This window comes from Brevundimonas sp., assembly GCF_035627055.1.
In the GTDB taxonomy this organism is placed as follows: Bacteria; Pseudomonadota; Alphaproteobacteria; order Caulobacterales; family Caulobacteraceae; genus Brevundimonas.
Genome location: NZ_DASPMM010000024.1, coordinates 53,221 through 109,231, shown reverse-complemented (window position 1 = coordinate 109,231; position 56,011 = coordinate 53,221). Strand labels below are relative to the sequence as shown.

The following is a 56,011-nucleotide window of genomic DNA, read 5'->3' as shown; positions in this document are numbered from 1 at the left end:
GTCGCCAATACGTGCATGCAACTCTACGGCGGGGCCGGCTATCTGACGGACAACCCCGCCGGCCGCATGTTCGTCGATGCGCGCCTGGCTTCGATCGGCGGCGGCGCCGACGAAGTCATGAAACAGATCATCGCCAAGAGCCTCGGCTTCTAGCAACGCGTTCAACTTCACGGAGCATCATGTCGGACCAGCCCGTTTTCTACCGCTTTACCGGAACCGACGGCTACATCGCGTCGGAGTCGCTCGTCGATGCCGTCAATTGCGCGATCGCGCTGGAGCGGCCGCTCCTGCTGCGCGGGGAGCCGGGCACGGGCAAAACCCTGCTGGCCCGTCACATCAGCGCCGCGCTCGGCCTGAAGATGGAAAGCTGGCACGTCAAGTCCACGTCGAAGGCGGCCGAGGGCCTGTACGTGTACGACACCGTGCAGCGCCTCAACGACAGCCGCTTCGGCGGCGGAAACGTCTCGGACATCCGGTCGTACATCAAGATGGGGCCCGTGGGACGCTGCTTCGTCGCCGACGAGCGGCGTGTGCTTCTCATCGACGAGATCGACAAGGCCGACATCGAGTTTCCCAACGATCTGCTGCAGGAACTCGACCGGATGGAGTTCTTCGTCCAGGAAACCGGCGAGACCATCAGGGCCGCGGTCCGGCCCGTCGTCGTCATCACCTCGAACAACGAGAAGGAGCTGCCCGACGCCTTCCTGCGTCGCTGCTTCTTCCATTACATTCGCTTCCCCGACGACGAGACGATGCGGGCGATCGTCGAGGTCCACTTCCCGGGGATCAAGCCGCGGCTCGTCTCGGAGGCGCTGAAGACCTTCTACGAAATCCGCGACACGCCGGGTCTGAAGAAGAAGCCGTCCACCTCCGAGTTGCTGGACTGGCTGAAGTTGCTGCTGGTCGAGGACATCGACCCCGAGACGCTGCGCGAGAAGGCCCCGAACAAGCTGATCCCGCCGCTGCACGGAGCCCTGCTGAAGAACGAGCAGGACGTCCATCTGTTCGAGCGGCTGGCCTTCCTGAACCGGCGCGAAGGCGCCCGGCCCGGGGCCTGAACACATAGGCGGACAGGTTTCGTCACGGCGATTACCGCGATTTCACTGGATTCCCGAAGGCTGGAGCGCAGGATGAAGGCGACAAGGACCGATACCATGCCCATGCGTCCCCTTCTGATTCCCGCCCTCTGCCTCGCGGCCCTGACCGCCGCGTGCGACGGCGACTCCGTGCGCATCTCGTCGACACGCACGGAAGATCCGGACGCCAAGGGCGCATTGAAGGTCGTGGATACGCTTCAGTGCCCGCAGACCATGGGTTCTCTGACCCGCAAGGGATCGGCCAGCGAGGGCGGCGCCGTCTGCACCTACACCGGCCCGCGCGGGGCCGAGGTCAGCCTGCACCTCGTCAAGCTGAACGGCGCCCCGGCCGCGGACGCCCTGAAGGCGTTCGAGGACCGGCTGTCGGCGGCCATGCCGCAGGCGGTGGCGCAGCTGAAGGCGGCCTCCGCTCAGGGCGAAGCCGCCGTCGCCTCGGCCGAGGCCGGGACCGCGAATGCGGCCAAGGGCGACCGCGCCTCGGTGCGGGCGCCCGGGGTCGACATCCAGGCCGAAGGCGACGACGCCAGCGTGCGCCTGCCGGGCCTGCACATCGAGTCCAACGGCGACCAGGCGAGCGTGCGGATCGCCGGCATCCATCTCGAGGCCTCGGGCGACGAGAGCACCGTCGACATCGGTTCGGCCGAGGGCGACAATGTCAGCGTCCAGGCTAACCAGGACGCCGCCGAGATCCGCACCAGCGCCGGCGGCGGCGGCGGCGCGACCCGCGCCAACTGGATCCTTACCGACAACCGCCCCTCCGAGGCGGGCTGGCGCCTGGTCGGCTATGAGGCGCGCGGTCCCGCGGGCGGCCCCATCGTGGTGGCCACCGTGCGGGCGCGCGACCGCGACCGCGGCCGGGTGTTCGAGGACGCCAAGGACCTGGTCGCCCTCAACGTCGGCGAATAACGGCCGCTCAGGCTTGATCGCGGCGCCGGGATGCGTCACCTGACCTGCCCAGCAGGCAGGATTCACCTTTGGCCGTCACGCCCCGCACTCCCTCGTCGAAGACCGCGCCGCGCGCCTGGCAGCGGATGCTGTCCGGCCGCCGCCTCGACCTGCTCGATCCGTCGCCGTTCGACATCGAGATCGAGGACATCGCCCACGGCCTGGCGCGCGTGGCCCGCTGGAACGGGCAGACGATCGGCGAGCACGCCTTCTCGGTGGCCCAGCATTCCTGCGTGGTCGAGGAGATCGCGGCCCACATCCGGCCCGGCCTTGAGCCGAAATGGCGGCTCGCCGCCCTGCTGCACGACGCCTCCGAATACGTCATCGGCGACATGATCTCGCCGTTCAAGGCGGCCCTGGGCGTCAGCTACAAGGATTTCGAGGCCCGGCTGGAGCACGCCATCCACATCCGCTTCGGCCTGCCGGCGAAGACGCCCGTGGCGGTCAAGAAGCTGATCAAGGAGGCCGACAAGGCCTGCGCCTTCTTCGAGGCGACGCAGCTGGCCGGCTTCACCCGCACCGAGGCGCTGGGCTTTTTCGGCAAGCCGCCGGCGGGCTATGACCTGACCATCGATCCCCTGCCCGCCCCCGTCGCCCAGCAGCGCTATCTCGAACGCTACCGCGTGCTGGCCGAGGCTGTCGGACTGGTGCCCGCCCCCGACGCCTGGCACACGGAATAGGCATGGGGCTTCCGGCGGAACAGGGCGTTCGCATCGGCCTTTCGGCGGTGGTCATCGCGCTCCGCGACCGCAAGGCCTCCGTTCTGACCACCCCGGGCGAGGACGGCGCCCTGGCCCTGCCGTTCGGACCGTTCGACCCGGCCCGCGACCGGACCTTCGAACTGGCCCTGCGCGCCTTCGTCACCGCCCAGACCGGCTTCCGCCTCGGCTTCGTCGAGCAGCTCTACACCTTCGGCGATCTTGGCCGGGACAGCCCGCGCGCCACGCCGGGACCGGAGCAGCGACGCGAGGTCTCGGTCGGCTATCTGGCCCTGACCGCCGACGCCTCGGACGCTCCCCTCGCCGAGGCGCGCTGGACCCCTGTGCTGGACGTCTTCCCATGGGAGGATCGCCGCGCCGGCGCCGCCGCCTGCCTCGCTCCCCTGCTTGACGGGCTGGCCGCCTGGGCGACAGGCGATCCGAAACGGCAGGCCCGGGTGGAGGCCCTGTTCGCTCCGGCGCCCCCTTGGCGCTGGAATGAGGGCCGGGTGCTGGAGCGCTATGAACTGCTCTACGAGGCGGGACTCGTCGCCGAGGCCGCGCGGGACCGGGACCAGCCCGTTGCTCCGGCGACGCCCGGCCGGGCCATGGCCTCCGATCACCGCCGCATCCTCGCCACCGGACTGGGCCGCCTGCGCAGCAAGCTGAAATACCGGCCGGTGCTGTTCGACCTGATGCCGCCGACCTTCACCCTGTCCGAATTGCAGGCCGCCGCCGAGGCGGTCGCCGGCCTGTCGCTGCACAAGCAGAATTTCCGCCGCGGCGTTGAGCGCACCGGCCTGGTGGAGCCGACCGGCCGCCTCTCCGCCGCCACCGGCGGCCGCCCGGCCGAACTGTTCCGCACCGTCGACGGCGACCTGTCGGCCGCCGATACGCTGGGCCTGCCCCTGCCCGCCCAGCGCTGAGCAAGGGCCGCCGCCCGCGGCCTCCGAAATGAACCGGGTGCGGGCGCGCGCGGGGGGTTGCGGCGGGGAGCGGTCGCCATTAGAGAAGCCGCTCGCTCGACCAAAGCGTTCGGCCCCGCGGAGAGGTGGCAGAGTGGTCGAATGTACCGCACTCGAAATGCGGCGTGCCTTTACGGGTACCGTGGGTTCGAATCCCACCCTCTCCGCCACGCGCCCCGGAACAGTTCTCTGATCTGACCCCCGCCCGCAGGGGCCCGGAACGTCGGGCCTATTCGCCGGCAGACTGGCGAGCGGCCCGCTGTTCCAGCGCCCTCGGAGCCGCCATTGGGCCGCTGTTGGCCCCCTCGGAACCAAGGCGAACAGCAACCAGACGAGCGGCTTCCGTTTTCCGGTCCTCCGAACCGCAAGATCGGGCGAGCGCGCGCCAGTTCCGTTCGTCACGTTAGGATGGCCACAACGGATGAGGACGATGACGGCGGCGCTCGACCACTACAATGCCCGGATGCTGAGGGTGCTGGATCATATCGACCGGCATCTCGAAGGCGATCTGGACCTGGAGACGGTCAGCGGCGTCGCCGCGTTTTCCAAATTCCATTTCCACCGGCAGTTCAAGGCGACCTTCGGTCTGTCCCTGCATCGCTACGTCCAGCTGGCTCGCCTCAGGCGCGCGTCGGAACAGCTGGCCGACCGACAGGGCGAGAGCGTCACCCACATCGCCTTGGACGCCGGCTATGAGACGCCCGACGCCTTCGCCCGCGCCTTTCGCCAGAGGTTCCGGCAATCGCCGTCCAGTTTCCGTAAATCTCCCGAATGGGAGCCGTGGCTCCGGGCCTTCGGGCCGCTCACTTCCGCCAGGAGCAAGCTCATGCCGACGACCTTCACCCCCGACCAGGTCACCGTACGCGACACCGCCCCGACCCGCGTCGCGATGTTCGAACACCGGGGCGATCCGGCGACCCTCGATGTCACTATCCAGCGCTTCATCGATTGGCGCAAAGCCGCCGGACTGACCCCCAAGACCAGTTCGACGTTCAACATCTGGTACACGGAGCGGCGGCCCGCCAACCCGGCCGACTACCGCATGGACCTGTGCGTCGGCGTCGGCCCCGATCAGCCGATCGATCCGGCGGACGGGATGGTCCGGGAAGGCGAGATCCCGGGCGGCCGCGTCGCTGTCCTGCGCGTCACGGGCGACACCCACAACCTCGAGCCGGCCGCCCTCTATCTCTACCGGGACTGGCTCCCGACGAGCGGCGAGGAGATGCGCGACTTCCCCATCTACTGCCAGCGTTTCTTCCTCGACGACCCGGCCGGCGGCACGGCGGCGGAGCTGTTCCTGCCGCTGAAGTAGGGCCTGCACGGCAGGCGCTTATCCGAGGCCGACCTGACGAAGTCGGCGGGGCGGCATCGCCGAGATGCGCCCACAGCGGACTGCCGCCGTGGGCCTCAACATGGACCTTCCTGCGTCTGTGACCCGAGGGGGGCCGCCCCAAGTTCACAGCCGGTGTCAGCCGCCTGAGCGCCGACCATTACTAATCATTTAGTACTAAGGCTGCGTCAGGTAGGCTAGACACTCTTCCCATGGCCTCATCTCCTGCCCCGACCGAAGGCGAACTTGCGATCCTGCGCGTGCTCTGGGCGCGAAAGGAGCCGATGACGGTGCGCGAGGTGCACGCGGTGCTGTCGCGGACCAAGGACACCGCCTACACGACCGTGCTGAAGATGCTCACCATCATGGCGGGCAAGGAACTGGTCCGCCGCGACGAGAGCGAGCGCAGCCATACATATTGCGCCCTGTATTCGGAGCCGGTGGTGCAGGCGTCGCTGCTGAAGGACCTGGTGCGGCGCGCCTTTTCCGGATCGGCGCTGACGCTGGTGCAGCGGGCGCTCGATGACGAGATGGCGAGCGCCGAAGACCTCGACGCCATCTCCAGGCTGATCGCCGAGGCCAAGGCGAAACGGAAGGCCGATTGATGGACGCCTTGGCGGTCGCCCAGTTCGGTCTTGCGCCGGCGCTGGCCTCGGCGCTGCTGCATTCGCTGTGGCAGGGCGCCGTGCTCGCCGTGGCCGCGGGCCTGACGCTGAGGGCGATGCGGCGGACCAGCGCGGCCGGACGGCATGCGGTGGCCATGGCCTTCCTGGCCGCGATGCTGCTGGCGCCGGCGCTGCAATTCGTCGGCTTCTGGGTACGGCCGGCCGCCGAGCTGTACGACAGCCTGATGCCGGTGATGACGCAGCCCCGGCTGGCGGGCGGCGTCTTCGTGCAGGAGTCGTCTCCGGTCGCGGCGCTGGTGGTGCTGTGCTGGCTGGCCGGAGTAGGCCTGATGTTGATGCGTCATCTCGGCGCGCTCCGGGCCCTGGCGCGGATGGAGCGCGCGCCGTGGGCGCCGCTGCCGGCGCCGTGGCCGGCGCGGGTCGAAAGCCTACGCCTGGCCATGGGCGTCGGACGGGGCGTCGCCGTGCGGCTGACCGATGTGGTCCCGGGGCCGTGCACGGCCCGGCTGCTGCGGCCGGTGATCTGGCTGCCCCTGTCTCTGCTGACGCGCACGCCCGCCGACCAGATCGAGGCGTTGCTGGCGCACGAGCTGGCCCACATCGCGCGCCGGGACTGGCTGTGGAACGGGCTGCAGTGCGTCATCGAGGCCTTGCTGTTCTTCCATCCGGCCGTCTGGTGGCTGGGGCGACGCATCCGCCAGGAACGCGAGCACGCCTGCGACGACAGGGCGGTGGCGGCAGGCGGCGATGCCGTCGCCCTCGCCGAGGCGCTGATGGGGCTTGAATGCGGGCGAGCCGCCTCCCCGGGGCTGGTGCTGGCGGCGGGCGGCGGATCGCTGCTGCAGCGCATCAGCCGGCTGCTGGCCGGTCCGCCCTCGCGGGGGCGCTGGGGCGCCTGGGCGGCGCTCGCGGCCTTCGCGGTTTCGGGCGCGCTGGTTCTGACCCAGGTGGGGATGGCCGGCGGCGGGCTGCCGGACCTTCAGGTCCGGTCCTCGACCCAGGGGCCGCTCGGCCCCGGCGACTTTCGCGAGATCGCGGCCGGCGGCGTGGACAAGCAGCGCTTCTACCGCGAGAGCATCGACCTCGAGGGCCGCCGGACCGAGGCCTATTGGGAAAACGGCCGGATCCATCCGATCGACGCCGAGGTTCGCGACTGGATTGCGCAGGTCTCGCGGCTGAGCCTTACGCCGCCGGCCGCCCATCTCGTCCCGGTCGTGGAGCCCGCGGAATATGATGCGCTTCTGGCCCTTGCCGCCTCGCAGCCGGTCGTGGTCGCGCGCCTCGGCTCGCCGGCGGTCGCCACGTCGCAGCCGGCCGGCGGAAAGCTTCGTCTCGGCGAGGGCGGGGGCGAGGCCGACCTGCGCATTCCGATGGCGGGCCCCAGGGGCGCCGCGATCGTCCATGTCGAAGCGGAGTTGATCCGCGGCGACTGGATCCTGGAAAGGCTCGAAGTCCAGTGACCCGGCCCGTCCTTTTGCCTCGAACTACTAGCGACTTAGTACTTACCCCGATCAAGGAGAGCCCAGGTGAAACCAACCGCCCTTAGCCTGGTCCTGGCCCTGTGCCTGGGCCCGGTCGCCGCCATGCTGGCGCCGGCGCCGATCGCAGCCGCGCAGAGCCCGGAAGAGGTCGCGCGTTACGCTGACGACCTGCTGACCCGCAACTATCCCGCCGACGGCCCGGGCGCCGCGATCCTGGTCGCCCGGGGCGACCAGGTCCTGTTCCGCGGAGCGCGGGGCGAGGCGGACCTGGACGCCGACGAGCCGTTGCGGCCCGACTCGGTGTTCCGGATCGCCTCGGTGACCAAACAGTTCACGGCTGCCGGCCTGCTCACCCTCGTGGAGGCCGGGAGGGTCGATCTGGACGCGCCGCTGTCGGACGTCCTGCCGGATTTCGGGGGTGGAGACGGCGTCACCGTCCGCCAGCTGCTCAACCATACCGCCGGGTTGAAGGACTATACGGGTACGCCCGGCTACGGCGAGCTGCTGCAGCAGGACCTGACGACGGCGCAACTGATCGACCTGTTCGAGACGTCGGCCCCGGATTTCCAGCCGGGCGCCAGCTGGGCCTACAGCAATTCGGGCTATGTGCTGATCGGAGCGGTGATCGAGGCGGTCACCGGGCTGGCCTGGCACGACTATCTCGATCGGGCGCTCTTCCAGCCGCTCGACATGACCCACACGGGCTACGCGCTCGACCCCGGGCTCTCGGCCGTGACGGTGACCGGCTATTCCCACGACGGTCGGACGGTCGTGCCGATGCATCCGATGAGCATGACCCATCCGCATGCGGCGGGCGCGCTGGTCTCGACAGTCGATGACCTGTTCCGGTGGAACCGGGCCCTGCACGAAGGACGGGTGCTGAAAAATGAAACCTACGCCCAGATGATCGCGCCGGCCGCCCAGTCGCTGGACCTGGGGACGGGCTACGGCTTCGGCCTCTACAACGAGACGGTGCGCCATGCGCCGGTGCTGCGCCATGGCGGAGCCATCTTCGGCTTCTCGTCGTCGCTGGCCTACGTCCCGGGACCGGACATCACCGTCGTGGTGCTCGAGAACGACGACGCCACGCTGAACGAGGACAATTCGAACACGGTGATGCGGCGGCTGACCGCCATGGCGCTCGGCGAGCCCTACCCCGCCCCCGTGGCCGTTCCGGTCGAGCCGGCGATGCTGCGCGCGGCCGAAGGGACCTATCGGTTCGACGACGCCGTGCGCACCCTGCGCGTCATCGACGGAACGCTGACGGTGCAGCGCGGCGCCTCCCCGCCCGCAGCCCTGATACCGATCTCCGCTGACGACTTCCTGTACGCGGACGGCTTCAATCGGCTGACGCTGGAGCGGGACGCCGCCGACGCGGTCAAGGCCATCCGGTTCTTCGCCCGGGGAGACGGCGACGGCGTCGTCGGCGTCCGCGCCGAGCCGGGCCAGGGCGTAGCGATCTCGTTGTCGCCCGAGGCCCTGGAACGCCTCGCCGGGACCTATGCGAACGGCGCCCTGACAATGGTCGTCTTTATTGAGGACGGCGCGCTGAAGGCGCGCATGGGCGATCAGGAGCCGGTGGGTCTGCGCGCCTCATCGGCCACCGGGTTCGATGTGGAGCAGGCCGACGCATCGCTCGAATTTCCGGCGGGTGAAGCGCCGGCGGAGCAGGTGATCATTCGGCAAGGCGGCCGCTCACTGGCGTTCCGTCGGGCGTCAGAGCATTAGCTGCAAATCCAGCAGGAGGACGAGAACGGCCCAAAAGTGGCTGCCGTGATGAGCCAAGGGTCAAGTCATGCACGTCATTCCGATCGCGTGCCCTTGGGCCTCTGCTTCATCTGGGACTGATACGTCTCGGCGATCGCGTCGGTGGTCGTCAGCCAGGCGCCGTCATGGCCGGCGATATAGGCCAGCGCCTTGTCCAGATACCTGGCTCTGAACGGCTGCCCGATGACGAACGGGTGCAGGGCGATCGCCATAACGCGGCCCGAAGCGGCGGCATCGGCGTAGAGCTGGTCAAACTGATCGACCACGGCCTGGTAGAATTGCTCGCCGGTAAAGCTGCGAGCCACGAACATGCTGATATCGTTCAGTTCGACGGAATACGGCACCGAGATCATCCCGGGCACGTTCAGGTGGAAGGGTTGGTCGTCCGCGGTCCAGTCGAGCACGTACGACAGGCCCAGTTCCCTCAGAAGCTCCGGCGTATCCAGCGTCTCCGTCAGACCGGGCCCCATCCAGCCGCGCGGGCGCCGGCCTGTCCTGGCCCGGATCGTATCGACGATGTTCGCCAGCGCCTGCCGCTCCTCCACGCGGCTGTCGAAGCCGGCATGGAGCTGGGAGTTGGTGCGGCCGTGGGCGAGCCATGCCCAGCCGCGCTGCAGGCCGGCCTCGATGATCTGCGGGTAGTTGACCGCGGCCTCTGAGTTCAGAAGAACGGAGGGACGCACGCCATGCCGGTCGAAGATTTCGATCAGACGCCACACCCCGACCCGATTGCCGTAGTCGCGCCAACCATAATTCAGCGGGTCCGGCGTCAGGTGGGCCGTGCCGTCCCAGATGCTGGTCGAGGGCTTGTCGAGGTGGAAATGCTCGATATTCAAGCCGACGTAGACCGCCACACGCGCGCCGTCAGGCCAGGTCACCGGGCCCCGCTCGGTGATCGGGGAATAGTCGTAGAGAGGGTTGTCCGGGCGCTCGCCCCCGGCGACGGAGGCGGCGCTCACGGGATCACCCGGCGAGCGCGCAGATCCTCAAAGATGCCGAAGAACATGGCTTTGGTGTCCACGAAGTCGTGGAAGCCGAAGCGGCGCGCCTTGGAGCCGTCGGCAATGACGTCGTAGTCCCACCCGAACACGAAGTCTCCGAAGCGCCACGAGGAGACCTCGCGATAGGATGTGGGGATGAGGCCGTGGCGTTCCACCATGGCGTTCCACACCGGCTCCTTGTCTGACATCACCTCATCCAGGCTCATCGGCAGGGGCGCGGCCGCCTCCAGTCCGAACCATCCGGCTATGGCCGGCCACAGTTCACTCCAGCGGAAGAGGTCGCCGTTGTTGATGTTGAACGCCTGGTTTGCGCAGGCAGGCTCGGTAGCCGCCCAGACTGTCGCGCGCGCCAGCAGGTCCGCATCCGTCATCTCGAGCAGGCTGTGATAGGCGCCGGGCCGCCCGGGAAACCGAAGCGGCAGGCCCAGCTCCCTGGAGATTGCAGCGTAGACGGCGATCACCATCGCGAGATTCATCGGATTGCCCAAGGCGTAGCCGCACACCACCGAGGGCCGCAGAGCCGACCAGGTCCAGGACTTGCCGATTTGCCGAGCCTCAAGCCACGCCTGCTGGTCGACATTGAATTCCGGCGGCATGTGCCCGGGATCGTCTTCGCGGGCGGGCGTCTTGAAGGGCCCGAGATGGGCTCCATAGACCTTGTAGCCCTGCATCAGACTGACGTGCCGAAGCCCGGCGGCGACCGCCTCGACGGCGGTGACGGCATTCACCAGCATGGCCAGGTTCGGCTGCACCAGCTCGGCCCACGAGGGGCGATCCTGGTAGGCGGCGTAGAAGATGTGGGTCGCGCCATCGAGCTCTCCGAGCTTTGCGCGGACGTCCGACTCATCCAGGAGGTCGACGGCGATGTGACGGAGGCGGCCGGCCGAAGCGCCGCCACGACGCGAGAGACCGATCACCTCCCAGGTCCCCAGTTGGATCAGGTGATCCACCAGGTTTCGGCCGATCACGCCGTGAGCGCCGACGACGACGGCGACATTGGGGACGGGATGTTCCATTGGAAATGCTCCTTCCCGGCCAAACTAGCCGTGCATTTCGCCTTCTGAAGCCCGCCTTTCTGCACTATGCCTGTGCAGTCATGCACAGGCGTCTTGATTGGACCGATCTGCAATACGTGCTTGCTGTCGCCGAGAAGGGGACGCTGGCTGCGGCCGCACGCGCGTTAGGCGTCAGCCACACCACGGTTCTTCGACGGATCGCCGCAGTGGAGGCGAGCTTCGGGGTCCGACTCTTTGATCATCTGCCCTCCGGCTACGCCCTGACCGCGGCGGGCGAGGAGGTTCTCGCTCCGGCGCGGGAGCTGTCCGGGGCGGTGGCGGCCCTTGAACGTCGGCTGGAAGGTCGCGACGTCCGGCTCGAGGGCCTCATCCGCGTCGCGACGGTGGACACCCTGATGGCGTCCCTGCTGCCGCCGATCCTGGGGGGCTTCCAATCGGAACATCCGGGCGTGGAGATTGAGGTGTCGGGGGCGACTGCCCTGGCCAACCTGAGCCGGCGCGACGCCGATGTCGCCATCCGCGTCGCCTCGAACCCGCCGGAGACTCTCGTGGGCCGGCGGCTGGCGTCGGTGGGGATGGGGGTTTGCGGCGACTTGCCGGACGAAGCGTCGACGTGGAGCCTTGATGAGTGGTCGTCCCAGCGCTGGATCGCGCCGTCGGCCGCCCTGGCGGAAACGAATATCGCGCGCTGGATGCGCACCGCCCTCCCCGCTGCGAACATCGTCTTCCAGGCCGACAGCGCGCTCGCCATGGGCTGGGCCGTTCAGGCCGGCGTCGGGGTGGCCGCTCTCCCGTGGTATCTGGCGCCGGCGTTGCCGGGACTTCGCTGGCGTTCACTGCCGGTTCCGCTGGAGGCCCCGGCCGGCCTCTGGGTTCTCAGCCATCGGGATCTGCGCCGCACGCCCCGGGTCCGCGCATTCACCGACTTCGTCTGTCGTGAACTGGCCCTGCACCAAGGCCTGATCGAGACAGGGCCGCCCTGAACTCCCCCGCGGCGCGGGACTCATGCCGCCGACGACGCGCCGCACAGCTTTCTGACCCACGTCAGGAAGAGTCCGTACGGTCGGCCCGCCAGCACGCTGAAGGTGATCACGAACAGAAGCGCCTTGGCCGACTGTGGCCAATGGATCCCGTTGACGGCGAGGAGCGCCGAATAGAGCCCGGCCTGGAACGAGGTATTGGCGAAGGTGTCGAGAAGCGCGGACCGGGCCCCGCCCGGCGCTCTTCCGCCGGCGCGACGAAACAGCCAGTCGCGATAGAGGCCGTAGAACCGCCCGGCCAGGAGGATCACCGGAAGCGCGCTCAAACGGACGCGCGCAGACTCGCCGATGGTCAGGTCCGCAACGACGACTTCGATGAAAAGGCCGGCGGCGGTCGAGAACGCGACCATTGCGAAGGTGTCGGCGAGAAAGCGCCGCATGTCGCATCCTCTCCTTCCGCCCGCTGGAGCGAAGCTAGCCAGCCCCTTCGGGCACGCCCTGCCAATCGGCGACTACGCGGGTCAGCACATCCAGAGGCATATCGCCCTTCAGCAGAGCCAGATCATGGAAGGCGCGCAGATCGAACCGCGTTCCCAGCCGGGCTTGCGCCTCGGCACGCGCGGCGGTCCAGGCTCGCCAGCCCAGCATGTAGCTGGCGGCCTGACCCGGCTGGACACAGTAGCGCTCGACTTCCCGTACCGCCTCGCTCCCGGCGTTGCCGAGCGTCGCGGTCATGTAGCCGATGCTCTGACCGCGGCTCCAGCGCCGGGCGTGGACGCCGGAGTCGAGCACGAGGCGAGCTGCGCGGAACATCATCGAGGCGATGTAGCCGAGACGGGCCAGGGCGTTTCCGTCATAGACGCCCATCTCCTTCGCGAGTTGTTCGGCATACAGCGCCCATCCCTCGGAGAAGCCGGAGAACAGCGGCATGCGGCGCAGGACAGGCAAGCCTTCCGCCTCGTTGACCAGGGCGTTCTGGAGGTGATGCCCTGGCAAGCCTTCGTGATACACCAGCGTCGGCAGGTCGAACCGCGGCCATTCCGAGATGTTCCGGAGATTGATGGAGAACAGACCCGGCCGGGCGCCATCCAGGCTGGGCGGCTGGTAGGTCGCGCCCGACGATCCCGCCTCGATCGCGAGCGGCATGCGCTGGATCGCAACGCCGACGCTGGGAACCGTGCCGAAATAGCCGGGGAGCCTCGCGCCCATGGCGTCGATCATCCGCCGAAGATCGGCCAGCAGCGCGCCGCGGCCGGCCTCGCTGTCCGCATAGAGTTGGGCCGGGTCTTTGCGCAGCGCGGCGATCCGCTGCGCGACTGTCCCTTGGGAAAGCCCCTGCGCCCGCAGGATGCTTTCGGCCTCGGCGGTCAGTTCGGCCACCCGCTCCAGGCCTATGCGGTGAATCTCGTCGCCGGAAAGATCAGTCGTCGTCGCCGCCCGTACCGCGTAGCGATAATACGCCTCCCCCTGTGGCAGGCGCCAGACTCCGGCGTCTGGGGACGCCGTCGGCAGGGCCGCCTCGAGCAGGTCGGCCTGACGCCGCAGAGCGGGATAGACTTCGCGCTCGACGATCCGGCCGGCCCGTGGTCCCCAGTCGCCTTGCAGGTCCGCAGAACCCGCGCGGCGGACCAGGGTGGACGTCAGGTCGTTTTCTTCAGGAGACGCTCGCATCAGTTCGCGGAACTGGATCAGCGCCGTCCGGAGAATGAAGTCGGGCGGAACGACGCCCTTGGCGAAATCCGCGCGGGCGCGATCCGTCTCCTGGTCCAGGAGAAGGGCGAAGGCCGAGAGCCGGGCCAGATAAGCCTCGGCGTCCGACGCCGTCTCGACGGGATGCTGGTCAGCGAGGAACGAGGGGACGCTCCGGTACGCACCGCTCAGTTGCGAGACGACGTACGGGATCGCCACTCCCACATTGGGGTCGCCGTAGGGGAAGCTGTAGCTCTGCAGCGTGGTGTCGGCGAGATAGGCGGCCGATTGATGATTGATCCAGTCCGCCTGACTGAGTTCCGCCGGATCAAAACGCGCCAGGCCCGCCTTCAACTCCAGGAACACCTCCCTCATCGCCTGCAGCCCGGTCGGCGACCGGTCGTCCAGCCGCGCCCGCGCCGCCGCGTTCTGGCCCGTGTCGAGACCTGTGATCGTCATCAGCTGCGGAGACGTCAGCAGGGCCTGCTGCATCGCCTTGTCCAGCAATGCCGTCACGTCGTTCCGTGCTGCGAAGGCCGCCCCTCCGTACCCCCACCCGACGGCTACGGTGGAGGCCGAAAGAAATGCGCGTCGGTTCAGCATGGGACTCTCACTATGGGTCTGCGTGAATGGCTTGCGCCAGGATCAGTTGGGGATCCACGCGGGGTCGGGACGGGGCGAGTTGCGTGACCAGGCCCTCGATGTCCGCTTCCGCGCTCTTCAGCGATTCCCGCACACGCGCGTCTGCGAACTCGTCCCACTCTGCCGCGATGGATCGGAAATCGGTGACTCCGACATAGGCAAGGGGAACCCGGATGGAAGCGTCCACCAGGTTCGCGGCCTCAAGAGGGCCGCCGGCCCCGTAGCCGCCATCCCCCCGCGCGCTGAGCACGATGAGCTTCTTGCCCGGCGCGAGCAGCGGCCAGTAGGGCGCGCCCGGCCGCCCGCGATCGAAGCCGAATGTCCGTCCGACCCTGACGACATTGTCGATCCACGCCTTCAGCGGAGAGGGAACGCCGAAATTATACATCGGGGCGCCGACGACGATCAGGTCGGCGCGCTCCAGTTCGTCCACCAACTGATCGCTCTCCCGCAGGATCGCGGCCATCTCCGCCGTCCGGTGATCTGCCGGCGTGAAAGCCGCCTCGATCCAGCGATCGTCGACAGGGCGGGGCGGCGTCGCGGCCACGTCCCGCACGAGGACCTCGGTCTGCGGCGCGCGGGCGAGCCAATGCCGGACGAAATGGTCCGTCATCCGGCGGGTGTGCGAGCCATGACGGTCATGGCCGGACCGGCCGAAGCGGGCGCTGGAATCGATCTGAAGGAGAGTGGTCACGTCGATGCCTGAGAAAGGTTCATTCATGGCCCGACGATACGGGGCCGGCCCTACTGCTGACGAACTTGAATTCGTCAGCCGATGGGTGAATGAGTCGCGTGCATGAGGAAGCTTCCGCCCCTTGCCGCCCTGCGAGCGTTCGAGGCCGCCGCGCGTCACTCCAGCTTCAAGCGGGCCGCTGGCGAGCTGGCCGTCACCCCGACAGCGATCAGCCACCAGGTCCGCCTGCTTGAGGCGACGCTCGGGCTTCAGCTTTTTGTCCGGGGAACCCGACGCGTCGACCTCACCCCGGCCGGGCGCCGGCTCTACCCAACCCTTCGCGACGGATTCGACGCGTTCGAGCAGACGATCGCGGAACTCGGCAAGCCTCGGCGCGAGGTGCTCACCCTTTCCGCAACTCCGCTGTTCACGGCCCGGTGGCTGGTCCCTCGCGTGGACAGCTTCCGCGCCGCCAATCCCGGCGTCGACCTGCGCCTGCACGCGACGCTCGAGCCGGTGGACCTGCTGGGGGGCGAGGCGGACGCGGCGATCCGCTACGGGCGCGGACCCTTCCCCGGACTGTTCTCCGAACCCCTTGTGGCCCAGGAGTTCGTACCAATGTGCAGCCCGTCGCTCGGCCTGCGGCATCCCGATCAGCTGCGGGATGCGCCGCTGCTGCACAGCGAATGGCGCCAGCAGGGCCCGGACACGCCGACGTGGATGCGCTGGGGCACGGTGGCCGCAGTCAAGGGCGTTGACTGGACCAGGGGCGTCACCTTCACGGACGAGGCCCATGTCATACAGGCCGCCATCGCGGGACAGGGTGTGGCGCTGCTCAGCCCCTTGCTGGTGTCGGACGAACTCAAGTCAGGCTCGCTTGTCCAGCCGTTCGGGCCGGCCCTTCCGGGCGTGCACTTCCATTTCGTCCGACCGGATGATCCGCGACACGCAGCACGGTCGGCGGCTCTGGAGGCCTGGCTGCGGGCGGCCCTTTCGTAGCCACAGAGGCCCGCGGGAATCCCTCCGGCGATCTGACGCCGCGCCGTGGCGCATGATTTCTGTTCAGCCATGAGGTGAGCAGTTGGCGTTTGTCCCAGGCCTCAGTTGTGGGGATGCTGACGATGAAAGTCGCGCCCGCCCGGAGCGATCCACCGACACCGTGCGCCCCGGCACGCCGGCTACAATCCGCACCAGCATCGGAGCCAAATCATGCACCCCCGCGTCAACCTCAACGCCGGCGCTGCACCGGCAGTAAAATCGCTGCAGGACGCCCAGGCCCGGATCGAAGCCAGCGGGCTGGAATACAGCCTCATCGAGCTGGTGAAGATGCGGGCCTCGCAGATCAACGGGTGCGCCTACTGCCTGCATATGCACAGCCAGGATGCCCGAGGAGCCGGCGAGAGCGAGGAGCGGCTGCACCTGCTGGCGGCTTGGAGAGAGTCCAGCCTGTACAGCGAGCGAGAGCGCGCCGCCCTCGCATGGACTGAGGCCGTGACCCGCCTTCCGGACACGGGTGCGCCCGATGCCGATTTCGAGGCGCTGAAAGCCGTCTTCACGGAGGTCGAGATCGCAAACCTGACGCTGGCGATCGCGATGATCAATCTCTGGAACCGCGTAGCCGTCCCGCTGCGCACCCAGCATCCGAAATCCTGGGCCCCCGCGCCCCCCGCCCGGTGCAGTTCGACGCCTTCGGACGAGCCGTAATTCTCGTTCACGGACCTTCGCATGGCGGGCAGCGCCGGAGCCGCGTCGTCCGACGTCTCAAGGCGGCCGGAGCGAGGGTTTTCACCCCGACGCAGACCGGCCTCGAGGGGCGGGCGGACCTGCCCGCGGGCCCGCCGGGCCTCGGGTCCGCAGGCACATCCTCGAGGCGGAGCACAGGTGATGTGGGCCCACGCTTATGTCGACAGGATCGCCCTGGAAGTGCTGCAGGTGGTGGAGCGTCCCGAACCGGAGCCGGAATGGGGGCAGATCGTCATTCGCCTCGAGGCGGTGGCCCTGAACTATCGGGATCTGGCCATTGCGCGCGGCAACTACCACATCGGAGTCGCCCCGCCGCTTGTGCCGTTGTCCGAAGCACAAGCCTGGGCGGAGACGGGTTGTGTCAGACTGCCCGCACCCATGGGTTCGTTTGAACCAGGTGGAGGCTCACTTGCGCGCCCTGATAATGGCCGATGCGTAGGCGGAGCCTGCGAAGAACGCCGACCGTCCTATCGCCGGGGCCGCGTGACGGGCTATGGTGAACGGTCGGTCTTGGGGGGGACAATGTTCCTATTGACGCTGCACGCAAGAGCGGGCCCGTGAGGCGCACTGCGCTGGTGGCCGGCGGGGCGGGCTTTATTGGCGGCTGCGTGACCCGGGCGCTCCTGGACGATGGTTGGCAGATCGTCGTCGTCGACAATCTCTCCAACGGCAATGCGGAGATGGTCCCGCCGTTGGCTAGATTCGTCGACTGCAACAAAGGTCAGCACGACACCATGGCGCAGATCTTTCGGGAGCACGCCATCGAGATTGTTTTCGACTTCGCAGCCCACATCAATATCAGCGAGGGAGAGCGAACCCCGGCGAAATACCTTGAAAACAACTTGGCGAATACCATCAGTTTAGCCAACGCCGCGGCGTGCGCGGGCGTAAAGAAGTACGTATTTTCGTCGACCGCTGCCGTATATGGCACGCCGGCTACTGCGCTGGTTTCGGAAACTCACCCCGTTCGCCCTGTCTCGGTTTATGGGAAGACCAAAGCCATGGCCGAGGTTGCCTTGATTGAGATACTGGGAGCAGCCGGCTGTGCACTGGGCATCCTGCGCTACTTCAATGTCGCTGGCAGTTTCGGCGGCGGGGCCTTTGGACAGTACCGGCGGGGTCAGACAGGCATCATGAGCCGGGCGCTTGACGCCTCCAGGGGGCATGATCCCGTCTTCACGATCCATGGCGCCGACTGGAATACGGCCGACGGCACAGGCGTGCGCGACTACATCCACGTCGGGGATCTCGTGTCGGCTCATACGGCTTTGGCGGAAAGGCTGGCCGCGAACCAGCCCCCACGGATCTACAACTGCGGGTACGGAACCGGGTTTTCAGTCAGAGAGGTCCTGGCGACCTTCGAACAGGTGTCCGGCCGGGTAATAGAAGTCGCCCTGGGCGAACGCCGGGCCGGCGATACAGCCGCGGTTGTCGCGGATTCTTCAAGAATTCGTAGCGAACTCGGCTGGACGCCGCAGCGTCAGGACCTGGAGCTCATCGTCCGGGATGCGATGGCATGGCGGACGCGATTGGAGGCAGACCAAACCCGCCTCTTCGCTTGATCCACCACAACTTTCCGACAGCGCACCCTCACCCATGCAAATCAGGTCGCTCTGACAGGAGCAGGCGCCGCCCGTTGATGACCTTTTCCATAGCCGCCACATAGCTGTCGATCAAAGGTCCGGACGGCGCTGTAAAAGCCGGCATCAGCAACGTAGTCGCGGAAAACTTCTCCGCTACGGGAAAATCTCCCGGTCGGTACAGCGGCCGCGGCCCCATAGGGGCCATTTCCCTGTCCTGCGCAAGAATTCGAGGGTCACGCCGCTGGAGAACTGCGTAGGACTGCAGCGGGCGAACAATCGCTCCGGAACGGATTTCGGCGCAACCTTCGGCTCGAAGAGCTGCAAGAAAGACATCCAATGGCAGGTCATCCAAGGCGGCGCTGTCATAGAAGAGAACAAACTGAAAATATCCCCCGCGGTCTATGCCAGGCGCAGTCTTCGGCAGACGAATACCTTGGAGACCCGCAACACGCTTGGCCAAGTGCGAATGGTTCGCCCGCCGCGCAGCCATGACATGCGGCAGTTTTTCCAGCTGAACTCGCGCAAGGGCGGCGGCCATCGGATGCAAACGGCTTTTATGACCAAGGCCGCTCTCCGCATAATCAGCCAGCTCCGGACTGGTAAACTCGCGGCGCTCGCGAAAATGGCCCCTCAGGCAGACCTGTTCGGCGATCCGATCACTGTTCGTGAGGAGCACGCCGCCTTCGCCACCCCAAACCGCCTTGTGCGCCTGTAGACTGAAGACTGCCACATCACCGTCGCCTCCCACGTGCCGCCCATGGCGCGTGGCCCCGTGGGCGTGGGAGCAATCTTCGATCACACGCAAATTGCGCCGCCGCGCCAGAGCGCAAAGCTTTTCCATGTCGGCGCTGTGCCCATACTGATGCGTGACCGCGATGGCCTCTGTCCTGCTGGTCAGGCGAGCTTCGGCATCAGCGGGGTCGACATTGCCGGTCTCCGCTTCGACATCGCATAGCTGGGGCGCCAGCCCCGCCGGTAGCATGGAAAAGGCCGTCGCAAGATGGGTGTAGGCCGGCACCATCACCCCTGCCCCGGGCGAGAGCCCAAGCGCCTCGTATCCCGCGGTCAGCGCGCCGGTTCCGGAGTGTGTGGAAATCGCGTGCCTGGTCCCGACAAGGCTGGCGAACGCCTGCTCCAGCGCCTCCACCTCCCCCGAACGGCGATGATACGATAGTTCCCCACGCCGCAGGACGCCCAGAACGGCCTCCTCGTCTGCGGCATCGGGGGCGGGCCAGCGATGCTGAGGCTCCCGAAAGTTCACCGCCTTCGGACCACCGTGGATGGCAAGCCGGTCCTGGGTCATGACGCTCCGTTGATCTGCATTTTGGAGACCTGGGTCTGAGTCCCAACGGCTGCGGCTACTCGAACCGGCGTTCAGGGTAGTTCTGATTCTGACTTGGTGAATGCACCCCGACGGGTATCTTGTACGGGCCTTGGGGGAATTACGGGAAGCTGGATTTTGAGTCTGGTAGTGGTCGGCGCTGGCTTTTCCGGACTCGCAGCCGCCAGGGTCTTTCTGGACGCAGGGGTGGAGTTCAGGCTGTTCGAAGCCGAAAGCGGCCCTGGCGGCCTGTTACGCACAGACATCGCAGGTGCATTCTCATTCGACCGCGCAGGACACTTCCTTCACTTCCAGACTGAGACCTTTGAGCAAATACTGAAGCACCTTCACGTTCCCATGACGGTCGTTTCCCGACGGTCGGCGATATTGATTGGTCGACGGATCGTTCCCTATCCGTTGCAGTTCAACCTCCATGCAGCGCCAGCGGAGTTACGCGATGCGGCATTGGCCGATCTCGCCGCGGGCCGGATTGGCCGGGTCGGCGCCGACGACTACGCGACACTCCTTCTGAAGGCTTGGGGACCCGCGCTGTACGAGGCCTTTTTCAGGCCGTACAACGAAAAGCTGTGGGCTCGCCCCCTGTGCGACCTGCCTTCGGACTGCGGCGCGAGATTCTTGCCACAGCCGAATAAGGACCTGCTTCTGAAAGGGGCGGCCGGCCCCATCGGGCAGTACGGTTACAATGCCGAGTTTGCCTACCCCTCCAGCGGGCGGGTCGGCGATCTGGCATTTGCGATGGCGTCACCCCTCGAGCACGCGATCGAATATGAGGCCAGGATCAATTCCATTGATCTGACCCGCCAACGTATTCGATTTGGACAGGAATGGGTGGATTACAAAAAACTGATCTTCACCGGCCCGCTTTCCCAAGTGTGCGAACTTACTGGTCTGTCCGGCCCCCCGCTCGTGTACTCACGAGTACTTAACTTACGAATTGGATTCCGCGGTCGTATGCGCATCAACGACCATTGGCTGTACGTCCCGGACGAGGCTGTTTCGTTCTTTCGAGTCGGTTTTCCGTCCAACGTGGATTCACGCACCTGCCCGCCGGGGTGCGCAAGCATGTCTCTGGAATACGGACTGGACGAGACTCAGGACACCCCTGATATCGATAGATCAGTCGCAACCGCAGTGGGCTACTTTGCCGATCTCGGAATCATTGATTGCGAAGCAGTCGAGGAGATCTCGGTTCACTTGATTTCCCCGGCGTATGTGGCCGATCGCAATGTCGGTCAAAGGGGGTTCGCCCCAATCATCGGCCAGTTGGCTCAAGCCAATATCATGATGGCCGGTCGCTTCGGGTCCTGGGACTATTTCTCTGCGGAAGACGCGTACTTCGACGGCGCGCGCGCGGCCAACGCCGCCCTTGCAGGGGTAATATCTTGAGCGCCAGAATTGGGCTTGTGGGGGGGGCGGGTTTCATCGGCACGGGCTTGGCTCGGGCGGCACTCGCGATGGGATATCGGGTTTCGGTTCTGGACCCGCAGCCGTCCCTCGTCCCTGGCGTGCAGTACTCCAATTGTGAGTTGAGCGACGCTTCAGCGCTCAAGGAGTGGATGTCAGATGTGGACGTCGTAGTGCTGCTCGCCGGCCTCTTGAGCGGCCCGGCCCTCCGACAGCCAAGGGAGGCCTGGGCGACCAATGTCGTGGGCTGCACAATGGCGCTCGACGCCGCTATTTGCGCCGGCGTCGAGCGAGTCATCCTTCTGAGCAGCGCGGCGGTCTACGCTCGCGATGCCGAAGCGCGCGCGCTCAGCGAAGTTGCCCCGACCGCTCCTGTCGGATTGTACGGAACGGCGAAGCTTTCGCTGGAGTACGCGGTCCGAGCCGCTGTTGCGGCGGGCCTTCCCGCGGCCCTCATCCTGCGGCCTTTCACCGTCTTCGGACACGGACCAATGCGGGGCGAGCGCGGGCATTTCATCGGCCGTTGGTTGGAACTTGCGCTGGCTGGAGAGGCGCTGGCGATCCATGGCGACGGCCGTCAGCCAGTCGATCTGGTTCAACTCGAAACCGTTTCCGCGATCTGCCTGAGATTTGTCAGTGAAGTCGCCCCTCCGCCGCTGCGCATCCTGAACGCCACTGGCGGCGCGCCGCTAAGCGTCGTGGAGCTCGCGGCGATATTCCAACAAGCTCACCCCGGAATTCGCGCGCGTCACGTCCCGCCTGCGGAGACTGCGCCGTTGCACGGCTGGGGCGACCCGCACGCCATGTCGGCATACCTCGGTCAGATGCCCCCTCCCCCACGGGCCGCGATACGCGCCTTTCTGGACGAAAAGTTCAAGTGAGCCCGGTGGCGTTCTTTCTTGGATTCGCGGTGACATTCGCCGCAACAAGACCGGCGATGCTTCTGGCTTGGTGGGTGGGGGCGGTCGCCCGTGCCAATCCCGAAATCCGCGCTCACGACCGTGACGTGCCGCTCCTGGGAGGGCTGGCGATCATTCTCGGGCTTGGCGTGTTCCTGATTCCTGCGGGGTCGAACCCGGGCATCGTCGCTCTGCTGGGAGGAGGCGGGCTAGCTGGCCTTGGCCTTTTCAAGGATCTCAAGCCCGACCGCCTCTCGCCGTTCCGCCAGCTCTGTATTCAGGTCCCGGCGTCCGCGGCCTTGGCCGTGGGGACCATTGAGCATCCGTCGCTATTGGGTCTTGGCGCCGCGACATTCTGCACTGTGCTTCTGGTCAACGCCATCAACATGCTGGACGTGGCTGACGGGCTGGCCTCGAGCGTTGCGGCAATGATGGCTGCCGCGTTGGCCGCAGGATTTTCCATCGCCGGCGGCCCCGTCGGGGTGGCGCTAGCGACGGCCGGCGCGTCGCTCGGCTTCTTCTCATGGAATGCACCTAAGGCGCGGATATTTATGGGGGATGTCGGATCATACAGCCTAGGCGCCGTCCTGGCTTGGCTTTTGCTCTCGGGCTGGCAGGCCGGAACCCCGATCTTCGCGCTGGCGCTGATTGCGATCGTTCCGGTCGTGGATTTCACGGCGGTTGTGGTTACCCGACTTTCCCGCGGCCGATCGCCCATGGTCGGCGATATCTCACACCCCTGCCTGATCCTCCTCGAGCGGGGAATTGGAGGCTGGACGGTGCTGGCCCTGGTTCTGGCGCTCGGCCTTGGGGGCGGCGCGGCAGGGATTTTGATCACCCAACTGGCGAAGACATGACAGGCCGGCCCGCTTCCATCCTGTATCTCACTCAGACATTCCCGCCTGAACCCGGCGCCACCAAACGTCCGTTCAAACAGGCGCAGGCCTTACAGGCGCTTGGCCACCAGATCACCGTCATCACTGCATTGCCGCACTATCCAAACGGGCGCTTTGAAGGGCGCGACCGGTTTCGCCTGTGGCGGCGCTCCCGCATGGACGACGTCGATGTACTGAGGCTCTGGTGTATTCCCGCGCCCAACAGCGGAACGCTTCGCCGCCTTCTGGGCTTTGCCAGCCTGGCCCTGTCTGTGATCATCGCCGGGCTGATCCTGCGTCGACGTGACGTGGTCATGGGCAGTGTTACAACGCCGGGGATGGAGGTCGCGGCGCTTGTCATCGCGAAGGCGAAGCGCTCGCGTGTTGTTCTCGAGGCGCGGGACCTGGTCCCGGATTCCTGGATCACCGTCGGCCTGCTCAGATCGAAATGGCTGCAACGCCGTGTGTCGGCGTTCTATCGCAGAATCTGGGCGCAGGCATGGATCGTCGCGGCCACAGACACCGCGATGGTGCGGAGGTTAATCGAGCGCGGGGCGAGGCACGTCATCCACCTGCCGCACGCCGCCGATTTCGATGAAATTGACTGTTGGGATAGGGCTGCTTCCCGTGCCGAACTCGGCGTGGAAGGTAGATTTGTCGTAGTGTATGCGGGCTCGTTGAACTCGCACTATCACACGCCGACGATTGCAGAGGCTGGCGCGCGAGCCGCCGCCTCCGTGCCGGGAATCGTAACCATCATTCTCGGCGCAGGAGCGGACGCCGTGGCCATCAGGGCCGTGGAACAACGCGCACCAGCAGGTTCAGTCCGGTTGATGCCCGCCGTGGCGCCCGCCGAAGCTGGCCGCATCCTGGTAGCGGCCGATCTGTTCGTCCATCCGCTTTGGTTTGTCGGCGCAGATGCCTTGTCGGGCACCAAGATCGTCGAATACTTGGCTGCCGGACGGCCCACGGTCTTCTGCGTGCCCCCCTCGCAGGTCAAATCGTTGGACACGCACGGCGCCGGCATTTGCGTTCCGCTGCAGGATGCAGCCGCGCTCGCCAGTGCGATCGAGGCCTATTTCAGAGACCCCGAGGCGGCCCGCCAGAGCGGCGCCGCCGCGCGCGCCCTGGCTGAATCCGGTTTCGACCGGAGGTCTGTCGTGGCGGCATTTTCCCGGGCGCTTAAATCGGCCCTGTCGACCTAAAGCGTCGGGCGGCACGTTTCCTACACGAGCAGAGTCGAGCCGAGTTCGCTTCTGACTACCCGCACCGCCACCGTCCCCTCCGCCGGTCCGGCACACGAACAGCTATCCCGCCGGCTCAGCGGCTGTGAAAGCCCGGCCGGCAGGTGCGAGCCTGGCGGCTCCCCGTCGCCGGCTCGCCGGCGGACTGGCGCAGGCCGTCCTCACCAGATCCATGGCATGATCGGCGAACCCCCGCATCACGGCCGCTGAAAAATCGCGTTCGAACAGGCGCCGCGCGGCGTCGCCGCGGGCCTAAGCTCGCTGGGGGCGAGCCTCGCCAGCAGGCGCATCAGATCGGCGGGGCTCTCGTATATCCATCCCGCGCGGCCCTCCTCGATCACCTGGCCGGTCTCTCCGGCCAGACTGGTCAGGATCGGCAGACCAGAGCCGAGATATTCGCCGACCTTGTTGGGGCACTCGCCCATGAAGTCGGCGGTCCGCGGGTAGGGGATCAGTCCCGCCGAGCCGATGTCGTACAGGCTACGGATTCTGGCCTGGTCGAGCCACCCCGTCATCAGAATGGCGGGGTCGTCGCCCGCGACGTTACGCATCGCCGCCTCCAGCGACCCCGAGCCGCAGATGACCAGCTTCCAGCCGTCCGGGCGTCCTGCCCGAAAGGCCCGGATGACGTCCAGCATCGGCCCGCAGGACCGGGTGTTGAGGCTGGCCGCCAAGGCGAGAATCCGGTCCCCGCTTCCCAGCCCCCGGGAACGCCAGAAGTCGGATGCGGCCCGACGGGCCTGCGCATCGATAACGGGCCGGTCGCAAGCGGTTCGGAACATTCGATCGTGAACCTGTTCCCGCCCCGCCTGCCCCTGGGCCCAGCCCAGCACGCCGTCGCCGACGGCGGTGATCGCGTCCGCGCGGCGCAGGATGCGGCGCAGCTGGGCGTAGAGCGGGGCGAAGATCAGCGGCCCGGCCGGCTGCAGCCGCTTCGGCAGGGCCCAGGTGAAGACGTCCGGCCATTGGTCGCGCACGTCGACCACGAAGGGCACGCCGTGGCGGGCGGCGTATTCGGAGGCCGCCTCGGCCAGATCGAGCGTCGGCAGGGCCGCGACGATCAGGTCCGGCCGGGGGCGGCGCGCGGCCTCGCGCCGGAAGGCGTTCGCCTCGATCCGATGGTTGACGGCGCGGGCCACGGAGAGATTGCGGCGGTAGGCGGGGCCGTGCAGGCAGATCGCCGTCTCGGCCGGGGTGACGGCCACTTCGGTCTGGCGGTCGTACAGCCGGGCCTTCTCGAGGTGGGAGAAGGTCGAGTTCCACCAGGTGACGCGCGCCCCGCGCTCGGCGAAGGCGCGGGACATCTGGCCGGCGCGGAACCGTCGGCCGCCGTTCAGCGGAAGCGGTTCGTGGGCCTTGAGGATCCAGACATCCATCACGCCGCCTCCGTACTGGCAGGAGCGGTCAGGTTCAGCAGCCGGGCTTCCTTGTCCAGCAGCCCCCGGGCGCGGTCGGCGATGCGCCGGGCGGGCGAGCCGCTGTGGATGGTCCAGGGCGCGATCGGCCGCGTGGCCAGAGACGTGGCGCCCAGGACGCTGCCCTCGCCCAGGGTCACGCCGGGGAGTATGACCGAGCCGGCGCCGACGATGGCGTGGCGGCCGAGGCGGACGGGGGCGACCTTGACGCCGGTGAACTCGGCCGGGACCATCGGATTGGTCATGTGGCGGCCGGTGTAGTCGTCGGACGCGGAATAGATCATCACCCCGCCCGACAGGCCGGAGAAGTCCTCCATCGTGATCCCGCCGCGCCCCGAGAGCAGGCAGCCGCCGCCGATGTGGATCCAGGAGCCCAGCCGCACCGGGCCCGTGGCGATGATCGCGCAGAAGGCGTCGATGCGGACATTGTCGCCGACCTCGATGTTCTCGAGGCCGATCACTTCGCAGGAGCGGGAGATCCCGACGTTTTCGCCGACGCGGGCGACCCCGAGGGCCCGCAACTCTTCACTGTTCCAGAACCCCGCGGACAGCGTCTTCATGATCATCCTCCCCGGACGATGACGGAAACGCTCCCGTCTCGGGACTGCCGCCCCGCGGCGCGAACTAACGCACAACGCGAATCGCCCGGCAAGCGCCGGTGGAGCAACCGGCGCCGGGCCCTTCCGCGATGCTCCCCTCAGCTCCCGAGCGCCCCGGCCCGGTTGCGCACGAGGTCGTCGACCACCGCCGGATCGGCCAGGGTCGAGGTGTCGCCCAGGGCGTGGACCTCGTTCTCGGCGATCTTCCTCAGGATGCGCCGCATGATCTTGCCCGAGCGGGTCTTGGGCAGGCCGGGGGCCCACTGGATCACGTCCGGCGCCGCGATGGGGCCGATCTCGCGCCGCACCTGGGCGACCAGTTCCCTGCGCAGGTCCTCGCTCGCCTCGACGCCCGCGTTCAGCGTCACATAGGCGTAGATGCCCTGCCCCTTGATGTCGTGCGGGAAGCCGACCACCGCCGCCTCGGCCACCGCCTCGTGCAGCACCAGGGCGCTCTCGACCTCGGCCGTCCCCATCCGGTGGCCCGAGACGTTGATGACGTCGTCGACCCGGCCGGTGATCCAGTAGTAGCCGTCCTCGTCCCGGCGGCAGCCGTCGCCGGTGAAATACTTGCCCGGATAGGCGCTGAAATAGGTGTCGAAGAAGCGGGCGTGATCGCCCCAGACGGTGCGCATCTGGCCCGGCCAGCTGTCGGTGATGCACAGGTTGCCCGAGGCCGCGCCCTCCAGCACCTCGCCGTCCGCATCGACCAGCTGCAGCTCCACCCCCGGCAACGGCTTCGTCGCCGAGCCCGGTTTCAGGTCGGTCGCTCCCGGCAACGGCGAGACCAGGATGCCGCCCGTCTCCGTCTGCCACCAGGTGTCGACGATCGGGCAGCGCCCCTCGCCCACCACCTGGTGATACCAGCGCCAGGCCTCGGGATTGATCGGTTCGCCGACGCTGCCGAGCAGTCGCAGGGACCTGCGGGACGTGGCCTTCACCGGCTCGTCGCCCTCGCGCATCAGCGCCCGCAGGGCCGTCGGCGCCGTATAGAAGATCTCCACCTGGTGCTTGTCGATGATCCTCCAGAACCGGCTATGGTCCGGATAGTTGGGCACCCCTTCGAACATCAGCGTCGTCGCGCCATTGGCCAGCGGCCCGTAGACGCAATAGCTGTGGCCGGTGACCCAGCCGACATCGGCGGTGCACCAGAACACCTCGCCGGGCCGGTAGTCGAACACCAGCTCGTGCGTCCACGCCGCCCAGAACAGGTAGCCGCCGGTGGTGTGCAGCACCCCCTTGGGCTTCCCCGTCGAACCCGAGGTGTAGAGGATGAACAGCGGGTCCTCGGCCTTCATCGGCTCGCACGGACAGTCGTCCGAAACCCCGTGCTTGGCCTCGCCGTAGCGCACGTCCCGCCCCTCGACCATCGGCACGTCGGCGTTGGTGTGCGAGACGATCAGAACCTTCTCGACGAGCGCCCCCGCGCCCTTCTGCAGCGCCGCATCGACATTGGCCTTCAGCGGCACCCGCTTGCCGCCGCGCAGCCCCTCGTCGGCGGTGATCACCACCTTCGAGCCGCAGTCCTCGATCCGCCCGCACAGGCTGTCGGGCGAGAAGCCGCCGAACACCACCGAGTGCACCGCCCCGATCCGGGCGCAGGCCAGCATCGCCACCGCCGCCGCCGGGATCATCGGCAGGTACAGGGTGACCCGGTCGCCCTTCGCCACGCCCAGGCCCTTCAGCACATTGGCCATGCGGCAGACCTCGCGGTGCAGCTCGCGATAGCTCAGCTTGCCGGACTGGGCCGGGTCATCGCCCTCCCAGATGATCGCCGTCTCGTCGCCCCGCGTCTCCAGATGCCGGTCGAGGCAGTTCCAGGCGACGTTCAGCACCCCGTCCTCGAACCAGCGGATGCGGAAGTCCGCCTTGTCGAAGCTGACGTCCTTGATCCGGGTCGGAGCCGTCATCCAGTCCAGCCGCCGGGCCTGCTCGCCCCAGAAGGCGTCCGGGGTCTCGCGCGCCGCCGCCCTCCCGGCCTCGTAGCCGGCGGCGTTCATGCGGGCGCGCTGGGCCCATTCGGAGGGGACGGGATAGACGTCGTTGTCGTGGGTCATGGCCGGCGGATGCTGCCCCCGCCGCCCGCCCCGGTCAACGCGGCGCGGCCACCTAGCGGAAGATGGACGCCGGCATCGCCCCGACCACGGCCGCGGTCATCAGCGTGGCCAGGAAGCCGGCGAACAGCGCCTTCCACACCATGCCCAGCACCTCCTCGCGGCGTTCGGGCATCAGCACGCTGAGCCCCGTCACCGTGATCCCCACCGAGCCGATGTTGGCGAAGCCGCACAGGGCGTAGGTCATCAGCATCCGCGTCCGCTCGCTCATCTCCGCGACCGGAACCTTGCCCAGTTCGATGAAGGCCACGAACTCGGTCAGGGTCAGCTTGACCCCCAGCAGCCAGCCCGCCTTGCCCGCCTCGGACCACTCCACCCCGGTCAGCCACGCCGCCGGCATGAACAGCCAGCCCAGCAGCCGCTCCACCGTGACCACGTCCCCGAACAGCCAGAAGCCGCCCAGCATGATGTTGGCCAGCGCCACCAGCGCCACGAACACGATCAGCACCGCTGAGATATTCAGCACCACCATCAGCCCGTCGGCCGTGCCCTTGACGATGGCGTCGATGGCGCTGTCGTATTTCAGGGCCGAGTCATAGTCGGCGTGCGCCCCGCCCTCGCCCGGCCGCTCCGGCACCATGATCCGCGCCAGCAATATGCCCGCCGGCGCCGAGACGATCGAGGCGACCAGCACATGGCCCGCCGCATTGGGCATCACCGGCGCCAGGATCGCCGCATAGGCCACCATGGTCGACCCGGCCACCGTCGCCAGCCCCACCACCATCAGCAGGAACAGCTCCGACCGGGTCAGCTTGTCCAGATAGGCCCGGATCACGATCGGGCTCTCGATCATCCCGAGGAAGATGTTGGCCGCCACCGCCAGCGCCGACGCCCCGCCCAGTCCCATGGTGCGCTGGAACAGGAGGCCGAAGCCGTGGGTGATCCACTTCAGCACCTTCCAGTGCCACAGCAGCGCCGACAGGGCCGAGATCACCAGGATCAGCGGCAGCACCTGGAAGGCGAAGGTGAACAGCGCCCCCTCGTTGGCCACCGCATAGGGCTGGTCGCCCCCGGCCAGATAGCCGAACACGAACTGCGTCCCCCGCTGCGTCGCCGCGTTCAGCCCGTCGACCGCCCCCGTGATCGCCGCCAGCACGGCCTGCGACCCCGGGATGGCGAACAGCGCCAGCACCAGCGCGGCCTGAACCGCGACGGCGCCGAGCGCCAGCTTCCACGGAAAGGCCCGCCGGTTCTCCGACAATCCCCAGCAGGCCGCGACGATGACGGCGAGCCCCAGCAGGCTTTGCAGGTTCAGGACGCTGAACATGGATGCTTTCCCCGGCCGGCTCCCCCGCCGATCCCGCCCCGTTGAACGCCACGCGCCCCGGAATGGCAAGCCGCCCGTCGGCGCGGTCAGCCGCGGGTAACCACGACCCGAAGAAGACGCCGCGCGGCCAAGGTTCCGCTTCACCCCGGCCCACAGTTCGCCGCGATCCCGGCGCGCCATCACGGAACCGTGATCACCACGGCGACAGGGAGAACGACGATGCGAAAGGCTCTGATGCTGGCCGCCGCCAGCGCACTGGTTCTGTCCGCCTGCCAGCCGGCGGCCGAGACGCCGCCTGCCGACCAGGCCGCCGAACAGGCGGCCGCGGAGGTCGCTATCGCGCCGCCGGTTCCAGACGGCGCGGCGAGAGCGCCCCAGGCGGTGGCCCGCCCGTCCCGCCGGCCTGCAGCCCAGACCGACGCGACAGCCTCGCTGCACGTCCGCCCGTCATCGGGAATCATGGAAGCCGCGGCGCCCGCCGTCGCCGAGGTCGCCTCGCCCGCCCCCGCGCCGCTCGCCCCCGTCGCCCGGATCGCCTACGCCTTCAGCTATGTGATGTCCGTGCCCGCCGATCGCGGCGCCGAGCTGATGAGCCGGCACGAGTTCGCCTGCGTCACCGCCGGTCCGGGCCTCTGTCAGGTCGTCTCGGCCAACGCCGACTGGGCCTCGCGCCGCCCCGGCGGCCGGCTTGAGATGCGCGGCCAGCCCGACTGGATCAACCGCTTCCGCGCCGGCCTGGCGCTCGACGCCCAGAACGCCGGCGGCCGGCTGGAGGAAGCCCTGACCGAGGGCGAGGACGTCACGCGTGGCATGGACGCGGCCGCCACGGGGGCGAAGACCTCGGCCTCGCTGGCCGAACGCATCCGCGAGCTTCAGCGCCGCCCGGGCGGAACCATGGCCCAGCGCCTGCAGATCGAGCGGGAGCTGGCCGACCTGCAGCGCCAGTACGACGCCCAGCAGCTCGAGCTGAAGGCGCTCAACGACCGGGTCCAGAGCGCCCGCCTGACGCTCGAATACCGTCAGGGCGGCGTCATGGGCGCCGACAGCCCGACCCGCCCGGTCGCCCGCGCCCTCTCCGACGCCTTCGGCCTCTCGATGGGCATGCTGGCGGTGCTGATCACCATCGGCTCGGTGCTGCTGCCGGTCGCCATAATCGGCGGCGCGGTCTGGTGGGCGGTGGTCCGGCGCAAGAGGCCGACTGCGGCTGCCTAGCCGCGTCGCACCAGTCGGCCGTAGTCTTCCATCAGGCCGAGGCTCAGGGCGCCGGGAGTGAATCGGTATTCGCCGATCTCGCTTACCGGCGTCACCTCGGCCGCCGTGCCGGTCAGGAAGCATTCGCTGAACGTGGCCAGCTCCTCGGGGAGGATGTGTCGCACCTTGACCTCGATGCCCCTGGCCTTCGCCATCTCGATGACCGTCTGGCGCGTGATGCCGTCCAGGATCGCGTCGACCGGCGGGGTATGCAGCACCCCGTCCTGCACGAAGAAGACGTTCGCCCCGGTCGCCTCGGCGACGTAGCCGCGCCAGTCCAGCATCATGGCGTCGGCGTACCCGCGCTTCTCGGCCGCGGTCTTGGACATGGTGCAGATCATGTACAGGCCCGCCGCCTTGGCCGCCGACGGCGCTGTGGCCGGGTCGGGCCGGCGCCATTTCGACCATTCCAGCCGGATGCCGCGGGCCTTGGTCTCCGGGTCGAAATAGCTGGGCCACTCCCACACCGCGATGGCGACGCGGACCTTGTTGTTGACGGCCGAGACGCTGACGGTCTCCGGGCCGAGGAAGGCCACCGGCCGCACATAGCAGTCGGCGAGCCCCATCTTCTCGCAGGTCGCCTTGCAGGCCGCGTCGATCTCGGCCACGCTGTAGGGAAGGTCGAAATCCAGCAGGTTTGCAGAGCGCTTCAGGCGTTCGCTATGCGGGGTCAGCTTGAAGATTTCGCCGTCATACATACGCTCACCCTCGAAAACCGACGAGCCGTAGTGAAGGGCATGGGTCAGAACGTGCGTTTTCGCGTCCCGCCAGGGCACGAAATCGCCGTCCATCCAGATCCAGCCGTCACGATCGTCGAAAGGAACGAAGGCCATTGAATAACGTCTCCCGCGTCTGTCCCCGGGTTAGAGCCGCCTGCATCCGGGAGGTCAACGCCTCCGCCGCCGGTGGGGCCGCATCCGCATGAGCGACCTGCGCCCCTACGGCCGGTCGGGCCCGGTCGCCGGCCCCGGCGCGGGCCGTCACCTGCTGGTCGTCGACGACGACGACCGCATCCGCGAACTGCTCAAGGAATTCCTCGCCCGCGAGGGCTATCGCGTCACCGGGGCCGCCCACGCCGCCGCCGCCAGGCGGCTGATGGAGCTGATCGAGTTCGACCTCGTGGTTCTGGACGTGATGATGCCGGGCGAAAGCGGCTTCGACCTCACCACCTGGGTGCGCGGCAAGGCCGAGACTTCGAAGACCCCGGTCCTGCTGCTCACCGCCCGCGGCGATCCCGACGACCGCATCGAGGGCCTGTCGCGCGGCGCCGACGACTACATGTCCAAGCCGTTCGACCCGCGCGAGCTGGCCCTGCGCGTCGACGCCATCCTGCGCCGCACCGGCGGGAAGCCCCTGACCCCGCGCGAGATCAAGCTGGGGCCCGCGGTGTTCGACATGGAGCGGCTGGAGCTGTCGAAGGACGGCAAGCCCCAGCGCCTGACGGAGGCCGAGGCCCAGCTGCTCAAGACCCTCGCCATCCACGCCCACGCCCCGGTCGAACGCATGAGCCTGTCGCCCGACACCGCCGACATCACCGGCCGCGCCGTCGACGTCCAGGTCACCCGCCTGCGCCGCAAGCTGGAAGCCGACCCCAAGAACCCGCGCTACCTCCAGACCGTGCGGGGCGTCGGCTACATGCTGGCCCCGGACTGAGCCGCCGATGCGCCTGCTTCCCGCCGGCGTCTGGGCCCGGGTGCTGAAGCGGCGCCTGCCGACCTCGCTGTGGGGCCGGTCGCTGCTGATCATCGTCCTGCCCGTCCTGGTCATGCAGGTGGCGGTGACCTGGGCCTTCTTCGACATGCATTGGCAGACGGTGACGGCCCGGCTGTCGGAAGGCCTCGCCGGCGACATCGCCTGGGCGTCCGAGAGCTACGCCGAGGATCCGACGCCGCGAAACCTGGCCGTCATCGCCGACCGGGCCCAGCGCTCCATGTCCCTGTCGGTCGACCTGCGCGAGGGCGACGTGCTTCCGCGCGAGCAGGAGCGCGGCCCCATCGGCGTCGTCGACCGCACCCTGGAGGAGGCGCTGACCTCGCGCCTGGACCGCCCGTTCTGGTTTTCGACCACCCAGTATCCGGCCTATGTCGACATCCGGGTGCAGCAGCCCGACGGCGTGCTGCGCATCATCGCCCCGCGCGAGCGGGCCGTCGCCACCCAGGCCCACATCTTCGTTGTCTGGCTGTTCATCGCCACCGTCCTGCTGATGGGCGTGGCCATCCTGTTCATCCGCAACCAGGTCCGCGCCATCGAGCGCCTGGCCGAGGCCGCCGAGGCCTTCGGGCGGGGCGAGGCGCGCGAGCGCTTCAAGCCCCACGGCGCCCGCGAGGTCCGCGCCGCGGCCCAGGCCTTCATGGACATGCGCGACCGCATCCAGCGCCACATCGACCAGCGCACCGCCCTGCTCGCCTCGGTCAGCCACGACCTGCGCACCCCCCTGACCCGGCTTCGCCTCGAGCTCGCCCTCGCCCCGCCGTTCAAGCGCTCCTCGGCCATGCAGGGCGATCTCGACGAGATGGAGCACATGATCGACGAATACCTCGCCTTCGCCCGCGGAGAAGCCGGCGAGGCGGCTCAGACGGTGTCGATCAACGAGCTGCTGGCGGTGGCGGCCGAGGACGCCCGCCGCGCCGGCGCCGAGGTCGAGGTCCACGCCCCCGGCGACCTGTCCGCCACCCTGCGTCCCCTCGCCCTCAAACGCGCCCTCGCCAACCTGGCCGGCAACGCCGCCGCCCATGGCGAACATGTCCGCCTCGGGGCCCGCAGTCTGCCGTCCGGGGGGCTCGAGATCACCGTCGAGGACGACGGGCCGGGCATTCCCGCCGACATGCACGAGGAGGCCTTCCGCCCGTTCTCGCGCCTCGACGCCTCGCGCAACCAGAACCGCAAGGGCGTCGGCCTCGGCCTCGCCATCGCCCGCGACGTGGCCCGAAGCCACGGCGGCGACATCACCCTCGACCGCAGCGACCTGGGCGGGCTGCGCGCCGTCATCCGCCTGCCCGGCTGAGACCGATCACAAATTGTCGCGCGGCACTGGCCAAGCGGAGCCGTGACGCCCATCTTCCGGTGCGACAGGGGTGTCGGAGGAATAGATGATGCGCAAACTCGCCTTTCTCGCTCCCCTTACGGCCGTGCTCGCCGTGGCCGCTGGTCCGGCCCTGGCCGATCCCGCCTCGATCACCGTCACCCTCGGCCCCGACCTTCAGGAGAAGGCGGGAGACCTCGGCGAACGCGAGGTGCGCCAACAGGCCGACCGGCTCGCCGACGTAGTCCGCGCCGCCCTCGCCCGCAGCGGCCGTCTCGACGGCGCCCGCGTCGAGCTGGTCCTGACCGATCTGAAGCCGAACCATCCGACGTTCGAACAGATGGCGGCACGGCCCGGCCTCGACGCTCACCGCAGCCTCTCCATCGGCGGCGCCGCCATCGAGGGCAGCATCACCACCGCCGAGGGCCAGGTCCTGCCGGTCCGCTACGACTGGTATTCGACAAGCCTGGCCGAGGTTCGCGGCTTCACCACCTGGCAGGACGCCGACCGCGCCTATCAGCGCCTCGCCAGCCGGCTGGTCGACGGCCGCGACCTCAGCCGCTGATCGTACGGGCCCGCTGAACGGCGGCCTCGACCGCGGCTTCGGCCGCGCGCTCGAGGCCGCCCGTCGCCTGCATGGCGTCGAGGCCGGCCCGCGTCGTGCCCCCCGGCGAGGCGACCCGGCCGATCAGCGCCTCGAGCGACTGGCCCGCTTCCACCCCGGCCCCCGCCGACCGCAGCGCGCCCCGCGCCAGCCGTTCGGCCGCCTGCGCGGACAGCCCCTGTCTTTCCCCCGCCCGCGCCAGGGCTTGGACGAAGGCGTGAATGAAGGCCGGCGCCGAGCCCGCGACCGCCGTTGCGGCGTCCATCAGCGCCTCGTCCTCCAGATCCACCACATCGCCGATCGGGCCGAACAGACCCCGGGCGATCTCGCGCGCTTCGGAGTCGCCTGACCACAGCGCCGCCACGCCTCTCGCCTGCGCCACGCCCGTGGTCGGCATCACCCGGGCCACCCGACGGCCGGCGACGCCGGCGATCCCGGACGCGCTCACCCCCGCCATAACCGAGACGATGACGGCGTCGCCAGGAAGACGTTCCAGCAGGGGTGCGACAGCCTCCCGCCATTTCCCCGGCTTCACCGCCAGCACCACGGCGCGGGCGTCCGTCAGCGCGTCTGTCGAAGGGTTGACCCGCGCGCCGAGCGCCCGCGCCGCCTCGGCGGCCGGCTTCTCAGACGGAGTCAGGATGATCAGATCGCCCGGCGCGACGGTTCCGGTCGCCAGCCACCCTTCCAGGATGGCCGAGCCCAGCCGTCCGCAGCCCACCAGGAGCACGGCGCCGCTTTCGGATGGCTGGGTCATGGCCTCAGGCCGTGCCGACGGTCTCGAACAGGCAGGAGTCGATCGCGTCCTGCGGCTTCTTGTTGCCGCGGATCATGAAGTCGAAGGCGGGGTAGTAGCGGTCCGCCGCCTCGACCGCCGCGTCGATCATCGAGGCGGCCTGCCCCAGCGTCGGACGCTCGCCCATCGGCAGGGCCAGCGAATGGCGGAAGACGATTTCGCCGTCCTCGGCCCAGACCTCAAAATGGCCCATCCAGGTGCGCTGGTTGATCAGGCCGACCAGTTCATAAGCCGCCGCCCGCCGCGCCTTCGACGCCTGCAGGTCCAGGGCGCAGCACAGCTGCAGGCAGTCGCCTTCCGGCCGCCAGGCGAACCACAGCTCATAGTCCTTCCAGTCCCCCGCCAGGGCGAAGGCGAGATCGCCCTCGTCGGTGCGGTCGAACGGCAGGTTCTCGGCCACGAGGACGTGCTCCACGACATCCAGCGGGTCGTAGGGAACCTCGACTTCTTCGGGCCGGGCAGTGTCCATCAAGCGGTCTCCGGGCGCGACTCACGCCCTGTCAGGGAACGGTAGGCGGGTTCGCAGATTCGGCTCAACCGGCTGCGTCCTGTGCGGGAGAAGCCGCTGTGGACGTTCCCTTTTGAGGCTTCTTCGCCGCCTTCAGCGTGGCGATTTCGGCTCGCAGCGCCGCAATTTCGGCTTTCAGCACGTCGAACTCGTCACGGCGGACGAGGTCCATGTCGGCCACGAAACGGTCGGCCTGGGCGCGAAAAGCGGTCTTGGCCTCCTCGCCGGCCGCCTGGGCCAGCCCCATGGCCCCGGTCGTCAGCTTGGCGAACTCGTCGAGGATGGGATTGCGGGTCTGCATGAAAACTCTCCGACTCGGGCAGGCGAGCCTCGTTAAGGGATGGTTGCCCGATATGGTGAACGAAACCTTGCTGTCGATGCGGCGTGTGGCGGCATTGGGGCGAAGGCAGCGGTGGAAAAATCGGGGACGCGCCCGGCGACGCTTGCTAAACCCCGTCCCAGCAACCGCCTGCAGGAGCGCCCGTGCAATTCCCCGAGTTCGATCCCGTCCTGTTCAGCATCGGCCCGCTGGACATCCGCTGGTACGCCCTCGCCTATGTCGCCGGCATCGTGCTCGGCTGGTGGTACGCCAACCGGCTGGCCAGCAACAACGCGGTCTGGCAACCCGGCAAGCCGCCGGTCACGACGGTCCAGCTCGATGACCTGGTGCTGTGGATCACCCTCGGAATCATTCTCGGCGGCCGCTTCGGCTACGCCCTGTTCTACAAGCCGTCTCTGTACGCCGACCTGTTCGGAGGGGCGGACTGGGGCGACCGCCTGGCCCTGTTCCGCCTCTGGGACGGCGGCATGTCGTTCCACGGCGGCCTGATCGGCGTCACCCTGGCGATCTGCTGGTTCGCCTGGAGGAACAAGGTCCGCCTGCTCAGCCTCGGCGACCTGGTCGCCCCCGTCGTGCCGATCGGCCTGTTCTTCGGCCGCCTCGCCAACTTCATCAACGGCGAGCTCTGGGGCCGCCCCACCGACGCGCCGTGGGGCATGAATTTCTGCAGCAGCCGGATGCGCGAGATCTACGGCGCCAGCTGCGAGGTCTTCATCAACGGCCAGCCGCAGGGCCCCGGCGACGTCGCCCGCCATCCCAGCCAGCTGTATGAAGCCGGTCTGGAGGGGATCGCCCTGGCGCTGATCCTGTGGCTCGCCGTCTACAAATGCCGCCTGCTGGCCAAGCCGGGCTATGTCACCGGCCTCTTCCTGTTCGGCTACGGCCTGGTCCGCGCCTCGCTGGAGAACGTGCGCCAGCCCGACTTCGGCATGGAGAACCTGCCGCTGGGCCTGACCATGGGCATGATGCTGTCGATTCCGATGATGCTGGTCGGCGCCTGGCTGATCTGGCGCGCCTGGAGCCGGCCGCCGGTCGCCGCGGGGGCCTGAGTGTCGCTGAAGGACCGGCTCGCCCGGGAAATCGCCCTGACCGGGCCGATGACGGTCGCCGACTACGTCACCCGCTGCCTGCACGATCCGCAAGGCGGCTACTACGCCACCCGGCCGGCCATCGGCGCCACCGGCGACTTCATCACCGCGCCGATGATCAGCCAGATGTTCGGCGAGCTGATCGGCCTGTGGGCCATCGAGCTGTGGGAACGGCTGGGCGCGCCCGAGCGGGTGCGGCTGGTCGAGGTCGGCCCCGGCGACGGGACCCTGATGGCCGACGCCCTGCGCGCCGCCCGTCTGGCCCCGGACTTCCTCCGCGCCGTCGACCTGATCCTGATCGAGCCCAGCCCGCCGCTGCGCGAGGCCCAGGCGCGCATGCTGGCCGACAGCGACGTCCACCCGCGTTGGGTCTCGTCGCTGGACCGCATCGAGACCGACGCCCCGGTGATCCTGATCGCCAACGAGGTGCTGGACTGCCTGCCCGCCCGTCAGTTCGTGAAGACGCAGGACGGCTGGGCCGAGCGCTGCGTCGGCGTCACCGACGACGGCGGCCTGACCTTCGGGCTGAAGACCATCACCGCCGGCTTCAAACGCCCGGCGTTCGCCGTCGAGCCGGGCCAGACGATCGAAATCTCGGAACAGCAGGCCGTGTTCGGGCGCGAGGTCGCCAGCCTGATCAAGGCCGCCTCCGGCGCCGCCCTGCTGATCGACTACGGCCGCGCCCGCCCCGAGGCCGGCGACACCCTGCAGGCGCTGCGCCGGCACCAGAAGGTCGATCCGCTGGAAACGCCGGGCGAGGCCGACCTGACCCAGTGGGCCGACTTCCCGACCGTGCTGGAGGCCGCCGTCCACGCCGGCGCCGACGTCACCGGCTGCCTCGGCCAGGGCGAGTTCCTCCAGCTGCTCGGCATCGAGGCCCGCGCCGACCGACTCAAGGACGGCCGCCCTGACGCCGCCCCGATCATCGATCGCCAGCTCGCCCGCCTGACCGCCGACGACCAGATGGGGCGGCTGTTCAAGGCGTGCGCGATCTTCTCGCCGCGGACGCTGGTGGTTCCGGGCTTCGAGGACTGACGATGGCGCTGGAGCCGATCACCCATCCCCTGCTCGACCGGGCCGGCGTCCGCCACGGCTTCTTCACCCGCCAGGGCGGCGTCTCGACCGGCCTCTACGACAGCCTCAACACCGGGGTGGGTTCAAGCGACGATCCGGCCGCCGTGGCCGAAAACCGCCGCCGGATCGCCGCCCACTTCGGCGGAATGTCCGACGACATCGCCGCCTGCTACCAGATCCACTCCGCCGTCGCGCGCGTCGCCGAGGCCGGCTGGAAGGGCGAGCGGCCCGAGGGCGACGCCACGGTCACCGCCGCGCCCGGGGTGGTCTGCGCCGTCCTCACCGCCGACTGCGCCCCGGTGCTGCTGGCCGACCCGGAAGCCGGCGTCGTCGGCGCGGCCCACGCCGGCTGGAAGGGCGCGCTCGGCGGCATCGTCCACTCCACCGTGGCGGCCATGGAGGCGCTCGGCGCCCGTCCCGCCCGCATGGTCGCCGTCGTCGGCCCCTGCATCGCCCAGGCCAGCTACGAGGTCGGCGCCGACTATCAGGACCGGTTCGAGCACCACGACCCCGGCAGCGGCCGCTTCTTCGCCCCCGGCGCAGGGCCCGACAAACGCCAGTTCGACCTGCCCGGCTATGTCCTGTGGCGGCTGGAGCAGGCCGGCGTCGCCGACGCCGCCTGGACCGGCGACGACACCCGCGCCGACGCGGCCCGGTTCTTCTCGAACCGCCGGGCCTATCTGAACGGAGAGCCGGACTTCGGGCGGCTGATGAGCGCGATCAGGCTGACGTGACGCCTCTCCCTCCCCTTTATGGGGAGGGACGATCGCGAAGCGATCCGGGTGGGGTTCGAATGGGCCGGGGCGCGGACTGACGTTCCCCACCCTGTCGTCGCTTCGCGCCGACATCCCTCCCCATGAAGGGGAGGGAGAACGCGGGTCTTACCCCGCCATCGCCATTTCCGGCACGCGCGTCACCTCGCGCCACGCCTGCGGCTTGGCCAGCAGTTCGCGGACCAGCAGGTTGTTGATGGCGTGACCCGCCTTGACGCCCTCGTAGCGGCCCAGCAGGGGCGCGCCCAGCACATACAGGTCGCCGATGGCGTCCAGCGCCTTGTGCTTCACGAACTCGCGCTCCATGCGCAGCCCGCCCGGGTTCAGGATCTGGTCGCCGTCGATGACCACGGCGTTCTCCAGCGAACCGCCGCGGGCCAGGCCGGCGCGGCGCAGGGCCTCGACCTCATGGGCGAAGCCGAAGGTGCGGGCGGCCATGATCTCGTTGCGGAAGGTGTCCTCGTCGACGACGAAATCCACCACCTGGTTGCCGATCACCGGCGTCGGGAAGTCGATCTCGAAGCGCATCTCGTAGCGGTCGCACGGCAGCAGGGCGGCGCTCTTGTCGCCCTCCTGGACCCGGATCGGCTCAAGGATCTCGATGTAGCGGACCGGCGCCTCCTGGCGGCGGAAGCCGGCGCGGTCCAGCAACTGGACGAACTGCAGCGCCGAACCGTCGAGGATCGGCAGCTCCGGCCCGTCTACCTCGATCACGGCGTTCGACACGCCCAGGGCCGAGAAGGCGGCCATCAGATGCTCGATGGTCGACAGGCGGACGCCGGCGGCGTTTTCGATCATGGTGTTCAGGCGGGCGTCGACGACGGCCTCGCCCGAGACCGGAATGCGGTTGTCGCGGTCGGTGATGTCGGTGCGCACGAAGACGATGCCCGTGCCGACCGGCGCCGGGCGCACGGCCAGGCGCACGCGGTCGCCCGTGTGCACGCCGACGCCGGCGATGATCGCGGGCGCGACGGTGGTCTTCTGGTGATGGTCGTTGCGGACCGGCAAACTCAAACTCGCTCTTACTTGCGCCCCGCCTCTGCGTGCGGATTACGCCCCACGAACCGTCTAACGGCCCGGGGCCCAGCGGAAAATGAAAGTCGGGTTTCGGATTGTTTCGTTAACGGGAGGCAGCAGGCAGCAGGCAGCAGGTCCGTTACAGGTCGTCGTTCCTCAGCAAGCGAAAAGGCGGCCCGAAGACCGCCTTCCCTGCTGCCTGTTGCCTGTTGCCTGGCCTAGTTCGCCAGCCGCCGCAGGAACGACGGGATCTCCAGATCGTCCTCGGCCTGGCCCTGGTCGGGCTCGGGCGTCGGCTGGACCTGGCTGGTCGAGCGCATCTCGGTGGTGCGCGTCTGGGGCGCATAGGTCGGCTGAGCCGGCTGGCGCTTGCCGCGCCCGAACAGGCTCCAGCCCGACTTGCGGTGATCCCGGTCGTCGTGATCGTCGTAGGCCGGCTCGTCGCGGCGCTGTTCCGGCTCCGGACGGTCGCCCGTGCGATCCATATAGAGGTCGCCCTGGGCCACCGGCGCCGTCGCCTGGGCGGCGGTGCGCGGCGAGGACTCATACTCCTCGACCCACGGATCGACGATCGGCTCCAGCGTGCGCTCTTCGGCGACGTGGATCACCGGCTCCGGGCGCGGCTCGGGGGCCCGGGCCACGGCGCCGTAGGTCGGCTGGGTGGACTGAAAGGTCGGAACGATCGGCGCGGGCTCGGGCTGGCGCGGAGCCTCGGCCCGGACGGGCTCGCGGCCGAAGTCGCGGGCGGGCTCGCGCACCGCTTCCTGGCGCACCGGCTCGGCGCGCGAGGCGGCGTACGAAGGCGTCGGGCGGCGCGTGTCGAAGGCCGGGGCGCTGCTGTTCGACGGCGTCTGCGCCGCGGCCAGGTCTTCCATGCCGGTGGCCACGACCGAGACGCGGATCTTGCCGTCCAGCGCCGGATCGAAGGCGGCGCCGAAGATGATGTTGGCGTCGGAGTCGACCTCGCCGGCGATGGCGTTGGCGGCTTCGTCGACTTCCAGCAGGGTCATGTCCATGCCGCCGGTGATGTTGACCAGCACGGCCTTGGCGCCCTTCAACGAGGTCTCGTCCAGCAGAGGGTTGGCGATGGCGTTCTGGGCCGCCATCAGGGCCCGGTCGTCGCCCGAGGCCTCGCCCGTGCCCATCATCGCCTTGCCCATCTCGGACATGACGGCGCGGACGTCGGCGAAGTCGAGGTTGATCAGGCCCGGCAGGATCATCAGGTCAGTTATCGAGCGCACGCCCGAGTGCAGCACCTGGTCGGCCATGCCGAAGGCGTCGGCGAAGGTGGTGCGTTCGTTGGCGACGCGGAACAGGTTCTGGTTCGGAATGACGATCAGGGTGTCGACGTAGCGCTGCAGCTCGGCGATGCCGGCCTCGGCCAGGCGCATGCGGTGACGCCCCTCGAAGGTGAAGGGCTTGGTCACCACGCCGACGGTCAGGATGCCGCGGTCGCGGGCGCATTTGGCGATGACGGGGGCCGCGCCGGTGCCGGTGCCGCCGCCCATGCCGGCGGTGATGAAGACCATATGGGCGCCGTCCAGGTGCCCGTAGATCTCCTCGGCCGACTCCTCGGCGGCGTTCATGCCGACCTCGGGGTGGGCGCCCGCGCCCAGGCCCTGCGTAATGGTCTCGCCCAGCTGGACGCGCCGGTCGGTCTTGGCGAACGACAGGTGCTGCGCGTCGGTGTTGGCGACGACGAACTCGACCCCTTCAAGGCCGGCGTCGATCATGTTGTTGACGGCATTGCCGCCGGCGCCGCCGACGCCGAAGACGACGATCCGGGGCTTCAGTTCCGTGTGTTGCGGACGCACCAGCGAGAGAGACATTCTAATTCCGACCTTAGGTTCCGACCCTGCCCTGCAGCCCCGATGCGAAAACCCCGCCGAATCGCATTGGTTATGAGCGCGTTAAGGAAACACCCCATCTGCTTAAGGGAGTGTTACCGGATAGGCTGAGTCGGGCCGCGAGCCACGGAATTCATTAACCTTCGCCGCAGATTCCGGGATGTGGACAACGAAAAAGGGCGGCTCTTTCGAGCCGCCCTTTCCGTCTTGGTCCTGACGTCTGTTCTTAGAACGGACGGTAGTTCAGGCCGATGAAGTAGCGCGTTCCGTACGGGTCGAAGTTCGAGAACACGGCGGTGCCCAGCCACGGCGCCTGTTCGGCGTCGAAGGCGTTGACCACGCCGGCCCGCAGCGACAGGTCGTCGCGAACGTTCCAGCGGACCGTGAAGTCGTGGCGGGCGTAGTTGCCCGTCTCGATGTACTCGACCGGACGGCTGTCCGAGTTGGACACGTAGTTGCGCAGTTGCACGATGTCCTGCGACGTCTGCCAGTCGACCGTCCAGTTCACGCTCCAGGTGTCGTTGGGCGTGTAGGTCAGCGACGAGGTGAAGCGGACGCGGGGGTAGAAGGTGCCGCTGCTGAGCTCGGTGCCGTCCTCGGGGTCGTCGGCGTTCAGGAACTGCTCCTGTTCGATCAGCCACAGGCCGCCGATCGAGTAGTCCAGACGGCCCAGGTTGCGGCCGAAGGTCTCTTCGATGTCGAGGCTGTAGCGCGCCGTGAAGTCCAGACCACGGGTGGTCAGGGCGGCGTAGTTGATCGAGCCCTGGATGAAGCCGCCGATCGGATCGCCGACCGGACCGCCGACCCAGAAGGCCTCGTCCGGGTCCGAACGGTTCCGGAAGATGGTGTCGCAGGCGGCCGTGTTCAGCGTGGTGCCGCTGACGCAGTTGTTGGCGGCCGTCTGGGCCGAGACCGAGGCGATGACGTCCTCGATTTCGATCTCGTAGTAGTCGAGCACCAGCGAGAAGTTCGGGAAGAACCGCGGCTGGATCACCGTCGAGAAGGTGAACGATTCCGAGGTTTCCGGCCGCAGCAGCGGGTTGCCGCCGAGAACGCCGGCGATGCCCGAGGTGTAGTTCGGCAGGAAGTCGTCGGTGGTCGTCACCGTGGCGCCGCCGAAGTCGAACGACAGGCCCTGCTGCGCGGCGAGGGCCGAGCAGTTGGCGATCCGGTTATCGCGGACTTCGTTGTCGGTCAGGTTGCCGATGACCGTCGTCGAGCAGGGATCGGTGAAGCCGTTGGCGAAGGTCTGGCTGAAGGGCGAGAAGTTCTCACCCAGGTCCGGCACCCGCACCGAGGAGTTGAAGCTGGTCTTGAAGGCGATGTCCTGGATCGGACGGTAGACCAGGTTGATGCCGTAGACGTCCAGCTCGCCCACCGTCGAATAGTCGGCGTAGCGGTACGAACCACTCAGCTCGGCGTATTCGCCCAGCCAGCTGTCACGGAACAGCGGGATCGACAGTTCGGCGAAGGCTTCGTCGCTCTCGTACTGGGCGCCCGGGAAGTCCGGACCCGTGTTCAGGAACAGGAAGCGGCCGTTGGTGTCGGCATCGCGGCCCACGCCTTCGGTGTATTCGCGGCGGTGCTCGACGCCGAGGGCGACGCCGATCGGGCCGGCGCCCCACAGGTCCCACAGTTCGCCGGCGGCCGAAGCGATCAGTTGCTCCTGCTCGTTGCGTTCCGTGACGCCGATCGTGGCGTCCACATAGGCCAGGGCGGCCGGGTCCTGGTTGCCGTCGCCGAAGATGTTCAGCGGCACGCACTCGTCAACCGCGGCCTGGCCGTAGCCCTGCATGGTGCGGATGTCCTCGCCGGCGAAGATGCCGTTTTCGTACTCGAGCGGCAGGCCCTGCGCGTCCAGCAGCTGGACGCGGCAGACGATCTCGCCCGGGTTGCCGTTGACCAGGCCGGCGGTGTCGATGACCGAGTCGGCGGCCAGGCCGAAGCGGATCGAGTCGACGCCGCGTTCGCGGTTCTCGACCTCGACTTCACCGTAGGTGTAGCCGATGTCCCAGTTGATGTTGTTGACGAAGCCCAGGCGGTCGAACGAACCGCTCAGGCCGGCCACATAGCGGTTCAGGACGCGTTCGTTGTCCTGGGTGCGGTCGGGGCCGAACATGGTGTGACGGGCCAGCTGCAGGATGCCCAGGGGCGTGCTGCAGTCGCTCGGCGTGGTCGTGGTCGGCGCGGTGCACCCGTACAGGACGTTGGTCGCGATGGCGTTCTTGACCAGGTCCGGCAGGAAGGCGTTGTCGTCCCAGCGCAGGTCGATCGACTGGACGCCCCACATCGAGTTCAGCCCGTCCGGCGAGTACGACGTGTTGTCCAGGTCGAAGTCGAAGAAGGTCGGCTGGGAGATGTCGAAGGTGTCTTCGGTGACATGCTTGGCTTCGATGAAGCCGCGGATGTTGTCCGTGATCTGGATGTTGGCGCCGGCCTGGAAGCGGGCCGATTCCGAGTGCGGGACGATCGACAGGGTCGAGAAGTTCGCCGCATTCACGCCGTCGCCGCCGTAGTTGTACGGACGGCTGACGCCGGTGTTGCCGATCCGGGTGCCGAAGTTGGCCGGACGGGCCGTCGTGCCGTCATACCAGTAGGTGTAGCCCGGAGCCACGGCGTAGCAGCTGGCGGCGTAGGTGAAGATACAGCTGCTGCCCGAGAAGTTGGCCACGTCCGGGTCGTTGGTGGGGCTCAGCGGGGTCACGTGCACGACGGTCGTCTGGCCCCAGCGCGGACGGTCCATGCGGACCGGCGAGCGGAACAGGTGCGTGTCGATGGTGCCGTCCGTCGTCGGGCCGATGGCCGCGTTGGTCGGATCGGCGTCCATGCCGAGCAGGTAGTAGCCGTCGTTGATCCAGTCGACGTCGAACGCCGTGACCTGGTCGACTTCTTCATACTCGCCGTGGGCGTAGAGGTTCAGACGGTCGTCGAGGAAGTTGTGGCCGATCAGGGCCGAGAGGCGCTTCGAAGCTTCGCCGTTCTCGTTGATCATGCCGTAGTTGGCGTCGATCTCGACGCCTTCGAAGTCCTTGCGCAGGACGAAGTTCAGCACGCCGGAGACGGCGTCGGCGCCGTACACGGACGAGGCGCCGCCGGTGACGATCTCGATGTTCTCGATCAGCAGGCGCGGGATGGTGTCGACGTCGACCGCGAGCGAGCCGCCGTTCGAACCGACGTGACGGCGGCCGTCGACGAGGGTCAGGGTGCGGTTCGAGCCCAGCGAGCGCAGGTTGGCCAGTGACAGGCCGCCGTCACCCAGGCCGGAGCCCGTGGTGTCCGACGGAACGACCGAGTTCGACAGGGCCGGGATGGTGGCCAGGTAGTCGATCACGGTCGACTGACCGGTGGTCAGCAGCTGTTCGCGCGAAACCGAGATCAGCGGGGTCGGCGAGTTCGTCGGGTCGCGACGGATACGCGAACCGGTGATGACGACCTCTTCGATCTGCGTCGCTTCCTGGCCTTGCTGGCCCTGGACGTTGACGCCGGGAAGCTGGTCTTGAGCCAGGGCCGGAGCCGCGGCGGCGACAACGCCCGCTAGGATCGTCGTGCCGAAGAGAAACTTGCGCTTGAGAAGCATGTGTTAGGGCCCCAACCGGTGATGAAACAAGATGCGTCCTCCGCCGTCGACGGAGTCCGCTTCGAATTGGCACGCTACCAGCAACGAAGGCCGCGGCAAGGGAATGTGGCGGACCGGCGCCCAATCAAGGCAGGGTCTGTTACAATCTGGACACAGTCTTGTTGGGCGACTGAAACCCCTGCCAGCGCCGCTTCCAGGGCGCCGGGCCTTGGCTTTGTTAGAGATTTTCCCGCAGCCAGCCGGCCGCCCGGGCCACAATTCCGCCCCGGTGCATGCGCGGCGCATCCGCCGCCGTAATCTGCCGCGACATCAGTTTCCGGGCCGAGACGGCCTCGCGCGGACCGTAGGCGGCGCGCAACAGCACCCCGGCGGCCGAACAGAAGGCCGGCCCCGAGGCCGCGTCGGCCAGGTGCGGCGCGCGCTGCGGCTTGCCCAGCCGCACCGGCCGGTCGAACACCCGCACCGCCAGCTCGCGCACGCCGTTCAGCTGGCTGGCCCCGCCGGTCAGCACCAGGCCGGCGCCGGGCTCCAGCCCCACGCCCGCGTTGCGCAACCGGTCGCGCAGCAGCTCCAGCGTCTCCTCGACGCGCGGGGCGATGACCGTCTTCAGCATGGCCCGCGGCACCACCACCGGCCCGGCCGAGGGATCCTCGCCGCGCGGCGGGGCCTCCAGCATCTCGCGGTCCTCGTTGGCCGAGGCCATGGCCGAGCCGTGCAGGGTCTTCAGCCGCTCGGCCCCGGCCCGCGAGGTCGACAGGCCGCGGGCGATGTCCGCGGTCACATGGTCGCCGCCGACGTTCAGGCTCTCGATATGCAGCAGGCTGCGCCCGCCCCACACCGCGGCCGAGGTCGCGCCCCCGCCCATGTCGATGCAGACGCAGCCCAGATCCATCTCGTCGTCTTCCAGCGCCGCCAGCGACGAGGCCACCGGCGCCGCCACCACGCCCTGCAGATCGAGGTGGGCCAGTTCCAGGCAATGGCTCAGGGCGGTGAAGGCGCTCTCGGCCATCGACACGACCAGCAGGTCCAGTCCCAGCGAGTGCCCCCGCATCGCCCGCGGATCGTGCACGCCGCGCGCGCCGTCGACCGACCAAGCGATCGGCAGCACGTGGATCGGCCGCCGGTTCGGCAGGCGGATCTGCGCCAGGGCCATGGCGATGGCCCGCGCCAGATCGGCGTCCCCGACCGGATTGGCCCCCAGCGAGACGCGGGCCTGCACCCGGTGGCTGGCCATCTGGCCGATGGCCGTGGTCACGACCACGCCCGAGACCGGCGAGCCCGCGGCCCGCTCGGCCCGCTCGACCGCGTGGCCGATGGCCTGCGCCGCCTCGTCCATATTGACGATGCCGCCGCCGCGGATGCCGCGCGACTGCACGTGGCCCGCCCCCGCCACCCGGATGGTGCGGTCGGCGTGGCGCACGCCGTCGGGCTTCATGATGAAGCAGCCGACCTTCGACTGGCCGAGGTCCAGCGCGGCCACGACCGGCGCGCGGCCCGCGGCGGTCTTGCCGCCATCCACAGACTTGTCCACTACCCGTCCCGCCATACTAGGTTCCGCCCTGGGCTTCGCCGGCGGAGGGCCGGACGGCGACCTCTTCCGGCGTTCTCAGATCGATGCGGGCGAACCCGAGTTCCAGCAGCCGCTCGCGCTGGTCCAGCGCGTCCAGCTGGATCAGGGCCGCATCCTGATCGGTGGCCGGCAGCTGGATCAGGCTGCCGTCCTTGAGGCGCAGGTCCCAGCGCCGCTCGTCGACCCGCACCAGCGCCTCCAGCCGGGCCATCAGCCGCGGCCGTTGCGCGATCAGCGGCAGCACCTCGGCCGCCGCCTGCTCGGCGCCCTTGCCCACCACCAGCGGCAGGTTCGGATAGCGGCCGGCGTCGGCGCCGCGGATCACCTGCCCGTGGCTGTCGATGACCATGTTGCGCCCGCCCGCCTGCCAGATGGCCAGCCGGTCGTGCTCCGTGACGTGGACGATCAAGGTGTTGGGCAGCAGCCGCACGATCCGGGCCGACTTGACCCAGCCGACCTGCTCGACCCGCTCGCGCACGGCGTCGAGATCGATCGAGGTCATGGCCTGCCCGCCGTCCAGCTGCACGGCGCGCTGGATGGCGGCGGTGGCCTCCGCGGACTCGCCCTCGATGAAGACCTTCTCCAGCTTCAGCCCCATGCCCACGGCCATGCCGTCGACGCCCTGGCCGATGGAGGCGCTGATCCGGTCCGCGCGCGCGCCCGTGGCCAGCACGCCCGCCAGCACCACGACGCCGGCGGCGATGGAGATCATGACGGCGCGCGGCGACAGGTCCAGCCGCCCGATCGCCGCCACCTTGCCCGGCACGGCCGGCGCGTTGCGGGGCGCGCGGCCCCTGCCCCCCTTGGGAGCCGCGGGCCGCTTGGCGGGCTGTTTCGAATTCTGTCGCCGACCGCCGCGAACTACCGCGGGCATGAGGCGTCCTCCACCATCCACCGGACCAGGTCTTTGTACCCCATCCCCCCATGGGCGGCCTGCTCGGGGACGAGCGAGGTCGGCGTCATGCCGGGCTGGGTGTTGACCTCCAGAAGAACGAGATCGTCGTTAAGATCGTCATAACGAAAGTCCGTCCGCGACACGCCGCGGCAGCCCATTGCGGCATGCGCCAGCTCGGCCTGGCGCAGCGCCGCCTCGAACACGTGCGGAGGAATCTCGGCCGGCAGCCTGTGGATCGATCCGCCCGGCGCATATTTGGCTTCGTAGTCGTAGAAGCCCTTCACGGGCGTGATGTCGGTCACCGTCAGCGCCCGCGGCCCCGTCGCCTCGCCCATCACCGCCACGCACAGCTCCTTGCCGGCGATGAACGGCTCGACCATCACCTGTTCGCCGTAGGTCCAGCCCGGCTCGCCGACCTCGGCCACCGGGCGGTTGGCGCCCTCGCGAACCAGAAACACCCCGACCGAAGAGCCTTCGGCGTTCGGCTTGACCACATAGGGCGGCTCGATGACGTGGCGGCTGGCCACCTCGTGCCGGTCGTACAGCCCGCCGCCCGGCACGGTGATCCCCGCCGCCTTCAGCACCGCCTTGGACTTGTGCTTGTCCATGGCCAGCGCCGAGGCCAGCACGCCGGAGTGGGTGTAGGGAATGGCCAGGGTCTCGAGCACGCCCTGGACGCAGCCGTCCTCACCCCACGCCCCGTGCAGGCAGTTCAGCACCACGTCCGGCTTCAGCGCCGTCAGCACCTCGGCCAGATCGCGCCCGGCGTCGACGCGGCTGACCCGCGCCACCTGCCCTTCCAGCGCATCGGCGCAGCCCTTGCCGGACGTCAGCGACACCTCGCGCTCCGCCGACAGTCCGCCCATCAGCACGGCGACATGAAGGTCTGCGAAGGGGCGGGTCATGCGAAGCTCCGGAACAGTCACCGCAATGCGACAGCCGTCCTTAACAGCCCGTCAACCAATCGGGTCCCGACGTGCAAAAAGCCTCAGCCCGGCCGCCCGATCCGCTTGATCTCCCAGTCGAGCTGCACACCGGTCTTCGCCAGCACGTCCGCCCGCACCGCCTCGCCCAGCCCCTCGATATCGGCGGCCGTTGCTTCGCCCGGGTTGATCATGAAGTTGGAATGCAGCTCGCTGAACTTCGCCCCGCCGCCGGTGGCCTTGAACAGACGCCCGCGCCAGCCGGCCTCGTCCACCAGCTTCCACGACGAATGCCCCGGCGGGTTCTTGAAGGTCGAGCCGCCGGTCTTCTCACGGATCGGCTGGGTCTGCTCCCGGCGCGAGGTGATCTCCGCAATCCGCCCGGACACGGCTTCCGGATCGTCCGGCGTTCCGCGATAGGTCGCCTCGATCCAGATGATGTCCGCCGGCGCCTGCGAGTGGCGGTAGGTGTAGCCGAAGTCGGCCAGCGAATAGTCGACCCGCTCCCCCGCCCGCGTCAGCCCCCAGGCCGAAATCAGCACGTCCTTCGTCTCGGCGCCGTAGCAGCCGGCGTTCATGGTCAGCGCCCCGCCGATGGTGCCGGGAATGCCGGCGTAGAACTCCAGCCCCGCCAGCCCGGCCTTCGCCGACGCCCTGGCCACCATCGAGTCCAGCGCCCCCGCCCCGGCGGTGATCGTCTCACCCTCAGCCGAGATCCCCGCGAACGGCCGCCCCGCCAGTCGGATCACCACCCCCTCGACGCCGCCGTCGCGCACGATGACGTTCGAGCCCACGCCCAGCACCGTCACGGGCGTGGTCGGGTCCAGCGCCTTCAGGAAATCCGCGAGGTCCTCCGGGTCGGCCGGGATGAACAGCGCATCCGCCTTGCCCCCCACCCGGAACCAGGTGAACGGTCCCAGCGGCTCGTCGCGAAGGAGCTTGCCGCGGACGGCGGGGAAGTCAGTGGCGGTCATGCGGCTTCGATGTCAGTGCGGGAGAAGTCCTCGCCCTTGTAGAGGAGCGGGACGCGGGCGTGGCGGGCGCAGCCATAGGCGAAGCAGTCGCCGAAGTTCAACGCGGCCGGATGACGACCTTTGCCGAAACGGGCGTGGGCCTCCACGGCCACATGGCGAACCTCAGGCAGCACGGGACGAACTTCGATCTGCGTTATTTTCAGCAGGTTTTCGACGGCGGCCTCGGCTGCCGCGATGGAGAGACCGAGGCCGCGGCTGACCGCCATGACGGTCTCCCACACGGCCAAAGGCGATGTCACCCGAAGCGTATGCGCCTGCATGCGCGCCACCAGACTGGCCTCGTCCGGCTCCTTCAGCAGAATCGCGGTCAGCGCGGAGGCGTCAGCAAACATCTGTCCTCACTCGTAAAGGCTGTCGATCCACGCCTTGTCCACGACGCCGCGATCCGGCCCGGCGCGCGTGCTCAAGTCCGTCGTAAAGGCCAGAACCCGTTCTACGAACTCGGAGGGACCCTCCACGTGCTCCAACTCCCGCCGAAGCGCCCGCCGCACCGCCTCGGTCTTGCTGACCCGGCTCAGCCGACTCAGACGCTCGGCCATCCGATCGATCTCGGGATCCTTCACATAAAGCGCCACGATATCCCCTCGTGATATTAGGATATAGGTGGAGTATATACCCATCCGATCGACGGACAAGTCTTCGTCAGGCACGCCCCTCCAGCTGGCCCGGCAGCGCATAGGCCCACTGGGTGATGTCGCCGGCGCCGAGGCACACCACCAGATCCCCCGGCTTCACCTCGGCCGCGATCAGGCCCGGCAGCGCCTCCACCCCGTCCAGCGGCTGCACCGAGCGGTGTCCGAACCTCCGGATGCCCTCGACCAGAGCCTCCTTGTCGACGCCCTCGATCGGCGTCTCGCCGGCCGGATAAACGTCGGCCACGATCACCGCGTCGGCGTCCGAGAAGCAGGTCGAGAAGTCCTCCATCAGGTCGCGCAGCCGGGTATAGCGGTGCGGCTGGACCACGGCGATGACCCGGCCCCCGCCCTCGCTGGTGTGCGCCACCTGCCGCGCCGCCTTCAGCACCGCCGCGATCTCGACGGGATGATGCCCGTAGTCATCGACGATGCGCACGCCGCCGACCACGCCCGTGGTGGTGAAGCGCCGCCGAACCCCGCCGAACCCGGCCAGCCCCGCCCTGATCGCCTCGTCCGAGACGTCCAGCTCGCGCGCCACCGCGATGGCGGCGAGCGCATTGGAGACGTTGTGCCAGCCCGCCATCGGCAGGTGCAGGCCGGTGATCCGCGTCGGCTCGTCCAGCGCCGCCAGTCCCTGCCCCTGGATGACCACGTCGAAACGCGCCCCGTCCGGTTGCATGTCGCAGTTCTCGGCCCGCACCATGGCCTGCGGGTTGAGGCCGTAGGTGACCAGCCGGCGATTGTCGATCGACGCCACCAGCCGCTGCACCTCGGGATGGTCGAGGCAGACGACGCCGAAGCCGTAGAACGGAATGTCCTCGATGAAGTCGACGAACGCCTTCCGCAGCGCGTCGAAGTCGCCGTAGTGATCCAGGTGCTCCGGATCGATGTTGGTGATGATCGCCACGGTGCATTTCAGGCGCAGGAAGCTGCCGTCGCTCTCGTCGGCCTCGACCACGATCCAGTCGCCGTCGCCGACCTTGGCGTTGGTCCCGTAGGCGTTGATGATGCCGCCGTTGACCACCGTTGGGTCCAGCCCCGCCTGGTCCAGCAGGGCCGCGACCATCGAGGTCGTCGTGGTCTTGCCGTGCGTCCCCCCGACCCCGATCGAGAACTGCAGCCGCATCAGCTCGGCCAGCATCTCGGCCCGGCGCACCAGCGGGATGCGCCGCTCGCGCGCCACCACCAGCTCCGGATTGCCCGCCTTCACCGCCGTCGAATAGACCACCGCCGACACGGAATCGCCGACATGCGCCGCGTCATGGCCGATGAAGATCTTCGCGCCCAGCTTCTCCAGCCGCTCGGTATTGGCCGACGCCTTGGCGTCCGAGCCCTGCACCGAATAGCCGATCTTGAGCATGATCTCGGCGATCCCGCTCATGCCGATGCCGCCGATGCCCACGAAATGCACGGGGCCGAGATTGAACGGGACGGGACGAAGGCGAGCGATCATCGCAGCGGCTTAGCAAGGCTTCGGAGCGATTGCGACACCCCTCCACCGCTTCGCGGTCCCCCTCCCCACTTCGCGGAGAGGAGACCTAGCGAGGCGGTTGTCTCCTCCCTGTCGCGAAGCGATGGGGAGGGGGACCCCGAAGGGGTGGAGGGGTCCGGCCGGAAGCTCAGTCCTCCGCCACGAAATCCTGCGCGAACTCCGGCGAGTCCTCCTCGCCCGGCAGCAGGGGCGCATCATCGTCGTCGCTCGCTCGTGACGGATCGGGCACCTCGAACCCGACCGGGATCGACAGGTCCAGCAGCCCCGCCGCCTTCATTTCCTGCACGCCCGGCAGGTCGTACAGGCTCGACAGGCTGAAATGCTCCAGGAATTTGTCCGCCGTCGCATAGGTCACCGGCCGCCCCGGCGTCCGCCGCCGGCCCTTCAGCCGCACGAACCCCATCTCCAGCAGCAGGTCCAGCGTCCCCTTCGACAGGCTGACGCCCCGCACGCTCTCGATCTCGGCGCGGGTGCACGGCTGGTGGTAGGCGATGATGGCCAGGGTCTCGAGCGCCGCCTTCGACAACCGCCGCGGCTCCTCGCGCTCCTCGGTCATCATGAAGCTGAGGTCCGGCGCGGTCCTGAACCGCCAGCGGTCCGCCACGCACTCCAGCTCCACCCCCCGCCCCTGATACCGCTCGCGCAGCGCCGAGATGGCCCCGCCCACGTCCGCCCCCTCGGGCAGCCGCCGCGCGATCTCCGCCGCCGACAGCGGTCCCGCCGCCGCGAACAGCAGCGCCTCGACCCGGCGCTCGATCTCGTTTTCGTCAGGGGCGAACTGAACCATCTAATTCCCCTCCCCCCCAACCGTCATCCTCGGGCTTGACCCGAGGATCAGACCATCCGGTGCGCGGCGGCGGGACTGCCCGCGCGGTCCCGGGGCCGCCCCTGACGCACAGCCCGGAGTCGCCTCTGATCCTCGGGTCAAGCCCGAGGATGACGGACGGAAAAGAGGCGAAAAGCCCATCACGGCACCAGCTCCAGCACCTGCCCCACCCCGCGCCGCTTCAGATACAGCTCCGCAAAGGCCTCGGCCTGTTTCACATCCATGGCCCCCTCCTTGACCAGCTCCAGGCTGGCCGACAGCGTCGAGGCGGTGAAGCTGGCCTGCGACGGCCCCTCGGCCCCGTGCTTCTCCGGCGCCACCCGCTCCAGCGGCGTCCACTCCTCCAGCCGGGGCAGGATGTCCCGCAGCCAGTCCCGCGCCGCCTCCAGCCCGAAGGCCTCGACGCGCTGGCCGGGATTGTAGTGGCGCTGCTCCTCGCGCCGCCGCTGCGTCACATAGGCCGCCATCAGCTCGTACAGGCTGGCGTCGATCCGGTCCGACGGGATGATGACCAGCGCCTCGGGGTCGCCGCGCGTGAACACGTCCCGCTTCAGCCGCGGCCGCGCCGTGATCGCCTCGACCGCCTTCCTCATCGCCTCCAGCTTCTGCAGCCGGAACGCCAGCGCCGCGGCCATCTCCTCGGCCGGCATTTCCTCGCCCTTCTTGTCCGTACGGGGCAGCAGCAGGCGAGACTTCAGATAGGCCAGCCACGACGCCATCACGAGATAGTCGGCCGCCAGCGAGAAATTCCGCCGCCGCGCCTCGTGCACGAAGGCCAGATACTGTTCCGCCAGCTTCGTGATCGACAGCTTCAGCAGATCGACCTTCTGCGTCCGCGCCAGCGCCAGCAGGACGTGCAGCGGCCCCTCGTACCCCTCCAGATCGACCACGAACGCCTCGCGCTCGTCGGCCTGATCCGCCGCCGCGAAGTCCAGGTTGGGCTGGAAGGCGTCCGTCACGCCTGCGCCTCCCCGACGTCCGGCCCTCGCGCCGCCTCCAGCTTGCCCGCCATCAGCGCGTCGAACCGGTCGCGCGCCGCAAACGGATCGAACGGCTCCGGCTCGCGGACGATCCGCGCCAGCGCCGCCGCGGCCCGCTTGGCCGCCTCGCCCTTCAGCTTGCCGACGCCCTCGGCCACCGACCGCATCTCGTCCAGGTCGCCGTTGCAGTGCAGGACCACGTCGCAGCCCGCCGCCAGCGCCGCCTCGGCCCGCTCGCCCAGGCTCCCCGACAGCGCCTTCATCGACAGGTCGTCGGTCAGGATCAGCCCGCCGAAACCCAGCCCCTCGCGCATCAGCTTCACGGCCTTCCTCGAGGTCGTCGCCGGCCGTTTCGGGTCCACCGCGTCGAACACCACATGCGCGGTCATCGCCAGCGGCATGTCCGACAGGGCCCGGAACGGCGCGAAATCCCAGCCGTCCAGCGTCTTCAGGTCGGCGTGCACCACCGGCAGGTCGTGGTGACTGTCGGCGAAGGCGCGGCCGTGCCCCGGCATGTGTTTGATCACCGGCAGCACCCCGCCGGCCAGCAGCCCCTCCGCCGCGGCCCGGCCCAGCATCGCCACCGTCTCCGGGTCCCGCGCATAGGCCCGGTCGCCGATGATGTCGTGAGCGCCGGGCACGGGCACGTCCAGCACCGGGGCGCAGTCGACGGTGATCCCCGCCGCCTTCAGGTCATGCGCCATCAGCCGCGCCCCCAGCCGGACCAGCTCCCGCGCCGCCAGCGGATCGCCGGCCGCTTTCAGAAAAGCCTCGGCCGGCGGATATTTCGGCCAGTGCGGCGGCCCCATCCGCTGCACCCGGCCGCCCTCCTGGTCGACCAGCACCGGCGCCTCCGCGTCGCCGACGCAGTCGCGCATCTCGTCGGTCAGCGCCCGCATCTGCTCGGGGCTGTCGACATTGCGGCGAAAGACGATGAAGCCCCACGGCCGGACCTCGGCGAAGAAGGCCTTCTCCGCCTCCGTCAGCCGATGCCCGCTGCAGCCGTAGATCGCCGCCGAACGCGTCACCGGACGATGCAGTCCCCGCCCGCGGCCTTGATGGCGTTGCACAGGCCGGTCGCGCGCTCCCGGCTCAGGCCGGTGACGGTGGTGCGATAGACGGTCGAGCCGTTCGAGGCCGTCACCTCCTGCACCCGCCGGCTGGCGCCCTCGGTCAGGGCCGGATAGCGGCCGACCACGGCGTTGTATTCCCGTTCGGCCAGGTTGGGCGTCGAGAAGGCGCCGATCTGCACCCCGGAGGTTCCGCCGGTCGGCGCCGGCGTCGGCTCGGCCTTGGCCGGCGGCGGGGTCGTCGGCGTCGGCCGGGCCGGGGCGGGGGCCGGGGCGGCCTCGGTCGGGGCCGGCGCCGGCCGCGGCCGGACGGCTTCCGGCGGCGGAATGAAGGTGGGGGCCGCGGGCGTCGTCTCCTCGGCGGCGTAAACGTCGATGCCGGCGGTCGGATCGACCGGCTGGGCGTCGATCGGCGCCTCGGCCTTCATCGGCCCCACCGGCGTGCCGACGGCGGGCGGCGCATCGTTGGACGAGCGCGGCCCGGCCCGGTAATAGACCACCACGGCGATGATCAGCACCAGCAGCACCACCGCCGAGATGATCAGCGTCATCGGCGGAGCCTTGCCGCCCCCGCCGCCGCCGCCGCCGCCCCGCCGCGGGTCGTAGCCCTGGCGGTTGAACGGCAGGTCGTCGTCGGTCGGCGGCGTATAGGCGCCCCGGTCGCGGCCCTGGTTCGGACGATAGGGATCTTCGTGGGACATGGCCGCGCCTTCCGTCGTGCCGCGCGAATCGTCGCGCGGACCCGTCACTCTATCCCGGTCCGAGTCCTTTTTCAGGCCGGGACTACAGATCCAGCGCCAGATCGAGGCTGAACAGCTTCCTGTGCTCCTCGATCGCATAGCGGTCGGTCATGCCGGCGATGTAGTCGCACACCGCCCGCGCCCGCCGCGCCTCGTCCGACGTCCCCGCCTTGCCCGACCATTCCGGCGGCAGGGTGCCCGGATCGGCCATGAACAGCTCGAACATCTCGCCCAGCAGCCGCCGCGCCTGGCTGCGCGTCCGGTTGACCCGGTAGTGGCGGTACATCCGCTCGAAGAGGAATTTCCGCAGCACCCCCAGATCGGCCAGCATGCCGTGCGAAAAGCCGACCAGCGGCCGCCCCGCCATCCGCACGTCCTCGGTCGAGCGCACGTTCGCCCCCTCGATCCGCGTCTCCGTCTCGGCCAGCACGTCCTCGACCATCGCCCCGATCATGCGCCGCACCGCCTCGATGCGGATCATCCGCTCATCGATGTCCGGCCAGTCCTTGCGCACCCCGTGCAGCACCGGCCCGATCAGCGGCACCTCGGCCAGG

At 68.7% G+C, this 56,011-nt stretch carries 53 protein-coding genes and 1 tRNA gene (1 of these 54 cut by a window edge); 25 read left to right on the top strand and 29 right to left on the bottom strand.

The annotated features are described in order from the left end of the window. The 10 genes from VEA98_RS15270 to VEA98_RS13715 all read left to right on the top strand — a co-directional run. The coding region (locus VEA98_RS15270) for an acyl-CoA dehydrogenase family protein (protein WP_414642184.1) at positions 1 to 153 on the top strand (153 nt) is incomplete at its 5' end. Between the two features lie 26 nt (positions 154 to 179). Further along, entirely contained in the window at positions 180 to 1,058 is an 879-nt protein-coding gene (locus VEA98_RS13755) for a MoxR family ATPase (protein ID WP_324815540.1), read from the top strand. 102 nt (positions 1,059 to 1,160) lie between these two features. Continuing rightward, positions 1,161 to 2,003, top strand: a complete 843-nt coding sequence (locus VEA98_RS13750) for a methyltransferase type 11 (protein WP_324815538.1) — start codon at positions 1,161 to 1,163, stop codon at positions 2,001 to 2,003. Between the two features lie 125 nt (positions 2,004 to 2,128). Further along, the gene (locus VEA98_RS13745; protein ID WP_324815555.1) at positions 2,129 to 2,722 is read left to right on the top strand and encodes an HD family hydrolase; all 594 of its coding nucleotides are present in this window, start codon (positions 2,129 to 2,131) and stop codon (positions 2,720 to 2,722) included. Between the two features lie 2 nt (positions 2,723 to 2,724). Continuing rightward, positions 2,725 to 3,666, top strand: a complete 942-nt coding sequence (locus tag VEA98_RS13740) for an NUDIX hydrolase (RefSeq protein WP_324815536.1) — start codon at positions 2,725 to 2,727, stop codon at positions 3,664 to 3,666. A 119-nt stretch (positions 3,667 to 3,785) separates the two neighbouring features. Continuing rightward, positions 3,786 to 3,875: transfer RNA gene (locus VEA98_RS13735), tRNA-Ser, on the top strand. Positions 3,876 to 4,126: 251 nt separating this feature from the next. Continuing rightward, positions 4,127 to 5,017: an AraC family transcriptional regulator gene (locus VEA98_RS13730; RefSeq protein WP_324815533.1), complete on the top strand. Its 891-nt coding sequence runs from the start codon at positions 4,127 to 4,129 to the stop codon at positions 5,015 to 5,017. 230 nt (positions 5,018 to 5,247) lie between these two features. Then, positions 5,248 to 5,640: a BlaI/MecI/CopY family transcriptional regulator gene (locus VEA98_RS13725; protein ID WP_324815531.1), complete on the top strand. Its 393-nt coding sequence runs from the start codon at positions 5,248 to 5,250 to the stop codon at positions 5,638 to 5,640. Continuing rightward, on the top strand, positions 5,640 to 7,121 hold the full coding sequence (locus VEA98_RS13720) for a M56 family metallopeptidase (RefSeq protein WP_324815528.1): 1,482 nt from the start codon (positions 5,640 to 5,642) through the stop codon (positions 7,119 to 7,121). Before VEA98_RS13725 ends, VEA98_RS13720 begins: the two co-directional genes overlap by 1 nt. 66 nt (positions 7,122 to 7,187) lie before the next feature. Further along, positions 7,188 to 8,870 (top strand): serine hydrolase domain-containing protein, encoded by a 1,683-nt coding sequence (locus VEA98_RS13715; RefSeq protein WP_324815525.1) that lies wholly within the window; start codon positions 7,188 to 7,190, stop codon positions 8,868 to 8,870. 74 nt (positions 8,871 to 8,944) lie between these two features. Here the strand turns inward: VEA98_RS13715 and VEA98_RS13710 are convergent, their stop codons facing one another. After that, positions 8,945 to 9,868: a polysaccharide deacetylase family protein gene (locus tag VEA98_RS13710; protein ID WP_324815523.1), complete on the bottom strand. Its 924-nt coding sequence runs from the start codon at positions 9,866 to 9,868 to the stop codon at positions 8,945 to 8,947. Further along, a complete protein-coding gene (locus VEA98_RS13705; protein WP_324815521.1) occupies positions 9,865 to 10,926 on the bottom strand; it encodes an SDR family oxidoreductase in 1,062 nt (353 codons plus the stop codon). The genes VEA98_RS13710 and VEA98_RS13705 overlap by 4 nt, the downstream gene beginning before the upstream one ends. Positions 10,927 to 10,931: 5 nt before the next feature. Between VEA98_RS13705 and VEA98_RS13700 the strand changes: the two genes are divergently transcribed. Further along, positions 10,932 to 11,909, top strand: coding sequence for a LysR family transcriptional regulator (locus VEA98_RS13700; RefSeq protein ID WP_324815519.1), 978 nt, complete (start codon positions 10,932 to 10,934; stop codon positions 11,907 to 11,909). A gap of 20 nt (positions 11,910 to 11,929) precedes the next feature. Here VEA98_RS13700 and alaE read toward each other — a convergent pair whose 3' ends face one another. The 3 genes from alaE to VEA98_RS13685 all read right to left on the bottom strand — a co-directional run bounded on the left by alaE (position 11,930) and on the right by VEA98_RS13685 (position 14,958). Further along, positions 11,930 to 12,346 (bottom strand): L-alanine exporter AlaE, encoded by a 417-nt coding sequence (gene alaE / locus VEA98_RS13695; RefSeq protein WP_324815516.1) that lies wholly within the window; start codon positions 12,344 to 12,346, stop codon positions 11,930 to 11,932. 34 nt (positions 12,347 to 12,380) lie between these two features. Next, positions 12,381 to 14,111 (bottom strand): DUF885 domain-containing protein, encoded by a 1,731-nt coding sequence (locus tag VEA98_RS13690; RefSeq protein ID WP_324815513.1) that lies wholly within the window; start codon positions 14,109 to 14,111, stop codon positions 12,381 to 12,383. 97 nt (positions 14,112 to 14,208) lie between these two features. Continuing rightward, on the bottom strand, positions 14,209 to 14,958 hold the full coding sequence (locus tag VEA98_RS13685; RefSeq protein WP_324815511.1) for an FMN-dependent NADH-azoreductase: 750 nt from the start codon (positions 14,956 to 14,958) through the stop codon (positions 14,209 to 14,211). 75 nt (positions 14,959 to 15,033) lie between these two features. Between VEA98_RS13685 and VEA98_RS13680 the strand changes: the two genes are divergently transcribed. The 3 genes from VEA98_RS13680 (at position 15,034) to galE (ending at position 18,215) form a co-directional block, all read left to right on the top strand. After that, positions 15,034 to 15,909, top strand: a complete 876-nt coding sequence (locus VEA98_RS13680; RefSeq protein ID WP_324815506.1) for a LysR substrate-binding domain-containing protein — start codon at positions 15,034 to 15,036, stop codon at positions 15,907 to 15,909. 210 nt (positions 15,910 to 16,119) lie between these two features. Further along, a complete protein-coding gene (locus VEA98_RS13675; protein ID WP_324815504.1) occupies positions 16,120 to 16,614 on the top strand; it encodes a carboxymuconolactone decarboxylase family protein in 495 nt (164 codons plus the stop codon). A 596-nt stretch (positions 16,615 to 17,210) separates the two neighbouring features. Further along, complete coding sequence (gene galE / locus VEA98_RS13670) at positions 17,211 to 18,215, top strand: UDP-glucose 4-epimerase GalE (RefSeq protein WP_324815503.1); 1,005 nt, start codon at positions 17,211 to 17,213, stop codon at positions 18,213 to 18,215. Positions 18,216 to 18,243: 28 nt separating this feature from the next. Here the strand turns inward: galE and VEA98_RS13665 are convergent, their stop codons facing one another. Then, positions 18,244 to 19,539, bottom strand: a complete 1,296-nt coding sequence (locus VEA98_RS13665; RefSeq protein ID WP_324815501.1) for a DegT/DnrJ/EryC1/StrS family aminotransferase — start codon at positions 19,537 to 19,539, stop codon at positions 18,244 to 18,246. Between the two features lie 156 nt (positions 19,540 to 19,695). Here VEA98_RS13665 and VEA98_RS13660 point away from each other — a divergent pair, with 156 nt between their 5' ends. The 4 genes from VEA98_RS13660 to VEA98_RS13645 are packed head-to-tail and all read left to right on the top strand — an operon-like array spanning position 19,696 to position 23,961. After that, on the top strand, positions 19,696 to 20,964 hold the full coding sequence (locus tag VEA98_RS13660; protein ID WP_324815497.1) for a protoporphyrinogen/coproporphyrinogen oxidase: 1,269 nt from the start codon (positions 19,696 to 19,698) through the stop codon (positions 20,962 to 20,964). 17 nt (positions 20,965 to 20,981) lie between these two features. After that, a complete protein-coding gene (locus tag VEA98_RS13655; RefSeq protein WP_324815552.1) occupies positions 20,982 to 21,863 on the top strand; it encodes an NAD(P)-dependent oxidoreductase in 882 nt (293 codons plus the stop codon). 5 nt (positions 21,864 to 21,868) lie between these two features. After that, entirely contained in the window at positions 21,869 to 22,738 is an 870-nt protein-coding gene (locus VEA98_RS13650; RefSeq protein ID WP_324815494.1) for an MraY family glycosyltransferase, read from the top strand. Continuing rightward, on the top strand, positions 22,735 to 23,961 hold the full coding sequence (locus VEA98_RS13645; RefSeq protein ID WP_324815491.1) for a glycosyltransferase family 4 protein: 1,227 nt from the start codon (positions 22,735 to 22,737) through the stop codon (positions 23,959 to 23,961). Before VEA98_RS13650 ends, VEA98_RS13645 begins: the two co-directional genes overlap by 4 nt. 236 nt (positions 23,962 to 24,197) lie before the next feature. On the opposite strand, the gene VEA98_RS13640 is transcribed toward VEA98_RS13645, so the two are convergent. The 4 genes from VEA98_RS13640 to VEA98_RS13625 all read right to left on the bottom strand — a co-directional run bounded on the left by VEA98_RS13640 (position 24,198) and on the right by VEA98_RS13625 (position 29,395). After that, complete coding sequence (locus tag VEA98_RS13640) at positions 24,198 to 25,376, bottom strand: glycosyltransferase (protein ID WP_324815488.1); 1,179 nt, start codon at positions 25,374 to 25,376, stop codon at positions 24,198 to 24,200. Next, a complete protein-coding gene (locus VEA98_RS13635; protein ID WP_324815486.1) occupies positions 25,376 to 25,975 on the bottom strand; it encodes an acyltransferase in 600 nt (199 codons plus the stop codon). Before VEA98_RS13635 ends, VEA98_RS13640 begins: the two co-directional genes overlap by 1 nt. A gap of 137 nt (positions 25,976 to 26,112) precedes the next feature. Further along, complete coding sequence (acs, locus tag VEA98_RS13630; RefSeq protein ID WP_324815483.1) at positions 26,113 to 28,071, bottom strand: acetate--CoA ligase; 1,959 nt, start codon at positions 28,069 to 28,071, stop codon at positions 26,113 to 26,115. Between the two features lie 52 nt (positions 28,072 to 28,123). Beyond that, entirely contained in the window at positions 28,124 to 29,395 is a 1,272-nt protein-coding gene (locus VEA98_RS13625; RefSeq protein WP_324815480.1) for a NupC/NupG family nucleoside CNT transporter, read from the bottom strand. 219 nt (positions 29,396 to 29,614) lie between these two features. Between VEA98_RS13625 and VEA98_RS13620 the strand changes: the two genes are divergently transcribed. Continuing rightward, on the top strand, positions 29,615 to 30,607 hold the full coding sequence (locus VEA98_RS13620) for a DUF4349 domain-containing protein (protein WP_324815477.1): 993 nt from the start codon (positions 29,615 to 29,617) through the stop codon (positions 30,605 to 30,607). Here VEA98_RS13620 and VEA98_RS13615 read toward each other — a convergent pair. Beyond that, positions 30,604 to 31,479 (bottom strand): branched-chain amino acid aminotransferase, encoded by an 876-nt coding sequence (locus VEA98_RS13615; RefSeq protein ID WP_324815472.1) that lies wholly within the window; start codon positions 31,477 to 31,479, stop codon positions 30,604 to 30,606. The two genes, VEA98_RS13620 and VEA98_RS13615, sit on opposite strands and share 4 nt — an antisense overlap. An 88-nt stretch (positions 31,480 to 31,567) precedes the next feature. Here VEA98_RS13615 and VEA98_RS13610 point away from each other — a divergent pair, with 88 nt between their 5' ends. The 3 genes from VEA98_RS13610 (at position 31,568) to VEA98_RS13600 (ending at position 34,233) form a co-directional block, all read left to right on the top strand. Next, positions 31,568 to 32,299 carry a response regulator transcription factor gene (locus VEA98_RS13610; RefSeq protein ID WP_324815469.1) on the top strand — a complete coding sequence of 244 codons (732 nt, stop codon included), beginning with the start codon at positions 31,568 to 31,570 and terminating at the stop codon, positions 32,297 to 32,299. Between the two features lie 7 nt (positions 32,300 to 32,306). Continuing rightward, positions 32,307 to 33,650, top strand: a complete 1,344-nt coding sequence (locus VEA98_RS13605) for an ATP-binding protein (protein ID WP_324815467.1) — start codon at positions 32,307 to 32,309, stop codon at positions 33,648 to 33,650. A gap of 85 nt (positions 33,651 to 33,735) precedes the next feature. Next, entirely contained in the window at positions 33,736 to 34,233 is a 498-nt protein-coding gene (locus tag VEA98_RS13600) for a hypothetical protein (protein WP_324815464.1), read from the top strand. Here the strand turns inward: VEA98_RS13600 and VEA98_RS13595 are convergent. From VEA98_RS13595 to VEA98_RS13585, 3 genes are all read right to left on the bottom strand, one after another. Further along, a complete protein-coding gene (locus VEA98_RS13595; RefSeq protein WP_324815461.1) occupies positions 34,223 to 35,029 on the bottom strand; it encodes a pyrroline-5-carboxylate reductase family protein in 807 nt (268 codons plus the stop codon). The two genes, VEA98_RS13600 and VEA98_RS13595, sit on opposite strands and share 11 nt — an antisense overlap. A 4-nt stretch (positions 35,030 to 35,033) precedes the next feature. Continuing rightward, positions 35,034 to 35,537 (bottom strand): YbjN domain-containing protein, encoded by a 504-nt coding sequence (locus VEA98_RS13590; protein WP_324815458.1) that lies wholly within the window; start codon positions 35,535 to 35,537, stop codon positions 35,034 to 35,036. 64 nt (positions 35,538 to 35,601) lie between these two features. Then, positions 35,602 to 35,877, bottom strand: coding sequence for an accessory factor UbiK family protein (locus tag VEA98_RS13585; RefSeq protein WP_324815456.1), 276 nt, complete (start codon positions 35,875 to 35,877; stop codon positions 35,602 to 35,604). Positions 35,878 to 36,059: 182 nt separating this feature from the next. Between VEA98_RS13585 and lgt the strand changes: the two genes are divergently transcribed. Genes lgt through pgeF form a run of 3 tightly spaced genes read left to right on the top strand, consistent with a single transcriptional unit; the run spans position 36,060 to position 38,812 of the window. Next, a complete protein-coding gene (lgt, locus tag VEA98_RS13580) occupies positions 36,060 to 36,965 on the top strand; it encodes a prolipoprotein diacylglyceryl transferase (RefSeq protein ID WP_324815453.1) in 906 nt (301 codons plus the stop codon). Beyond that, positions 36,966 to 38,039: a class I SAM-dependent methyltransferase gene (locus tag VEA98_RS13575; protein ID WP_324815451.1), complete on the top strand. Its 1,074-nt coding sequence runs from the start codon at positions 36,966 to 36,968 to the stop codon at positions 38,037 to 38,039. It abuts the gene before it with no gap. A gap of 2 nt (positions 38,040 to 38,041) precedes the next feature. Then, positions 38,042 to 38,812 carry a peptidoglycan editing factor PgeF gene (pgeF, locus tag VEA98_RS13570; RefSeq protein WP_324815449.1) on the top strand — a complete coding sequence of 257 codons (771 nt, stop codon included), beginning with the start codon at positions 38,042 to 38,044 and terminating at the stop codon, positions 38,810 to 38,812. A gap of 147 nt (positions 38,813 to 38,959) precedes the next feature. On the opposite strand, the gene lpxC is transcribed toward pgeF, so the two are convergent. The 15 genes from lpxC to VEA98_RS13495 form a co-directional block, all read right to left on the bottom strand. After that, the gene (gene lpxC / locus VEA98_RS13565) at positions 38,960 to 39,859 is read right to left on the bottom strand and encodes a UDP-3-O-acyl-N-acetylglucosamine deacetylase (RefSeq protein ID WP_324815549.1); all 900 of its coding nucleotides are present in this window, start codon (positions 39,857 to 39,859) and stop codon (positions 38,960 to 38,962) included. Positions 39,860 to 40,086: 227 nt separating this feature from the next. Then, the gene (gene ftsZ / locus VEA98_RS13560) at positions 40,087 to 41,697 is read right to left on the bottom strand and encodes a cell division protein FtsZ (RefSeq protein ID WP_324815447.1); all 1,611 of its coding nucleotides are present in this window, start codon (positions 41,695 to 41,697) and stop codon (positions 40,087 to 40,089) included. 244 nt (positions 41,698 to 41,941) lie between these two features. Then, positions 41,942 to 45,292 carry a TonB-dependent receptor domain-containing protein gene (locus VEA98_RS13555; RefSeq protein ID WP_324815443.1) on the bottom strand — a complete coding sequence of 1,117 codons (3,351 nt, stop codon included), beginning with the start codon at positions 45,290 to 45,292 and terminating at the stop codon, positions 41,942 to 41,944. A 217-nt stretch (positions 45,293 to 45,509) separates the two neighbouring features. Continuing rightward, the gene (ftsA, locus tag VEA98_RS13550; protein ID WP_324815441.1) at positions 45,510 to 46,838 is read right to left on the bottom strand and encodes a cell division protein FtsA; all 1,329 of its coding nucleotides are present in this window, start codon (positions 46,836 to 46,838) and stop codon (positions 45,510 to 45,512) included. Between the two features lies 1 nt (position 46,839). Beyond that, complete coding sequence (locus VEA98_RS13545; RefSeq protein ID WP_324815438.1) at positions 46,840 to 47,736, bottom strand: cell division protein FtsQ/DivIB; 897 nt, start codon at positions 47,734 to 47,736, stop codon at positions 46,840 to 46,842. Then, positions 47,724 to 48,662, bottom strand: a complete 939-nt coding sequence (locus VEA98_RS13540; protein WP_324815435.1) for a D-alanine--D-alanine ligase — start codon at positions 48,660 to 48,662, stop codon at positions 47,724 to 47,726. Before VEA98_RS13540 ends, VEA98_RS13545 begins: the two co-directional genes overlap by 13 nt. Positions 48,663 to 48,745: 83 nt before the next feature. Further along, entirely contained in the window at positions 48,746 to 49,654 is a 909-nt protein-coding gene (murB, locus tag VEA98_RS13535) for a UDP-N-acetylmuramate dehydrogenase (RefSeq protein ID WP_324815432.1), read from the bottom strand. Further along, positions 49,651 to 50,046 carry a type II toxin-antitoxin system VapC family toxin gene (locus VEA98_RS13530; protein WP_324815430.1) on the bottom strand — a complete coding sequence of 132 codons (396 nt, stop codon included), beginning with the start codon at positions 50,044 to 50,046 and terminating at the stop codon, positions 49,651 to 49,653. Before VEA98_RS13530 ends, murB begins: the two co-directional genes overlap by 4 nt. 6 nt (positions 50,047 to 50,052) lie before the next feature. Beyond that, entirely contained in the window at positions 50,053 to 50,289 is a 237-nt protein-coding gene (locus tag VEA98_RS13525; RefSeq protein ID WP_324815428.1) for a type II toxin-antitoxin system VapB family antitoxin, read from the bottom strand. Between the two features lie 67 nt (positions 50,290 to 50,356). Continuing rightward, positions 50,357 to 51,802 (bottom strand): UDP-N-acetylmuramate--L-alanine ligase, encoded by a 1,446-nt coding sequence (murC, locus tag VEA98_RS13520; protein WP_324815426.1) that lies wholly within the window; start codon positions 51,800 to 51,802, stop codon positions 50,357 to 50,359. A 166-nt stretch (positions 51,803 to 51,968) separates the two neighbouring features. Further along, the gene (gene scpB, locus VEA98_RS13515) at positions 51,969 to 52,628 is read right to left on the bottom strand and encodes an SMC-Scp complex subunit ScpB (protein ID WP_324794492.1); all 660 of its coding nucleotides are present in this window, start codon (positions 52,626 to 52,628) and stop codon (positions 51,969 to 51,971) included. Positions 52,629 to 52,807: 179 nt separating this feature from the next. Further along, the gene (locus VEA98_RS13510) at positions 52,808 to 53,626 is read right to left on the bottom strand and encodes a ScpA family protein (protein ID WP_324815423.1); all 819 of its coding nucleotides are present in this window, start codon (positions 53,624 to 53,626) and stop codon (positions 52,808 to 52,810) included. After that, the gene (gene nagZ / locus VEA98_RS13505) at positions 53,623 to 54,675 is read right to left on the bottom strand and encodes a beta-N-acetylhexosaminidase (RefSeq protein WP_324815420.1); all 1,053 of its coding nucleotides are present in this window, start codon (positions 54,673 to 54,675) and stop codon (positions 53,623 to 53,625) included. Before nagZ ends, VEA98_RS13510 begins: the two co-directional genes overlap by 4 nt. Next, on the bottom strand, positions 54,672 to 55,418 hold the full coding sequence (locus tag VEA98_RS13500) for an SPOR domain-containing protein (RefSeq protein ID WP_324815417.1): 747 nt from the start codon (positions 55,416 to 55,418) through the stop codon (positions 54,672 to 54,674). The genes nagZ and VEA98_RS13500 overlap by 4 nt, the downstream gene beginning before the upstream one ends. Before the next feature lie 82 nt (positions 55,419 to 55,500). Next, on the bottom strand, positions 55,501 to 56,011 hold the 3' portion of the coding sequence (locus VEA98_RS13495) for a deoxyguanosinetriphosphate triphosphohydrolase (protein WP_324815414.1). Its footprint extends 719 nt past the window's final position; only the last 511 of its 1,230 coding nucleotides appear in the window; its start codon lies off the right edge, out of view; the stop codon is at positions 55,501 to 55,503.

What these genes read in the sequence shown, in the direction of transcription:
- VEA98_RS13755 (WP_324815540.1), top strand. Translation starts at nt 180, where the DNA reads ATGTCGGACCAGCCCGTTTTCTACCGCTTTACCGGAACCGACGGCTAC.
- VEA98_RS13750 (WP_324815538.1), top strand. Translation starts at nt 1,161, where the DNA reads ATGCGTCCCCTTCTGATTCCCGCCCTCTGCCTCGCGGCCCTGACCGCC.
- VEA98_RS13745 (WP_324815555.1), top strand. Translation starts at nt 2,129, where the DNA reads ATGCTGTCCGGCCGCCGCCTCGACCTGCTCGATCCGTCGCCGTTCGAC.
- VEA98_RS13740 (WP_324815536.1), top strand. Translation starts at nt 2,725, where the DNA reads ATGGGGCTTCCGGCGGAACAGGGCGTTCGCATCGGCCTTTCGGCGGTG.
- VEA98_RS13730 (WP_324815533.1), top strand. Translation starts at nt 4,127, where the DNA reads ATGAGGACGATGACGGCGGCGCTCGACCACTACAATGCCCGGATGCTG.
- VEA98_RS13725 (WP_324815531.1), top strand. Translation starts at nt 5,248, where the DNA reads ATGGCCTCATCTCCTGCCCCGACCGAAGGCGAACTTGCGATCCTGCGC.
- VEA98_RS13720 (WP_324815528.1), top strand. Translation starts at nt 5,640, where the DNA reads ATGGACGCCTTGGCGGTCGCCCAGTTCGGTCTTGCGCCGGCGCTGGCC.
- VEA98_RS13705 (WP_324815521.1), bottom strand. Translation starts at nt 10,926, where the DNA reads ATGGAACATCCCGTCCCCAATGTCGCCGTCGTCGTCGGCGCTCACGGC.
- VEA98_RS13700 (WP_324815519.1), top strand. Translation starts at nt 10,932, where the DNA reads ATGCTCCTTCCCGGCCAAACTAGCCGTGCATTTCGCCTTCTGAAGCCC.
- alaE (WP_324815516.1), bottom strand. Translation starts at nt 12,346, where the DNA reads ATGCGGCGCTTTCTCGCCGACACCTTCGCAATGGTCGCGTTCTCGACC.
- VEA98_RS13685 (WP_324815511.1), bottom strand. Translation starts at nt 14,958, where the DNA reads ATGAATGAACCTTTCTCAGGCATCGACGTGACCACTCTCCTTCAGATC.
- VEA98_RS13680 (WP_324815506.1), top strand. Translation starts at nt 15,034, where the DNA reads ATGAGGAAGCTTCCGCCCCTTGCCGCCCTGCGAGCGTTCGAGGCCGCC.
- VEA98_RS13675 (WP_324815504.1), top strand. Translation starts at nt 16,120, where the DNA reads ATGCACCCCCGCGTCAACCTCAACGCCGGCGCTGCACCGGCAGTAAAA.
- VEA98_RS13665 (WP_324815501.1), bottom strand. Translation starts at nt 19,539, where the DNA reads ATGACCCAGGACCGGCTTGCCATCCACGGTGGTCCGAAGGCGGTGAAC.
- VEA98_RS13645 (WP_324815491.1), top strand. Translation starts at nt 22,735, where the DNA reads ATGACAGGCCGGCCCGCTTCCATCCTGTATCTCACTCAGACATTCCCG.
- VEA98_RS13640 (WP_324815488.1), bottom strand. Translation starts at nt 25,376, where the DNA reads ATGGATGTCTGGATCCTCAAGGCCCACGAACCGCTTCCGCTGAACGGC.
- VEA98_RS13635 (WP_324815486.1), bottom strand. Translation starts at nt 25,975, where the DNA reads ATGAAGACGCTGTCCGCGGGGTTCTGGAACAGTGAAGAGTTGCGGGCC.
- acs (WP_324815483.1), bottom strand. Translation starts at nt 28,071, where the DNA reads ATGACCCACGACAACGACGTCTATCCCGTCCCCTCCGAATGGGCCCAG.
- VEA98_RS13625 (WP_324815480.1), bottom strand. Translation starts at nt 29,395, where the DNA reads ATGTTCAGCGTCCTGAACCTGCAAAGCCTGCTGGGGCTCGCCGTCATC.
- VEA98_RS13620 (WP_324815477.1), top strand. Translation starts at nt 29,615, where the DNA reads ATGCGAAAGGCTCTGATGCTGGCCGCCGCCAGCGCACTGGTTCTGTCC.
- VEA98_RS13615 (WP_324815472.1), bottom strand. Translation starts at nt 31,479, where the DNA reads ATGGCCTTCGTTCCTTTCGACGATCGTGACGGCTGGATCTGGATGGAC.
- VEA98_RS13610 (WP_324815469.1), top strand. Translation starts at nt 31,568, where the DNA reads ATGAGCGACCTGCGCCCCTACGGCCGGTCGGGCCCGGTCGCCGGCCCC.
- VEA98_RS13605 (WP_324815467.1), top strand. Translation starts at nt 32,307, where the DNA reads ATGCGCCTGCTTCCCGCCGGCGTCTGGGCCCGGGTGCTGAAGCGGCGC.
- VEA98_RS13600 (WP_324815464.1), top strand. Translation starts at nt 33,736, where the DNA reads ATGATGCGCAAACTCGCCTTTCTCGCTCCCCTTACGGCCGTGCTCGCC.
- VEA98_RS13595 (WP_324815461.1), bottom strand. Translation starts at nt 35,029, where the DNA reads ATGACCCAGCCATCCGAAAGCGGCGCCGTGCTCCTGGTGGGCTGCGGA.
- VEA98_RS13590 (WP_324815458.1), bottom strand. Translation starts at nt 35,537, where the DNA reads ATGGACACTGCCCGGCCCGAAGAAGTCGAGGTTCCCTACGACCCGCTG.
- VEA98_RS13585 (WP_324815456.1), bottom strand. Translation starts at nt 35,877, where the DNA reads ATGCAGACCCGCAATCCCATCCTCGACGAGTTCGCCAAGCTGACGACC.
- pgeF (WP_324815449.1), top strand. Translation starts at nt 38,042, where the DNA reads ATGGCGCTGGAGCCGATCACCCATCCCCTGCTCGACCGGGCCGGCGTC.
- ftsZ (WP_324815447.1), bottom strand. Translation starts at nt 41,697, where the DNA reads ATGTCTCTCTCGCTGGTGCGTCCGCAACACACGGAACTGAAGCCCCGG.
- VEA98_RS13555 (WP_324815443.1), bottom strand. Translation starts at nt 45,292, where the DNA reads ATGCTTCTCAAGCGCAAGTTTCTCTTCGGCACGACGATCCTAGCGGGC.
- ftsA (WP_324815441.1), bottom strand. Translation starts at nt 46,838, where the DNA reads ATGGCGGGACGGGTAGTGGACAAGTCTGTGGATGGCGGCAAGACCGCC.
- VEA98_RS13545 (WP_324815438.1), bottom strand. Translation starts at nt 47,736, where the DNA reads ATGCCCGCGGTAGTTCGCGGCGGTCGGCGACAGAATTCGAAACAGCCC.
- VEA98_RS13540 (WP_324815435.1), bottom strand. Translation starts at nt 48,662, where the DNA reads ATGACCCGCCCCTTCGCAGACCTTCATGTCGCCGTGCTGATGGGCGGA.
- murB (WP_324815432.1), bottom strand. Translation starts at nt 49,654, where the DNA reads ATGACCGCCACTGACTTCCCCGCCGTCCGCGGCAAGCTCCTTCGCGAC.
- VEA98_RS13530 (WP_324815430.1), bottom strand. Translation starts at nt 50,046, where the DNA reads ATGTTTGCTGACGCCTCCGCGCTGACCGCGATTCTGCTGAAGGAGCCG.
- murC (WP_324815426.1), bottom strand. Translation starts at nt 51,802, where the DNA reads ATGATCGCTCGCCTTCGTCCCGTCCCGTTCAATCTCGGCCCCGTGCAT.
- scpB (WP_324794492.1), bottom strand. Translation starts at nt 52,628, where the DNA reads ATGGTTCAGTTCGCCCCTGACGAAAACGAGATCGAGCGCCGGGTCGAG.
- VEA98_RS13500 (WP_324815417.1), bottom strand. Translation starts at nt 55,418, where the DNA reads ATGTCCCACGAAGATCCCTATCGTCCGAACCAGGGCCGCGACCGGGGC.